Annotated in this window: 46 protein-coding genes (1 of these 46 running past the window's edge); 30 read left to right on the top strand and 16 right to left on the bottom strand. The window is 63.5% G+C overall.

What is annotated here, in order from left to right; all coding sequences use genetic code 11:
• The 4 genes from metE to minE all read left to right on the top strand — a co-directional run.
• On the top strand, nt 1–2195 hold the 3' portion of the coding sequence (gene metE / locus MRBLMU1_RS07075) for a 5-methyltetrahydropteroyltriglutamate--homocysteine S-methyltransferase (protein ID WP_363499082.1). 202 nt of this gene lie to the left of the window's left edge; only the last 2195 of its 2397 coding nucleotides appear in the window; the start codon falls outside the window, past its left edge; its stop codon occupies nt 2193–2195.
• Nucleotides 2196–2579: 384 nt separating this feature from the next.
• Nucleotides 2580–3389: a septum site-determining protein MinC gene (minC, locus tag MRBLMU1_RS07070; RefSeq protein WP_363499079.1), complete on the top strand. Its 810-nt coding sequence runs from the start codon at nt 2580–2582 to the stop codon at nt 3387–3389.
• A 36-nt stretch (nt 3390–3425) separates the two neighbouring features.
• Nucleotides 3426–4241 carry a septum site-determining protein MinD gene (gene minD, locus MRBLMU1_RS07065; RefSeq protein WP_090323976.1) on the top strand — a complete coding sequence of 272 codons (816 nt, stop codon included), beginning with the start codon at nt 3426–3428 and terminating at the stop codon, nt 4239–4241.
• Between the two features lies 1 nt (nt 4242).
• Nucleotides 4243–4494, top strand: a complete 252-nt coding sequence (gene minE, locus MRBLMU1_RS07060) for a cell division topological specificity factor MinE (RefSeq protein WP_090323978.1) — start codon at nt 4243–4245, stop codon at nt 4492–4494.
• A 59-nt stretch (nt 4495–4553) separates the two neighbouring features.
• On the opposite strand, the gene MRBLMU1_RS07055 is transcribed toward minE, so the two are convergent.
• The gene (locus tag MRBLMU1_RS07055; RefSeq protein WP_363499075.1) at nt 4554–5084 is read right to left on the bottom strand and encodes a hypothetical protein; all 531 of its coding nucleotides are present in this window, start codon (nt 5082–5084) and stop codon (nt 4554–4556) included.
• A gap of 237 nt (nt 5085–5321) precedes the next feature.
• Here MRBLMU1_RS07055 and MRBLMU1_RS07050 point away from each other — a divergent pair, with 237 nt between their 5' ends.
• From MRBLMU1_RS07050 to MRBLMU1_RS06985, 14 genes are all read left to right on the top strand, one after another.
• Nucleotides 5322–6014, top strand: coding sequence for a response regulator transcription factor (locus MRBLMU1_RS07050; protein ID WP_090323982.1), 693 nt, complete (start codon nt 5322–5324; stop codon nt 6012–6014).
• 114 nt (nt 6015–6128) lie between these two features.
• Nucleotides 6129–7403 (top strand): glutamyl-tRNA reductase, encoded by a 1275-nt coding sequence (gene hemA / locus MRBLMU1_RS07045; RefSeq protein ID WP_363499070.1) that lies wholly within the window; start codon nt 6129–6131, stop codon nt 7401–7403.
• A gap of 104 nt (nt 7404–7507) precedes the next feature.
• A complete protein-coding gene (gene prfA / locus MRBLMU1_RS07040) occupies nt 7508–8584 on the top strand; it encodes a peptide chain release factor 1 (protein ID WP_315220510.1) in 1077 nt (358 codons plus the stop codon).
• A 66-nt stretch (nt 8585–8650) separates the two neighbouring features.
• The gene (locus tag MRBLMU1_RS07035) at nt 8651–9124 is read left to right on the top strand and encodes a disulfide bond formation protein B (protein ID WP_363499066.1); all 474 of its coding nucleotides are present in this window, start codon (nt 8651–8653) and stop codon (nt 9122–9124) included.
• Nucleotides 9121–9960: a peptide chain release factor N(5)-glutamine methyltransferase gene (gene prmC / locus MRBLMU1_RS07030; protein WP_363499422.1), complete on the top strand. Its 840-nt coding sequence runs from the start codon at nt 9121–9123 to the stop codon at nt 9958–9960. Before MRBLMU1_RS07035 ends, prmC begins: the two co-directional genes overlap by 4 nt.
• A 240-nt stretch (nt 9961–10200) precedes the next feature.
• Nucleotides 10201–11799, top strand: coding sequence for a glutamate--cysteine ligase (gshA, locus tag MRBLMU1_RS07025; RefSeq protein WP_363499063.1), 1599 nt, complete (start codon nt 10201–10203; stop codon nt 11797–11799).
• 21 nt (nt 11800–11820) lie between these two features.
• Complete coding sequence (locus MRBLMU1_RS07020) at nt 11821–12864, top strand: histone deacetylase family protein (protein WP_363499060.1); 1044 nt, start codon at nt 11821–11823, stop codon at nt 12862–12864.
• A 362-nt stretch (nt 12865–13226) separates the two neighbouring features.
• Complete coding sequence (locus MRBLMU1_RS07015) at nt 13227–15035, top strand: hypothetical protein (protein ID WP_363499057.1); 1809 nt, start codon at nt 13227–13229, stop codon at nt 15033–15035.
• Entirely contained in the window at nt 15013–15474 is a 462-nt protein-coding gene (locus tag MRBLMU1_RS07010) for a toxin-activating lysine-acyltransferase (RefSeq protein ID WP_363499054.1), read from the top strand. The genes MRBLMU1_RS07015 and MRBLMU1_RS07010 overlap by 23 nt, the downstream gene beginning before the upstream one ends.
• 63 nt (nt 15475–15537) lie before the next feature.
• Nucleotides 15538–17388 carry a glycosyltransferase family 2 protein gene (locus MRBLMU1_RS07005; protein ID WP_363499051.1) on the top strand — a complete coding sequence of 617 codons (1851 nt, stop codon included), beginning with the start codon at nt 15538–15540 and terminating at the stop codon, nt 17386–17388.
• 113 nt (nt 17389–17501) lie between these two features.
• The gene (locus MRBLMU1_RS07000) at nt 17502–19721 is read left to right on the top strand and encodes a peptidase domain-containing ABC transporter (RefSeq protein WP_363499047.1); all 2220 of its coding nucleotides are present in this window, start codon (nt 17502–17504) and stop codon (nt 19719–19721) included.
• Between the two features lie 32 nt (nt 19722–19753).
• On the top strand, nt 19754–21130 hold the full coding sequence (locus tag MRBLMU1_RS06995; protein ID WP_363499044.1) for an HlyD family type I secretion periplasmic adaptor subunit: 1377 nt from the start codon (nt 19754–19756) through the stop codon (nt 21128–21130).
• 68 nt (nt 21131–21198) lie between these two features.
• A complete protein-coding gene (locus MRBLMU1_RS06990; protein ID WP_363499041.1) occupies nt 21199–21789 on the top strand; it encodes a phage tail tip lysozyme in 591 nt (196 codons plus the stop codon).
• Between the two features lie 60 nt (nt 21790–21849).
• Nucleotides 21850–22356, top strand: a complete 507-nt coding sequence (locus MRBLMU1_RS06985) for a hypothetical protein (protein WP_363499038.1) — start codon at nt 21850–21852, stop codon at nt 22354–22356.
• A gap of 271 nt (nt 22357–22627) precedes the next feature.
• On the opposite strand, the gene MRBLMU1_RS06980 is transcribed toward MRBLMU1_RS06985, so the two are convergent.
• From MRBLMU1_RS06980 to MRBLMU1_RS06930, 11 genes are all read right to left on the bottom strand, one after another.
• Nucleotides 22628–23677, bottom strand: coding sequence for a serine hydrolase domain-containing protein (locus tag MRBLMU1_RS06980; protein WP_363499035.1), 1050 nt, complete (start codon nt 23675–23677; stop codon nt 22628–22630).
• Between the two features lie 90 nt (nt 23678–23767).
• Nucleotides 23768–26200, bottom strand: coding sequence for a sulfite reductase flavoprotein subunit alpha (locus tag MRBLMU1_RS06975; protein WP_363499032.1), 2433 nt, complete (start codon nt 26198–26200; stop codon nt 23768–23770).
• A complete protein-coding gene (locus tag MRBLMU1_RS06970) occupies nt 26197–28302 on the bottom strand; it encodes a TonB-dependent siderophore receptor (protein WP_363499029.1) in 2106 nt (701 codons plus the stop codon). The genes MRBLMU1_RS06975 and MRBLMU1_RS06970 overlap by 4 nt, the downstream gene beginning before the upstream one ends.
• An 86-nt stretch (nt 28303–28388) precedes the next feature.
• Entirely contained in the window at nt 28389–29249 is an 861-nt protein-coding gene (gene bla / locus MRBLMU1_RS06965; RefSeq protein WP_363499026.1) for a subclass B3 metallo-beta-lactamase, read from the bottom strand.
• A 26-nt stretch (nt 29250–29275) separates the two neighbouring features.
• Nucleotides 29276–31051: a class D beta-lactamase gene (gene blaOXA / locus MRBLMU1_RS06960; protein WP_363499023.1), complete on the bottom strand. Its 1776-nt coding sequence runs from the start codon at nt 31049–31051 to the stop codon at nt 29276–29278.
• Nucleotides 31048–31431 (bottom strand): BlaI/MecI/CopY family transcriptional regulator, encoded by a 384-nt coding sequence (locus tag MRBLMU1_RS06955; RefSeq protein WP_363499020.1) that lies wholly within the window; start codon nt 31429–31431, stop codon nt 31048–31050. Before MRBLMU1_RS06955 ends, blaOXA begins: the two co-directional genes overlap by 4 nt.
• An 85-nt stretch (nt 31432–31516) precedes the next feature.
• Nucleotides 31517–32812, bottom strand: coding sequence for a ComEC/Rec2 family competence protein (locus MRBLMU1_RS06950; protein WP_363499017.1), 1296 nt, complete (start codon nt 32810–32812; stop codon nt 31517–31519).
• Between the two features lie 70 nt (nt 32813–32882).
• Complete coding sequence (locus tag MRBLMU1_RS06945; RefSeq protein ID WP_363499014.1) at nt 32883–35426, bottom strand: TonB-dependent receptor; 2544 nt, start codon at nt 35424–35426, stop codon at nt 32883–32885.
• A 387-nt stretch (nt 35427–35813) separates the two neighbouring features.
• Nucleotides 35814–36977 carry an MFS transporter gene (locus MRBLMU1_RS06940; protein ID WP_363499011.1) on the bottom strand — a complete coding sequence of 388 codons (1164 nt, stop codon included), beginning with the start codon at nt 36975–36977 and terminating at the stop codon, nt 35814–35816.
• Nucleotides 36974–38371, bottom strand: coding sequence for a tetratricopeptide repeat-containing sulfotransferase family protein (locus MRBLMU1_RS06935; RefSeq protein ID WP_363499008.1), 1398 nt, complete (start codon nt 38369–38371; stop codon nt 36974–36976). Before MRBLMU1_RS06935 ends, MRBLMU1_RS06940 begins: the two co-directional genes overlap by 4 nt.
• A 50-nt stretch (nt 38372–38421) precedes the next feature.
• Complete coding sequence (locus MRBLMU1_RS06930; RefSeq protein WP_363499005.1) at nt 38422–40785, bottom strand: TonB-dependent receptor; 2364 nt, start codon at nt 40783–40785, stop codon at nt 38422–38424.
• A gap of 207 nt (nt 40786–40992) precedes the next feature.
• Between MRBLMU1_RS06930 and MRBLMU1_RS06925 the strand changes: the two genes are divergently transcribed.
• Together MRBLMU1_RS06925 and MRBLMU1_RS06920 are read left to right on the top strand one after the other, a co-directional pair.
• On the top strand, nt 40993–42714 hold the full coding sequence (locus MRBLMU1_RS06925; protein WP_363499002.1) for a hypothetical protein: 1722 nt from the start codon (nt 40993–40995) through the stop codon (nt 42712–42714).
• A 40-nt stretch (nt 42715–42754) separates the two neighbouring features.
• Nucleotides 42755–43609 (top strand): carbon-nitrogen hydrolase family protein, encoded by an 855-nt coding sequence (locus MRBLMU1_RS06920; protein ID WP_363498999.1) that lies wholly within the window; start codon nt 42755–42757, stop codon nt 43607–43609.
• 23 nt (nt 43610–43632) lie between these two features.
• Here the strand turns inward: MRBLMU1_RS06920 and MRBLMU1_RS06915 are convergent, their stop codons facing one another.
• Genes MRBLMU1_RS06915 through MRBLMU1_RS06905 form a run of 3 tightly spaced genes read right to left on the bottom strand, consistent with a single transcriptional unit; the run spans nt 43633 to nt 46494 of the window.
• The gene (locus tag MRBLMU1_RS06915; protein WP_363498996.1) at nt 43633–44448 is read right to left on the bottom strand and encodes a helix-turn-helix transcriptional regulator; all 816 of its coding nucleotides are present in this window, start codon (nt 44446–44448) and stop codon (nt 43633–43635) included.
• 53 nt (nt 44449–44501) lie between these two features.
• Nucleotides 44502–45008 carry an adenylyl-sulfate kinase gene (gene cysC / locus MRBLMU1_RS06910; protein WP_363498993.1) on the bottom strand — a complete coding sequence of 169 codons (507 nt, stop codon included), beginning with the start codon at nt 45006–45008 and terminating at the stop codon, nt 44502–44504.
• A 1-nt stretch (nt 45009) separates the two neighbouring features.
• Nucleotides 45010–46494, bottom strand: coding sequence for a PLP-dependent aminotransferase family protein (locus MRBLMU1_RS06905; protein WP_363498990.1), 1485 nt, complete (start codon nt 46492–46494; stop codon nt 45010–45012).
• A gap of 115 nt (nt 46495–46609) precedes the next feature.
• Here MRBLMU1_RS06905 and gabT point away from each other — a divergent pair, with 115 nt between their 5' ends.
• Complete coding sequence (gabT, locus tag MRBLMU1_RS06900) at nt 46610–47878, top strand: 4-aminobutyrate--2-oxoglutarate transaminase (protein WP_363498987.1); 1269 nt, start codon at nt 46610–46612, stop codon at nt 47876–47878.
• Between the two features lie 12 nt (nt 47879–47890).
• Nucleotides 47891–49351 carry an NAD-dependent succinate-semialdehyde dehydrogenase gene (locus MRBLMU1_RS06895; protein ID WP_363498984.1) on the top strand — a complete coding sequence of 487 codons (1461 nt, stop codon included), beginning with the start codon at nt 47891–47893 and terminating at the stop codon, nt 49349–49351.
• A gap of 34 nt (nt 49352–49385) precedes the next feature.
• Here the strand turns inward: MRBLMU1_RS06895 and MRBLMU1_RS06890 are convergent, their stop codons facing one another.
• On the bottom strand, nt 49386–50297 hold the full coding sequence (locus MRBLMU1_RS06890; protein ID WP_363498981.1) for a LysR family transcriptional regulator: 912 nt from the start codon (nt 50295–50297) through the stop codon (nt 49386–49388).
• A 125-nt stretch (nt 50298–50422) separates the two neighbouring features.
• On the opposite strand from MRBLMU1_RS06890, the gene MRBLMU1_RS06885 reads away from it, so the two are divergent.
• From MRBLMU1_RS06885 to MRBLMU1_RS06850, 8 genes are all read left to right on the top strand, one after another.
• A complete protein-coding gene (locus MRBLMU1_RS06885) occupies nt 50423–51886 on the top strand; it encodes a form I ribulose bisphosphate carboxylase large subunit (protein WP_363498978.1) in 1464 nt (487 codons plus the stop codon).
• 37 nt (nt 51887–51923) lie between these two features.
• Complete coding sequence (locus tag MRBLMU1_RS06880; RefSeq protein WP_363498975.1) at nt 51924–52343, top strand: ribulose bisphosphate carboxylase small subunit; 420 nt, start codon at nt 51924–51926, stop codon at nt 52341–52343.
• 26 nt (nt 52344–52369) lie between these two features.
• Nucleotides 52370–53287, top strand: coding sequence for a CbbX protein (cbbX, locus tag MRBLMU1_RS06875; protein ID WP_363498972.1), 918 nt, complete (start codon nt 52370–52372; stop codon nt 53285–53287).
• 5 nt (nt 53288–53292) lie between these two features.
• The gene (locus MRBLMU1_RS06870; protein WP_363498969.1) at nt 53293–54048 is read left to right on the top strand and encodes an HAD-IA family hydrolase; all 756 of its coding nucleotides are present in this window, start codon (nt 53293–53295) and stop codon (nt 54046–54048) included.
• Nucleotides 54045–54749 carry a ribulose-phosphate 3-epimerase gene (gene rpe / locus MRBLMU1_RS06865; RefSeq protein WP_363498966.1) on the top strand — a complete coding sequence of 235 codons (705 nt, stop codon included), beginning with the start codon at nt 54045–54047 and terminating at the stop codon, nt 54747–54749. The genes MRBLMU1_RS06870 and rpe overlap by 4 nt, the downstream gene beginning before the upstream one ends.
• 28 nt (nt 54750–54777) lie before the next feature.
• Nucleotides 54778–55854 carry a class 1 fructose-bisphosphatase gene (locus tag MRBLMU1_RS06860; RefSeq protein WP_363498963.1) on the top strand — a complete coding sequence of 359 codons (1077 nt, stop codon included), beginning with the start codon at nt 54778–54780 and terminating at the stop codon, nt 55852–55854.
• A gap of 24 nt (nt 55855–55878) precedes the next feature.
• Entirely contained in the window at nt 55879–56763 is an 885-nt protein-coding gene (locus MRBLMU1_RS06855; protein ID WP_363498960.1) for a phosphoribulokinase, read from the top strand.
• Between the two features lie 13 nt (nt 56764–56776).
• Nucleotides 56777–57671, top strand: an 895-nt coding sequence (locus MRBLMU1_RS06850; protein WP_363498957.1) for a 1-deoxy-D-xylulose-5-phosphate synthase N-terminal domain-containing protein, incomplete at its 3' end; no start/stop codon positions are given.

Here is a 57671-nt window from a genome sequence, read left to right as displayed (position 1 = left end):
TCACCGTCGGCGATTTCGCCTTCTACGACCAGGTCGCCAATCATGTTCAGCTATTGGGCTGCGAACCGGCCCGTTACGGCTTCGATCCCCGCCAATCGCAGCTGGGCCGCTATTTCGCGATGGCGCGCGGCGATGGCGGCAACGATGGTCATGACAGCGGCAAGGAATGCGGCCCCGACTGCGGCCACGACCATTCCCACGGCGACGTGCACGCCTCGGCCGCGCTGGAGATGACCAAGTGGTTCGACACCAACTACCACTACCTCGTGCCTGAATTCACGCCGGAAACCGCGTTCTCGCTGGCCTGCGAACGGCTGTTCGACGAGGTCGCGGAAGCGCAGGCGCTCGGCCACGCGGTCAAGGCAGTGCTGCTCGGGCCGCTGAGCTTCCTGTGGCTGGGCAAGGAGAAAGGCGCCGCCGTGGAGGCCGGATTCAACCGCCTCGACCTGCTCGACAAGCTGCTGCCGGTCTACGGCGCCGCGCTGGACCGCCTGAAGGCGCAAGGCGTGCAGTGGGTGCAGGTGGACGAACCCATCCTCGGACTGGACCTGCCGGCGCCATGGCGCAACGCGTTTGAAAACACCTACTGGCAACTGAACCAGGTCGGCGTGCCGCTGCTGCTGGCGACCTATTTCTCGCCGCTGGAAGAAAACCTGAGCCTGGCTTGCCGGCTGCCCGTTGCGGGGTTGCATGTGGACGGCGTGCGCGCCGCGCATGAGCTGACCAGCATCGCCGACTGGCTGCCGGTGCACAAGGTGCTGTCGGTCGGCATCGTCGACGGCCGCAACATCTGGCGCACCGACCTGGACGCGGCGCTGGCGGCCTTGGCGCCCATCGTCGAGAAGCGCGGCGGCAAGCTGTGGCTGTCGTCGTCGTGCTCGTTGCTGCACGTGCCATTCACGCTTGCCGCCGAACACGCGCTCGACGCCGACATCAAATCGTGGCTGGCCTTCGCCACCGAAAAGCTGGACGAGCTGTACGTGCTGAAGCAAGCGCTGCAAGGCATCCACGAAGCCTCGGTCAGCGACGCGCTGGAGGCCTCGCGTGCCGCGCTGGCCGGCCGCCGCGCCAGCGCACGCGTGCACCAGGTCGCCGTGCGGGAGCGGCTGGCGGCGCTGGGCGGCGACGCCGACCGCAGGCAATCGAACTTCGCGCAGCGCCAGACCGTGCAGCGCGCGCGCCTGCGGCTGCCGGACTTTCCGACCACGACCATCGGCTCGTTCCCGCAAACGGCAGCCATCCGCGCCGCCCGGGCCGGCTTCAAGCGCGGCGAACTGAACGCCGCCGACTACGAAGGCAAGATGCGCGACGAGATCGCCTACGCGGTGCGCCGGCAGGAGGAGCTCGGCCTCGACGTGCTGGTGCACGGCGAGGCCGAGCGCAACGACATGGTCGAGTATTTCGGCGAGCAGCTGGACGGCTTCATCTTCACGCAGCTGGGCTGGGTGCAGTCGTACGGATCGCGCTGCGTCAAGCCACCCATCATTTACGGCGACGTCAGCCGCCCGAAAGCGATGACGGTGGACTGGACCGTGCACGCGCAAAGCCTGACCGGCAAGCCGATGAAGGGCATGCTGACGGGACCGATCACGATTTTGCAATGGTCGTTCGTGCGCGACGACCAGCCACGCTCGTCCACCGCGCTGCATATCGCGCTGGCGATCCGCGACGAGGTGGACGATTTGCAGCGGGCCGGCATAGTCATCATCCAGATCGACGAGCCCGCCGTGCGCGAAGGCTTGCCGCTGCGGCGGGGCCGCTGGGACGGGTACCTCGAGTGGGCCACGCGCGCGTTCCGCGTCTCGGCCGGCGTGGCGGCGGACGGCACGCAGATCCACACGCACATGTGTTATGCCGAGTTCAACGACATCCTGCCGCAGATCGCCGCGATGGACGCGGACGTGATCACGATCGAGACCAGCCGCTCGGACATGGAGCTGCTCAATGGCTTCGGGCGATTCCGTTACCCGAACGAGATCGGACCGGGCGTGTACGACATCCACTCGCCGCGCGTGCCGGGCCAGGCGGAGATGGTGAGGCTGCTGCGCAAGGCCAGCGCGGTGATTCCTGCCGGCAATCTATGGGTGAATCCGGATTGCGGCCTGAAGACGCGGGGGTGGGCGGAGACGGAGACGGCGCTGCGCAATATGGTGGCGGCGGCGCACCAGCTGCGGGCCGAGCACGCGATCTATTGAGTTGAGCGGCCTCGGCGCTTCAAATTTATTGAATTTGCTGGGGCCACGAACCTTCGATCAAATCTAAACCACGTAGGGCGGATTAGGCGGGAGGCGGGACGCCGTAATCCGCCATGGATGAGCCGCCGACGACGCACGCATTGGCGGATTACGCTACGCTAATCCGCCCTACGTGTTTCAGAATTTGGTGAGGTCCCGGCCCGATTCATAGGAAAACGTACGCCGCGGCATTCGTCAACGGCCCGGGCCATGGCTGCCCCGCAGCCCCAAATCCCGCATTTTTACTGGCTCAGTAAGCCGTGCGGCCTCCCCATCCACCGGTTTCCACAGTAGAATGCTCGTGCCTGCGCATGCGCGCGAGGTTAACCTCTAATACTGTCGCCCATGTCCAAGAGCCTGTTTCAAAAGCCCATCGAAATCAAGATTTCCACCGTTGTCGCCGTCTCCGCCATCCTGGCGACCGCCGACAGCATCGCTCTCGACGCCGCGTTGGCCGAAATGACCGGTGGCACCACCGACTTTTTCGAAGACGACCTGGCCGTGATCGATGTCGCCGCGCTGCCGGCCGGCTGCGATCCCGTCGACTGGGCCGGCATCATCGCCCTGCTGAAAAAATACCGCTTGAATCCGGTCGCCGTGCGCAACGCGCCGCCGTCCATGGCCGCCGAGATCGCCGCCCACGGACTGAGCCTGGAAACCGCGACCAAGCCGCGCGCCGACGAGGCCGACGCCGAGTCGGCCAAAACAGCGGCCAAGGCGGCGGCCAAAGCGGCAACCCCGGCCGCCAGCAAGGCGCCGGTCGCTGCGGCCACGGCGGCGGCGGCCACCGACAGTCTGCCCGGCAACGCCGGCGTCATGATCATCGACACGCCGGTGCGCGCCGGCCAGCGCATCTACGCGCGCGGCTGCGACCTGATCATCACGGCGGTCGTCAACAACGGCGCCGAAGTCATCGCCGACGGCAGCATCCATGTCTACAACACGCTGCACGGCCGCGCGCTGGCGGGCGCCTCCGGCAATCCCGAGGCGCGCATCTTCGCGATGAGCATGTCGCCGGAATTGGTGTCAATTGCCGGCGTTTACCGTACTTTTGAAGACGGGTTCCCCGCCGAGTTCGCGCGTTCCCCTGCGCAAATCCGCTTGGTGGGCGACCGAATCGATATACTATCTGTCAATTCCGCGAACCGCGCCTGAGTGGCCTGCTGTTCATCTCTCTGAAAAGGATTATTTGTGGCGAGAATCATTGTAGTGACGTCCGGCAAGGGCGGTGTCGGTAAGACGACTTCCAGCGCGAGCTTCTCCACCGGCCTGGCCATGCGCGGCCATAAGACCGCCGTCATCGACTTCGACGTCGGCCTGCGCAACCTCGACCTGATCATGGGCTGCGAACGCCGCGTGGTGTACGACCTGATCAACGTGATCAACAAGGAAGCGTCGCTGACCCAGGCGCTGATCAAGGACAAGCACTGCGACAACCTGTTCATCCTGCCGGCCTCGCAGACGCGCGACAAGGATGCGCTGTCGGAAGACGGCGTGGAAGTCGTGCTGCACGAACTGATCAACATGGGCTTCGAGTTCATCATTTGCGATTCGCCGGCCGGTATCGAGCATGGCGCGCTGATGGCGCTGACCTTCGCCGACGAAGCGATCATCGTCACCAATCCGGAAGTGTCGTCGGTGCGCGATTCGGACCGCATCCTCGGCATCATCCAGGCCAAGTCGCGCCGCGCCCAGACCGGCGGCGAGCCGGTCAAGGAACATCTGCTGATCACCCGCTACTCGCCGAAACGCGTGGAAGCGGACGAAATGCTGTCGTACCAAGACGTGCAGGAAATCCTGCGCATTCCTTTGATCGGCATCATCCCGGAATCGGAATCGGTGCTGCACGCTTCAAACCAGGGTAACCCGGCCATTCACTTCAAGGGCACCGATGTCGCGGAAGCCTACGAAGACGTGGTGTCGCGCTTCCTCGGCCAGGAATTGCCGTTGCGCTTCGTCAATTATGAAAAGCCAGGCCTTCTGCAGCGTATTTTTGGGAGCAAGTGACATGGCCCTGCTTTCTTTCCTGTTCCCGCAAAAACAGAAAACCGCGACGGCGGCCAAGGAGCGGTTGCAGATCATCATCGCGCGCGAGCGCAATGGCCGCAGCGGTCCGGATTTTCTGCCGGCGCTGCACAAGGAATTGATTGAGGTGATTTCGAAGTACACCAAGGTCAACGCCGACGACATCAAGATTTCGCTCGACCGCCAGGGCAACTTGGAGGTGCTGGACGTGAACGTGGTGCTGCCGGACGCTTGACGCACGGCTAATCAATCGGCGGGCCGGGCGGCCCGTCAACGTGTCGTCCGCGACACACTTTATGCCGGACGGACCACTCCGCCGTCCTGCGCGACACCCGCCGTCACCAGCTTGGCCGCCACCTTGACGCAGGCCTCCACGTGCTGGTAACCGATCTGCCGGAACGCGAAAAATCCGATCCCGGCCGCCGCCAGCTGGCCGGCCAGCGGCACCATCTTGCCGGCCTGGCGCGCGGCCACCTTCATGCCGGTCTTGCGCAACATCGTCGTCACCACCTCGCGCGTGACCACCTTGCCGACCAGCATGCCGCCGACGCCGATCGCCGCCTCGTAGGCGATCAGCTTGAACTTGGGCTGCAGCCGTTCGATCTGTTCCTCCGACAGCCCGAATTCGTGGTTGATGTCGTCGATCAGCAGCGCGAACAGGCGCAGATCCGACACCACATCGAGGCCAGGGATCGGCACCGCCGCCACCCCGGCCGACACCATCGCGCGGCGCCGCACCAGCTTCCGGCAGCGTTCCCGCACTGCATCAATATCGCGCGCGGTGCCCGGCACCAAGGTCCAGTTCGTGTTTGTTTTGAGTCCCATAGCGCCTCCCGGATGAACTGAAGATTCTTTCCAAATTTCAACTTCTTCATTGAATTCGGGCTTTTTCCAGTGTACCGTGTAATAACCGGACGGGCGCGCACGATGAAAAAATGCATTGTCAAACGACAAACGTTAATGTCCCAAAAAAAATATTTAATCATTCTGCCAATTAATTTGTGAATCTCTGTTATATTTGACGTGACATCTCTTTAACATATATTTCCTACAGGCAGCAGTATGAGAATCGCCGTACTCGACAACGACCGCAGCCAGGCAGACTTGATCTGCCAGGTGTTGACCTCCGCCGGCCACATTTGCCACAGTTTTCAGACCGCAAAAGACGTGCTGGCACAGCTGCGAAAAGACAGTTACGACATGCTCATACTCGACTGGCAGGTGGTCGATCTGACCGGTGCCGAAGTGATGCGCCGCGCTCGTGAAAAGCTGCCCGACAGCGCCCCCGTGCTGTTCCTCACGACCAGCTCCGGCGAGGACGATATCGTCGCCGGCCTGGCCGCCGGCGCCGACGATTACATGATCAAGCCGCTCCGCCGCAGCGAGATGGTCGCGCGCGTGCAAGCGCTGCTGCGGCGCGCCTATCCGGCCCAGAACGGCGCCGAACAATTGCAATTCGGTCAATACGTTTTCGAGACCCGGCCCGGCCGTTTGCTGATGGATGGGGTGGTGTTGGACGTCACCCACAAAGAGTTCTACCTCGCACTGTTATTTTTCCGCAACATCGGCCGGCCGCTGTCGCGCGCCTATATTCACGAGGCCGTGTGGATCCGCGAAACCGCCGTGCCGTCCCGCACCATGGACACCCACGTTTCGCGCGTGCGCAACAAATTGCAGCTCAAGCCCGAAAACGGCTTCCGCCTGGTTCCGGTGTACAGTTACGGTTACCGACTGGAAAAACTCGGCGCGGCGTGATCCCCGCACGCCCCGTCCCGAAAGGCCGGTCCGCTGCTATTGCTTTAGGCAGCTCCGGGGCAACATACAGGTCATCACGGTATAATGTCCGCTAATTCATCGTCCGGACCCGAAATGCAGCTGCTTGCCGTCGGCCTCAACCACAACACCGCACCGGTCTCGCTACGCGAGCAGCTGGCGTTCGCCCCTGACCAGCTCGGCCAGGCGGTGGTGGCGGCGCGTTCGTGGTTCGAGCGCATCGACCATCGCGGCAGCGACGAGGCGGCGATCCTGTCGACCTGCAACCGCACCGAGCTCTACGCGGCCAGCCAGGTGCCCGATCCACTCGACGCCGGCGCCCATTTCCTCGCCGATTTCCACAAGCTGAACTACGCCGAGCTGCGTCCCCACCTGTATTTGTTGCCGCAGCACGACGCCGTGCGCCACACCTTCCGCGTCGCCTCCGGGCTCGATTCGATGGTGCTGGGCGAGACGCAGATCCTCGGCCAGATCAAGGACGCGATCCGCACCGCCGACGAGGCGGGCGGCCTGGGCACCTATCTGCACCAGCTGTTCCAGCGCAGCTTCTCGGTCGCCAAGGAAGTGCGCAGCACCACCGAGATCGGCGCCCACAGCGTGTCGATGGCCGCCGCCGCCGTGCGCCTGTCGCAGCGCATCTTCGATAAGATCTCCGAGCAGAACGTGCTGTTCATCGGCGCCGGCGAGATGATCGAATTGTGCGCCACCCACTTCGCGGCGCAGAATCCGAAAACCATCACCATCGCCAACCGCACCTTGGAACGCGGCGAGCTGCTGGCGCACCGCTACGGCGGCCGCGCGATCCGCCTGGCCGACCTGCAGGACAAGCTGCACCAGTACGACATCGTCATCTCCTGCACCGCCTCGTCGCTGCCGCTGATCGGCCTTGGCATGGTGGAGCGCGCGATCAAGGCGCGCCGCCACAAGCCGATGTTCATGGTCGATCTGGCCGTGCCGCGCGATATCGAACCGGAAGTGTCGCGCCTGAACGACGCCTTCCTGTACACCGTCGACGACCTGGGCAAGGTCGTGCAGACCGGGATGGAGAACCGCCAGGCCGCCGTCGCGCAGGCCGAGGCGATCATCGAAACCCGGGTGCAGTCGTTCATGCACTGGATCGACGACCGCGCCGTGGTGCCGGTCATCCAAAGCTTGCAGGAGAACGGCGAGGCGCTGCGCCAGATCGAACTGGAACGCGCCCGCAAGATGCTGGCCAAGGGCGAAGACATCGACGCCGTCCTCGAAGCCCTGTCCAAGGGCCTCACCGCGAAATTCATGCACGGTCCGCAGCAGGCGCTGCACCGTGCCCAGGGCGACGAGCGCGCCCACCTGGCCGAACTGCTGCCGCAGCTGTTCCGCGGCCGCCGTTAGCGCCCCCGCCACGCACCGCACCGCCGACCGCGCCCGCGGCCGGTCGCACCCGCGCCGCGTCCACGCGGCATCCGCTTCACCCTTCACAGAATACCGAATACGCTATGAAACCATCCATGCTGTCCAAACTCGATCAACTGGCCAACCGCCTGGTCGAACTCGATGAACTGCTGATGTCCGAGGGCGCGACCAGCAACATGGACGCCTACCGCAAGATGACGCGCGAGCACGCCGAACTCGGTCCGCTGGTCGCGCTGTACAACGCCTACCAGGAAGCGATCGGCGACGGCGTCGCCGCGCAGGAGATGCTGTCCGATCCCGAGATGAAGGACTTCGCACAGGACGAGATCGAAGCATCCAAGGCCCGCATGGCCGAACTGGAAATCGAGCTGCAGAAAATGCTGCTGCCGAAAGACGCCAACGACGAGCGCAACATCTTCCTCGAAATCCGCGCCGGCACCGGCGGCGACGAATCGGCCTTGTTCGCCGGCGACCTGCTGCGCATGTACACCCGCTTCGCCGAGCGCAATCGCTGGCAGGTGGAAGTAGTGTCGGAATCGGCGTCGGACCTGGGCGGCTACCGCGAGGTGATCGTGCGCCTGGTCGGCAACGGCGTCTACGCGAAGCTGAAGTTCGAATCCGGCGGCCACCGCGTGCAGCGCGTGCCGGCCACCGAAACGCAGGGCCGCATCCACACCTCCGCCTGCACCGTGGCGGTGATGCCGGAGGCCGACGAAGTCGAAGACGTCAACATCAATCCGGCCGACCTGCGCATCGACACCTTCCGCGCCTCCGGCGCCGGCGGTCAGCACATCAACAAGACCGATTCGGCCGTGCGCCTGACCCACCTGCCGACCGGGATCGTGGTCGAGTGCCAGGACGACCGCTCGCAGCACAAGAACAAGGCGCAGGCGATGAAGGTGCTGGCCGCGCGCATCAAGGACGTGCAGCTGCGCGAGCAGCAATCGAAGGAAGCGGCCACCCGCAAGAGCCTGATCGGCTCCGGCGACCGCAGCGAGCGGATTCGGACGTACAACTTCCCGCAGGGCCGCATGACGGACCACCGCATCAACCTGACCTTGTACAAGCTGGACTTCATCATGGACGGCGACCTGACGGAGCTGACCAACGCGCTGGCGGCCGAACACCAGGCCGAGTTGCTGGCGGCGCTGGGCGATTAAGAACTGTCTAAGACCCGACCGCCGGTGATGTGCGAAAATCACGCGACTCACCACAACGGATACAACATGAACCAGTCCCGCTCCCTGCTGCTGTTTATCGCCTTCGCCAGCTTTGGCTTGATCGCCGTCGCGCTGTATCTGCAGCATGGCCTCGACATGCTGCCTTGTCCGCTGTGCGTGATCCAGCGCTACCTGTTCCTGGCGATCGGCTTCGCATCGCTGATCGGCGCTTACATCAGCAAGCCTAAAATCGGCGCCGGCGTCGGCCTGCTGGCCGCGCTGGGCGGGTTGTACTACGCCGGCGACCACCTGTACGTGCTGGCCAACCCCGGCCTGTCGTGCGGCATCGACCCGATGGAGACCTTCCTCAACAAGATCCCCACCGCCACCTACCTGCCCTTCCTGTTCAGGGCCGACGGCCTGTGCGAGGACGCGCTGGCGCCGTGGTTCGGCCTGTCGATTCCGCAGTGGTCCTTCATCTGGTTCGCCTTCTTCGCGCTGGCGCTGGCGTGGGCGCTGCTGCGCCGCCCGCGCGCATGATCGACCGTATCGGCGCCATCGGGGCCGGCCTCACCGTCGGCGGGCTGCAAACGCAGTCGCTGCTCGACGCGCTGGATAACCGCATCCTGCTGTGCCACGCGCTGGGACTGACCCGCGTGGGCCTGATCACCCAATCCGAGCGGGCGCTGGACGCCGACGAGGCGCGGCGCTTCGCCGCGCTGGTCCAGCGCCGCCTGGACGGTGAGCCGATCGCCTACATCGTCGGCCAGCGCGAATTTTTCGGCCTGCCGTTTGAGGTCAGCGGCGCCGTACTGATACCCCGTCCCGACACCGAACTGCTGGTGGAGCTGACGCTGGAGCGCCTGCCGCCATCGGGCCGGGTGCTCGACATGGGCACCGGCAGCGGCGCCATCGCCGTCGCCCTGGCCCATACGCGGCGCGACGCCGACGTCACCGCCCTCGATGTCAGCGGCGAGGCGCTGGCCGTGGCGCGCCGCAACGCCGCCGCCAACGGCGCCCGCGTCGCCTTCCTGCAAAGCGACTGGTACGCGGCGCTGGACGGCCTGCCGCCGTTCGACGTCATCGCCTCCAACCCGCCGTACATCGCCAGCGGCGACCGCCATCTGTCCGAGGGGGATTTGCGCTTCGAACCGGTGGGCGCGCTGACCGACCATGCGGATGGCTTGTCGGCGCTGCGCATCATCGTCGCGGGGGCCGTCGCGCGCCTCAAGCCCGGGGGCTGGCTGCTGATGGAACACGGCTACGACCAGTCGGCCGCCGTGCGACAGTTATTATCCGAACAAGGTTACACCGATGTGCAAAGCTGGACCGACTTGGCCGGCATCGAGCGCGTGACCGGTGCGCGGACGCACTGACAAGCGTCCCTCCCCTGAGGTATCGTGGCTTTGCGCCGCTCCCCGAACTATTTGTTAAACTAGCAAGCGACATATTGATGGCGGCGCATGCATGGCCGATTACGGCGTTCCGCCTAATCCGCCCTACGTGTAACCGTATCACCGGCCCGGCCAACTTTTGGCTTCGCCGACGCGTTTGCCCGTTTTCGGTTAATCTCGCACCTCACAGTTTGTTTGATGCAACACGAAAGGAAGATCCAATTGTCCAATCTACTGACTCGCCGCCTGGCACTGCTGGCCAAGCCAGAGCACCGCGCGGTGCTCGGCGGCTTGCGTGGCATCGAGCGCGAAACGCTGCGGGTTGACCGGCACGGCCACCTGGCCGCCACTCCGCATCCAGTGGCCATGGGCTCGGCCCTGACGCATCCGCAAATCACCACCGACTACGCCGAGGCGCTGCTGGAGTTCATCACGCCGGCCGAAAAGGACATCGCCACCACCATCGAAAAGCTCGATGGCATCCACCGCTACGCCTACAGCAAATCGGGCGACGAACTGCTGTGGAGCCAGTCGATGCCATGCCAGCTGCCCGGCGAGGAAGACATCGAGATCGCCTGGTACGGCAGCTCCAATCTGGGCACGCTCAAACATGTATACCGCCGCGGCCTGGCGCTGCGCTACGGTAAAGCGATGCAGTGCATCGCCGGCATCCACTACAACTACTCGCTGGACGAACGCCTGTGGCGCGTGCTGGCGGAGAACGAACCCGCGGAAAAGCGCCTGTCGAAAAAGGGCTACCAGTCGGAAGCCTACCTCGCGACCATCCGCAACTTCCGCCGCTATAGCTGGCTGCTGATGTACCTGTTCGGCGCCTCGCCGGTGCTGTCGACCGGTTTCCTGCGCGGGCGTCCGCACAAGCTCGAAACGCTGTCCGAGGACACGCTGTACCTGCCCTACGCCACCAGCCTGCGCATGAGCGACCTCGGTTACCAGAACGACGCGCAATCGGGCCTGAGCCCGCACGAGAACTGTTTGGACAGTTACGTCGCCGCGCTGACCAAGGCCGTCAACCAGCCCTACGCGCCTTATGCGGAGCTGGGCACCAAGCGCGATGGCGAATGGATACAGCTCAGCACCAACGTGCTGCAGATCGAAAACGAGTACTACTCCACCATCCGCCCCAAGCGCGTGATCCAGACCGGCGAACGGCCGATCCAGGCGCTGTGCGCGCGCGGCGTCCAGTACATCGAGGTGCGCTGCATGGACGTCGACCCGTTCGAACCGGTCGGCATCAGCGTCGAAGCGGGCCGCTTCCTGGACGCCTTCCTGCTGTTCTGCGCGCTGGAGGAAAGCCCGCGGATCTCGCCCGAGGAAAGCCTGCGCCACACCCGCAACTTCTCCCGCACCGTCAAGGAAGGCCGCCGTCCGGGCCTGACCTTGACCAACGACGACGGCGACATCGGCCTGCAAAGCTGGGGTGCCGAACTGCTCGAACGTATCCGCCCGGCCGCCGAGTTGCTCGACTCGCTGCGCGGCGACAGCGCGCATGCCGACGCGATGGCGTCGCAAGCGGCCAAGCTGGCCGACGCCAGCCTCACGCCGTCGGCCAAGGTGCTGGCGGCCCTGCAAGCCAACGGCAAGTCGTTCGCCGCCTTCGGCCTGGCGCAAAGCGAAAAGCACGCCGCCTACTTCCGCAGCCATCCGCCGGGCGCCGACGAAGCGGCGTATTTCGACGGCCTGGCCGCCGTCTCGCTGGCCGAGCAGGCAGAGATGGAAGCCGCCCCGCAAACCAGCTTCGACGACTACGTCGCCGCCTACCGCGCCAGCAACCTGTGCCACTCCAGTATCGACTGCGACTAACCACAACCCATCGGGACGCCCGTGCTCACCTTCTACAACGAGCTGCATGCCCAGCACCGGGGACGCTACGAGATTTTTCGTGGCGAGATGGTGCCGTGCTTCGAAAAACCGGAGCGGGCCGACTCGGTGCTGGCGGAGCTGGGCCGGCGCGGCCTTGGCCGCATCGTCACGCCGCACGGCGTGCCATTGATGTCGCTGGAGCGCATCCACACGCCGCGCTACCTGCACTTCCTGCGCACCGCGTGGAGCGAATGGCTGGCGCTCGACCCGGCCAACGCGCAGAAGGACGCCTTCCCCGCCGTCTGGCCGGTGCGCACGCTGCGCGACGACATCGAGCCGGATAACTTCTGCGCCAAACTCGGTTTGTACTCGATGGACAGCGGCACCCCGCTGACGGCCGGCACCTGGACCGCCGCCAAGACCGGCGCCGACTGCGCGGTCAACGCCGCGCACGCGCTGCGGCTGGGGGAGCGCGGCGCCTTTGTGCTCAGCCGCCCGCCGGGCCACCACGCCGGCGCCGATTTCTTCGGCGGCTACTGCTTCCTGAACAACGCCGCGCTGGCAGCGCAGCACATGCTCGACGACGGCGCGAAAAAGGTCGCCATCATCGACATCGACTACCACCACGGCAACGGCACGCAGAGCATCTTTTACGGGCGCGACGACGTGTTGTTCGTGTCCATCCACGCCGATCCGCGCAGCGAGTATCCGTTTTACCTGGGGCATGCGGATGAACGTGGCGAAGGCGCCGGACAGGGTTTCAATATGAATTTGCCGCTGGCGGCCGGCAGCTCGGTCAAGGCGTGGTTCACGGCCCTGGAAACGGCCTGCATCCGCATCGGCGGCTTCGCGCCGGACGCGCTGGTGGTGTCGCTGGGCGTGGACACGTTCGCGGGCGATCCGCTGTCGCGCTTCGCGCTGCAAAGCGCGGATTATCTGAAGGTGGGCGAGCGCCTCGCCTATCTGAATTTGCCGACCGCCTTCATCTTCGAAGGCGGCTACGCGGTTAAGGAGCTGGGCACCAACGTCGTCAACGTCCTCGAGGGCTACGAGACCGCGCTTTGACGGCGCCCCGGCTCGATAATAGCCAATCCAACTTTTAGTCCTGATCAATATCAATCCAATCGGACGAAGTCGTCTGATGACGGATGCCGTCTATCCCGATTGCGCAAGCAAACAACCGACAAAAGAAATCGGACTACTGGCCGGCGCCCCCACCCTCCCTTCCTTTCAGCAAGTCCAAAATTGTATCTGCGTCGATACATTACGGATAAGTAATAGTGACAATTGGTGACAATTAAAAGAGGTCGGCTCGATAACATACGTCGGTGGAGAGACTTTCACATAGCAATCACCGTAAAAAATATGTAAATAATTAATGCATGATTTTATTCACTGTTGCGCGTACCGCGATCCATTAAATAATCATGACCATCGAACGTGGCAATTTTTTAAAATCGCTGTCAATAAGAATCTCAAAAAAAACAATGCGCGCGGATAATAGAACGAGTGTACAACCGAACCTTTTAGCATTAACGCTACCTGCTTCATCGTTTGTGGAATTCACAGCCAAGAAGCTAGCCAATCCAAAATTAAAATGGGCAGGCCCTTGCCTTTCAGTCGCTGAAAAATCCTCTTGGCGCGAATTTGCATATTGCATTCCCATGCCTAGCGAATGTAAAAATGTTTATCGCGCAAAGCAGCGGGAGCTCCTAGCCGAGCGATATGGTGGATGGGGCGTTGGTGTGAATGGTGGAGGGGTAAGATGTGGGCTGTATGGCTCTATGCAAATAAAGGGAGTTGGAAAAAATCCTCTGGCAGGCCATCCCCAGGACTTTTGGCACACGTACGGAGGCGCCGCCCTCGAAGAAGGAATCCAAGAGGCTATATGGGGGGAGGTCTGTGATATTGCCTTGCCATTTGGCGCAACCAGGGTGAAAGCAATCATTACGACAGGTTCAACGGTTCCTTATAGAAATTTCACAGGCGAGAAGGTAGCACAGCGTGTTCTTATCCTAAGAGATTTTACTTTGCGTCCCGCGCACTACATGAGGTCAATTTTCTACGGTACCTCGCTTAGCGAAGAGGGCATTTATCCTTGCGACGCCGCACGCACCAGTCAGGCGATAAACAGCATGTATCCGATTCCACATACCAGCCCGACTACAGTGGAAGACGAGAGACATCGGGCGAATAGAATAAACGATCTATTATCTGAGATGTGCCGCAGGTTTTCCTTCCAATTTGCGGCGGCACGTGCAAAAAGGATAATGCATGGAACTATCACTCCTTCCAATATCGGAATCGACGGCCGCTGGATAGACTTTGGCACAATTTCAACCGTATCCGATTACGGAAAAATAAAGTTCGGGACGAACTTATCACCGGACATGTCAGCTGAATATAAATCAATAAATCAATGGCTAGACGAGCTTATTTTTTATATATGTAAATACTCTACAAAATCAACAGCCGAGCGTCTTATAACAAGCAACGAATTAGTTAAAAATTATGAAGTTCAATATGGCAACCGCCTGAATATTGAAATGTTAAAGCTGACCGGCGTGCCCGAGGAATCTTTGGAGCGCATTGATCGACATCTAGTAGAGAGATTTGGCAGAACCATAAATAGCGTCCTGAAGGCCGCCAGATTCAAACAGTTTAAATTGGACTACCCTAGCGCTTGGAAAATGCCAGCCAGCATGGGCGATATCCATCTGAATTTTATTCTGATATTGGCCGCACTCTGCTCGACCTTGGAGCAAATGCTTGCAGTTACCAAGTCCTGCATCTCAGATGACAAATTGCGCATAGAATTTTGCACATCTTATTGTGGACTGAAAGAGGCATATCTTTTCGGAGTGGGAGATAAAGAAAAAAATCATGGTGAGACCTATCTGATGTTGAACGCGCTTCGCCGTAACGTACCTTTTACTGACCTGTACCGCACCAATTTTGAAAATAGCATTAGCGATACGATAGCAAAGGGTCGTCCAATAGCAAAATACGTACAAAATATCGTTGGCCTCGCTGTCACTCAACTCGCAGAGCCTGTTTCAGGAGTAATTGACCTGGACGCTTGGTTCAAAAACGTTAAGGTAGATTCGGTACACGGTCTTACCAAAAATAACAGGCCGATCAAGCTGCGCAATTTGGCTTTTAATCCCGGCGTATCATTGCTTACGCAAAATCAAATGGAACTATTTAAAAGCCATGCTCAGTACCTTGACCGTTAATAACCCGGCTTCAGAGACGTGCCAGATGAAAGCCGCAGCCTGCGGAAATATTTGCCAAGTCATGCTGGCTGCGGCATCGCATCGACACGTCCGTTTGAACTATCTAAGTGACGTCGTGATGCCCGCTATCGCGCATGGAAACGTGAAAATTTATTTCAGCGATATGGGATTACCAATTGGGTACGCTATCTGGGCATTCTTATCGGTCGAAGTTCATGAGCGATTGAAAATCGGCGCGGATAGAAAATTACATCTGAGCGAATGGAACGAAGGTTCGTCACTCTGGGTCATCGATTTATTGGCACCCTTTGGTCACTTCGAAAACATTTATCAGGATCTAAAAAATAATGTCTTTGAAAAATATGATTTAGTTAATTTTTCGAAATACAAATCGCATGGTCTTATTAACAAACAAATTACCCTAAAAAGATTTTTCTAGCATAGGTAGATAAACAGCTGAATAAATTTTTTGATTTTTCTAAAATAATTTGGGACAACTTTTTTGCTGAATTTAGTCAATCCAAACCTGCCAGTGTCAATATCAAAAAGGGATATCATCCTAATTGGCGTTGGGCGAAATGAGATAATACGTCTGCCGTCTTTTTTGGCGCATTACCGGTCTCTTGGGGTTACTCGCTTTTGCCTCGTCGACAACAACTCCACCGACGAATCTCGACAGTTACTTAAGGCCCAGCCAGACGTCTACCTTTGGACCACCAGTCAGTCCTATGGCATGGCCAATTGTGGACATGACTGGATTCGAGAACTGCTCAAAATTTGCGTAGGTAACTGGTGCGTGGTCGCGGATCTGGATGAATATTTCGTATATCCAAAGTGCCAAAACATGAAGCTGGGCGAGTTCGCGGCTCAATTGACAGCGGAGGGATCGACAGCGGTTTCGTCAATTTTAGTGGATATGTACTCAAAGAACGCATTGAGCGCGAATTCAATAGATCCGAATCAGCATCCACTCAATATTTGTCAATATTTTGACCCTATCCGCGACACCGATAACTTGCATCACCCCCTGCGGGGACTCCATCCAATACATAGCAAAGGGGGAATGCGAAAAAGAATATTTCAGATTGAACCATGTCTCAATAAAATCACGTTCTTCCATAACTTACCCGGCACCCACCTGTTGCAAGGTGCTCACTACATCGATGGTGTCACCTTTTCCTCCACATCATGTGCCACCCTGCACTTTAAATATCTGCAAGAATTCTCCAACTACGTCAGCGCCGAAGCGCTGCGAGAAGAACATTTTGGCAAAGGTGTCGAGTACAAAGTGTATTCAGAAATCCTAAATAAGAACCCGGGCATAAATGCTTTTTACGAATATTCAACAAAATTAACCAATATCGATCTATTTTTAGAGTCAGAATTTTTCGTCGCAGACAAGTCCGGCATGAGGATCAGTAATCATGACGTTTCATTAGGCGAAGAAAATTGCGGTTCAATGGTTCATAAATCAATTTCATTCTCGCAGATTTTCTGTCAGTTTCACCAAGCAGGGACAAACCATCTCACTTCAGTTTTGGAAATTTCTGGGGCCTTGAAACGACCGATATTAATTTTTGCTTTAAAGGAAAGATTAAATGACTGGCATGCTGAAGCCTGTCAATTTTCCGACGTGGTCGTATCGATTGAGGTCACGAAAAATTCAACTTGGGATACGTTATTAGAGGACGTCAGACACCGTTATTTTGAAGATCCATTAATCATCTTCGAAGCTGTCAACCGCGCTGCGGGAAAATTGTGGGCAATAAAAGATGTGACGGGGGCGTTCATTAACCGATATGGGAAGAACACAAAATTCTTTGTGGACATTACAAATGCGGCGCTGTTCCACGAGTTCAGCCACGACCGAGATCATGTCGATTACTTTTTCGGAAAAACGCCTTCATTTGGAAAAAAAAGATGCCAAACATATTTCGTTAGCGTAGCTAAAAAATCCAGCAAACCGCCAATATTGAATTTTCCAAAAAATTCTATTTATCCAAGAAAATCACAGGAAGATCTGTATCGGAATGTACAGGCAAATCTCATTTTGCTAGCTAGCGCAATGCGAGCTGTATTAACGGAGTGGGGCTTTGAGTTGGCCGAACACTTTTGCGTCACAAACGCGCTCACGGTTTTCCATATTGATAAAAACCGGGGATTCCATGTACAAAATCGAATTTACATAAGTCTGGTCGAAAAGGATGAAGACATTTATTGCGTCGATCACAGCTATTTCAACGGCGATAATTTAATTCACGATTTAAGTGACCTCGCCTCAGCCCTAGGAGTTGTGGATCCAAGCTACTCAAGTGTCACACGAGTATTGAAAAACAATCGATTTTTTGACTGAAATTAAATAAAAATGATTTTGAAATAGGACCAAAGTTCCGATATCACCCGGGTTTATTATATTTTATATATAAAAATATCCGGATTAATTATTTTCATAAAGTGAAAACAAGCATGCATTCACGCTCACGTAGCGATCCACAGGTTGTTCAATCCGCGCCCGATATTGGCTCGCCTGGACAACAAATTCCGTTTGGTGCCATGGAGTGTCTGTGTTTCGCCGCAAGCCTTCACAACGTCTGCGCAGACCCATATAGTCTGGTTCGCTCGGCTGGACTCGACTATAGCTCATTGGGGAGCGAAGAAATACTTGTCGCTGCGCAGCTGTTAAACATCCGTGGTAAGGAATCGAAATTCTCATGGCCCCGGCTTCGTAAAGCCCCATTACCTGCAATAGGACAATTTTTAGACGGAACATACTTTGTGATCATACAACAATTTATGTCCCAAATCGCGATTCACGATCCGCGTTCTCCTGAGGTCCCGAGGATACTCGATCAAGCTGCGTTAGAAGAAAGCTGGACTGGAAAAGTCATATTACTTAAATTCGAAAATTCCGACGTAAATACGAATCAAAAATTCGGCCTTGGCTGGTTTCGTGAGCCTATTTTGCAACACCGGCGTATATTTATAGAAATTCTTATTGCGGCGTTTTTTGTCCAGGTGTTTGCTTTTGCCACGCCGATATTAACTCAAGTCATCTTCGACAAGGTCGTGGTGCATCAAAATATGGCCACGCTGCATGTTTTAGGTCTAGGCATGGCGGCAATCATTATTTTTGAGTCGATATTAGCTGGCTTGCAAGGATATTTTACCGCGCATACCGGGACGCGTATTGACGTGCTTTTGGGAGCGAAAGTCTTTGATCATCTACTCGGGCTTCCATTGAAATACTTCGAGCGGCGCCGCGTCGGTGATACCGTTTCCCACATAAGAGAGATGGATAGTATTCGGCAGTTTCTAACTGGTGCCTCTTCTGGAATAATGATCGATACCATTTTCATTGGATTTTTTTTACTGGCATTAATTTCGTACAGTGTTCAGCTGACCTTGGTCGTGGTATCTACACTTCCATTTTTCGTAGGTATCACGATTTTTGCCAGACCGAGAATGGAAAAGTTTTTAAAACAACTTCATGATTGCTCGTCCCACAGCCAGTCATTTCTCGTCGAAGTCGTCACCGGCATACAGACGGTAAAATCCTTGGCCGTTGAACCGAATATCAGGTCTAAATGGTCAGGTATGTTGGCTAAGCATGCTTCAGCATCGTTTAGTTCGTCAAACATGAACTCCATGTTTGTTTCAATGGGCCAGCTGATACAGAGGTTTACCACTCTAGCGATACTTTGGAACGGAGCAAGCTTAGTGATTCAAGGTGATCTGACCGTCGGTGAGCTGATCGCCTTTCAAATGCTCGCCGCCAGAGTAATTCAACCGGTGGTTCGGCTGGTACAGGTATGGCAAGAGTTAAATAATGTGAAAATATCAATCGATAGGCTGGGGGATATTATGAACGCCAAGGTAGAGACCTCGGCAAGCGTCGTGAACGCCTCAGAAAAGTCCCTGTTGGGAAATATTGAGTTTTCTGGCGTCGTTTACCGGTATGGTCCAAAGCTTCCAGCCGTCTTGAATAGCTTGTCGTTCAAGGTGAATTCAGGCCAGAAAATTGGAATTGTGGGCCGAAGCGGATCCGGTAAGAGTACGCTATCAAAGTTAATGCAGCAGCTTTATCGTCCAGAATCCGGATCAATTTTGATAGATGGGATCGATCTATATTCACGCGATCCAACTTGGTTGCGGTCACAAATCGGTGTGGTCTTGCAAGATAATCACTTATTTTCTGGCTCTATTGCTGAGAATATTGCAATCCAAAAACCATCGGCGACCCAAGCGGAAATTGTTCGCGCCGCAGAGCTAGCCGGCGCGCATGGATTCATTTGCGCTATGCCGCATGCCTATAACACCGAAACGGGCGAACGGGGGACTGCTCTATCTGGCGGACAACGCCAACGAATTGCAATAGCCCGAGCTCTCATTACGGACCCACGCGTATTGATTTTCGATGAGGCTACCAGCGCTTTGGATAGCGAGTCGGAAAGCATTATTCAGAGAAATTTAACGGAAATTTGCCAGGGTCGGACAGTGTTTATTATCGCACATCGGCTTTCGACTATCCGAAGTGCTGATGTTATCTACGTTCTGGACAGCGGCGCTATTGTGGAGAGTGGGAGCCACACGGATCTAATCGCATTAAAAGGCCACTACCACAGTCTATTTTTCCATCAGGAAACTTCAAATGACGCGGGAAATAAAAATATCTCGTTGGTTAATTAAAAATAAAGGTTTTATTATGAACTTGCTAAAAAATGAAAAATAGAGAAAATAGCTTGTCTCGTGCAGAATTGAGCTTTCTTCCTGCCACGATCCGTATTCAAGAGACCCCGCCTTCCCCGGCAGCCAGACGGTTGGCGTTGATAATTGCAGGCAGCGCGATTTTTTTAATAGCTTGGTCTTTTATAGGAACCATCGATGTCTATGCTCAAGCCCAGGGACGTTTGGTGCCATCGGGGCGAGTAAAGTTTGTGCAATCCGTTGATGCAGGTGTAGTTTCCGCTATATCAATGTCTGAGGGCCAGCATGTTTTGAAAGGCCAAATATTGATGAAGCTAGATCCTCTTATTAATCAAACCAATTTAAACAACGTTACCGATAGAATAAATTTAAATAAAATCGAGGTAAAACGATTGGAAGCGGAGATGTCCGGCGGGCCGGCTGATTATCGCGGGCTGGATATTTCTGCATCTCAACGTTTGCTGCAGGAGGCGCTACGTTCTACGCGGGACAATATGCATTCCTCCCGGATTACAGAAGCCAAGAACTTGGTTCACTCAAAAAAAATTGCTTTCAATGCAGCTGAGGATGCGTTGCGAAAGTCACACAAGTTATTGGAGACAATTCGCGAACGCGAGGAAAAGGTAAGACCATACATAGGCGAAGTGATGCCTAAGTTCGATTATTTACGACTAAAGGACTCGCTTGTAGAAGCTGAAAATGACGTCCAATCTGGAACTAATAGGGTCGTTGAGGCACAGGAGGAAGTTAGAACTGCGGAACAGCGCATAGTGCAACTTTCTGAGGAATGGCGTGGTGGAATTCTAGCTGAGGTGTCGCAAAAACGTAACGAATTGGTCCAGCTAGACGCAGAGTTCATCAAGTTGGGGCAGCTTGTCTTACAGCGGGAGCTACGTTCCCCAGTCGATGGAATATTGCAAAACGTTAATATTTCTGCCATAGGCGCAGTGCTGGGACCTGGACAGCCTGTTGCGTCAATTGTTCCATCAATGGCGGATCTAATTGTGGAGGCCTCGCTTCCTAATGAGGATATTGGCTTTGTGGAAGTAAATCAGGAGGTTGAAATTAAAGTAGATGGATATCCATCGCATAGATACGGATCGATAAAGGGAACGGTGATTCAGATCAGTCCTGATTCTGAAGATATGAATTATAGCCCGACAGATGGCGCTGACCAGAAGAAGAGCAAAAACGTGCCGACAAAATCCGGCGTTTTGTACCGGATTAAGATTCGGCCTTTGGCTCTATTTATAAAGAGGGATGGGAGTCAACTGCCGCTCTTATCCGGCATGACTGTGGTCGCGGATATTAAGACCGACAAACGAAAAATTATTGACTTCCTTATTTCACCTATTGTTAAAACTTTTGCTCACGGGCTAAAAGATAGATAATTTTACTGTTTTGTCCAGAGAAAGCAAAACAGGTTTTTTTATTTTCTCATTTTTTTTAAAGGATTTCCATGCCCACCGATCTTAATGCAAGCCAAAAAGCTGTCGAGCAGCAAATTGTTAGTTTTGGCACGACTCATGGTTTTAGTAACTCCGATATCGCCTACGCGGTAAAGGTGGCATATATCGAATCCAGGTTCGATCCAAATGCAGCAAATCCCACATCGACGGCGACCGGTTTATTCCAATATACCGATCCGAACTGGAAGACTTATTATTCTGACCTGGGCGCCAAAAACGATCCATCAAATCAAATTCAAGCGATGTTTCGGGAAATCACGAAATATAGCCAATGGTTTTCTGATCCGGCACAGAATCAAAATATTCCGGCTTCGATAACCAAAAACGAGTACATGTATCTTAAGCATCATGACGGAGTTGGAGCTACCCCTAGTGCTTCATCGCCCGGCGTAGCTATCTGGCGAACCACCAGTTTTAACCCGGTGGTTTCTTCCGGAAATATGTCGTTTAACGCTGGTGGTCAGCATTACTCGGGTTTTTATGATCTGCTGTGGAATGACAATACGTACGGCTTTGCCTCGCCGGAGAGAACCCCTAGCGTGACGATGATCATGACTAATTCTAACGACTTTTATAGCTGAAATCTGTCAGCCAAAAAAATGCCGTACTTTCTCATATCTTTATAGTATCGGAATTTTATAATGAAAAAACGCTTGTTGTTTGGTGTCGCGTTGATATGTGTTTCAAACATTTGCTTTTCCGCTTGTCTGCCGGAGTCCGCAAAATATGAAATGCGTGGCAATGAGACATATACTGCCGGTTTTCGACGCGTCACGGGTGCTCTGAGCGATCTTGCATTTTTTATACACTCCCCAAAAACGGGATTGAATTATTGGTTTCAATTCGACATGGGCAATGGCTATACTGACGCATATTTATTGCCGATCGTGGAGCCAAAAAGTGGAAGTCAGCCGCATCCGACTGATGAAGCGTCAAAAGCTCCCTCGACTTCATTTTTCTCTTTTGATAGCAAATTAAACGTCAAATCAGAGATCGTTACTACCGCGATTGAGGCTCCGGCACACATTTTCTTGCCTCAACTGGGTTCTAACTTGTATTACTTTCAATCTGCATTTACAAATTCCAGTCCTATAAAGGAACGTGAAATCTTGCCGCGAGGCCTTTTTGAATTGAAGTCTTGCGATTGAATCGGGGCGGATCATGTTGGCAGGCGATCAGCTTTTAGCCGAAGATTTATGACTTCAATTTTGAGGCTATATCCCTGATATTTATATATGGATCCGCCAGAAGATTGCGCATCTCGGGGGCCAAACCGTGGGCTTTCGAGGTGCTTTTTATCTGCAAGCGAAACAGGAATTCCGTGTCTTTTAGTCTAGCTTGCCCTGAAATCCTTCTGATGCCGCTTTGATGGCGACTAGCGGGCCGGCATGGCGGACTCCCTGACAAATTAACAGCTCCTCAACGTAACGCCTTGAAGACGTAATCGGTCAGCAGCTTGTCGGTGATCGCATGCGGCGAGCGGACCTGGAAATTGGTCGTCGTGATGACCGCCACCAGCCGCTGCTCCGGCATGATCACCACTTTGTTCCCACCGCTTCCCTGCATCATGACCGTGCGGTAGGTCTTGCCCTCCAGCGGGTAGCTCTTGATCCACCACCAGTAACCATAATCGGTAGTGTCATCGACCCGCACGTGCGGCGCCGTCGATTGCCTCACCCACTGTTCCGAGATCACGCGTTTGCCCTGCCACACGCCGCCATCGAGATAGAGCTGGCCTAGCTTGAGCAGATCACGGCTACGCAAGGCCAGGCCGCCGCCGGTCATCGCCGTCCCCGCAGGCGTGTACTGCCACTGAAGTTTGCTGATGCCCAGTGGATTGAACAGGGTGCGTTGCGCAAAATGGTCGACTTTTTCGCCGGTGGCCTTTTCCAGCAAAGGCCCCATCAACGTCGGCCCGGCGGTGCAGTAGGAAAAACTGCGGCCGTAAGGGGAATCCTTCGGTTTCGGCGTCCAGGCGGGGAAGCCCTTGATCGGCAGGTCCAGCGCGAACTGGGTCCAGTCCTCGATCAGGTACATGCTTTCCTCGTTCCCGCGCGAATACTGGTTTTGATCGTCGCATTCGAGCAGGGAACTCATGCTCAGCAAGTCTTCGATGGTGATCTTGGCTTTGCGCGGATCGGGATGGCGAACCGGCTGCCGCTCGGGGAAGAAGTCGAACACCGGCGCCTCCACGCCTGACAGGCTGCCCTTGTCGATCGCGATCCCCACCAGCATGTCGGTCACGCTCTTGGTCACCGAGCGCGTGTTGCGCAGGGCGGCTTCGCCCTCGGCGTCGTAGTAGGCTTCGTACACCAGCTTACCGTCGCTGGCAATCAGGATGCTAGTGACCTGCTTGAAATCGCCCTTGCGCACCGCCGCATCCATCGCTTCCAGCGACCGCGGATTCAGGCCGGCGTCGGAGGGCTTGGCGTAGCCCCATTCCTCGGCCGCCATAGGGCTTATCGTCACACCTGCCAACATCAAGGAAACAAGAGTTCTGCGCATAGGCCACCTGTCGTTGAAGTCGATGTAAGGCGGCGAACACCGGGCCGCGTTCACTCAGTATACATCGCGGCGATAGCGGCCCGTCTCAATCAGATCGTCGAGCGCGGCGCGGCCGATGATTTCCTCCAGCGCGGCCTCGACGCCGCCCGCCATGCCTTGCAGGCTGCCGCAGATATACAACACGGCGCCTTCGGCGATCCAGGCGCGCAAGGTGTCGGCTTTGGTGCGCATGCGGTCCTGCACATACTCGCCGCCGGAAACGTCGCGCGAGAACACCAGGTCCAGCTCCGGCAGGAAACCGCGCTCGCGGTAATCGCGGATCTCGTCGGCGCAGATGCTGTCGAACTCGCGCTGGCGCTCGCCGAAAATCAGCCAGTTGCGGCGCATGCCGCCGCGCACCCGCGCGCGCAGATGCGAACGCAAACCGGCCATGCCGGAACCGTTGCCGATGTAAATGCCCGGCAGCGGCTGCGGATGCGCATCGAACGAAGGATTGGCCACCAGTCGCACGCGCACCTCGTCGCCAGGCGCCGCTTGCGCCGTCAGCCAGCCGGAGGCCAGGCCAAGACCCCGTTCATGTCTCACCTGGCGCACCAGCAGTTGCATGCCGCCATCCGCCGGCAGCGAGGCAAGCGAGTAGCGGCGCGGCGCGATGGCCCGGCGCTGCTCGTCGCTGGCGCCGGCAGGCGTGTAGTGGCCAGGCCAGATGTCGACCAGCGCGCCCGGCTGCCAGTTGGCTGCGGCTTCGGCATCGCCGGCGCACAGCGTGATTTCGTAGAGCCCATCGCCGACGCTGCCGGGGTTGAGCAGTTCGCGTTTCGTCAGCCGCCAGTTGGTATAGTCCGACTCCGTCGCGGCGGCCGACAGCGACACCTCGGCCGCATCGCCGCCGATCAGCTCACGCAAGGTGTGCGACCAGCGGGCCAAGGCGCCGGCGTCGCCGTTATCGACCTCGATCATCGGATGCAGCGGCCGGGCGCCCATCACGCGCAGGCGCCGGTCCAGCGTCTGGCCGAAGCCGCAGAACTGCACGTAGTTGCGGTCGCCCAGCGCCAGCACCGCGTACTGCATGTGCGCCAGCTCCTCCGCCGCCGTCTGCAGCAGGCGGCTGAAGCGGCGCGCGCCGTCCGGCGGTTCGCCCTCGCCGAAGCTGCTGGCGACGAACAGCGCGCGCCGGTATTTGACCAGCTGCGGCGGCGTCAGTTTTTCCAGCGAATGCACATGAACCGGCACGCCGGCCTTCTGCAGGGCCGCCGCGCTTTGCAGCGCCAGGCGTTCGGCCTGGCCGGTCTGGCTGGCGTAGGCCATCAGCACCGGCTCGAGCGCGCTATCGGCGACACCGGCGCCGGCGGCGAACTGCGCGCGCTCGGCCTGCGCGATGCGCTTCTGGCGGCGGCGTTTCAGGTAAAGCATCCACCCGGTGATCGCGAAGCCCGGCAGCGCCAGACTGGTAAGGAACATGAACAGACGACCGGGCAAGCCGAAATACGTCCCCATATGCAGCGGATAAATGGTCGACTGCGCCCGCGTGCCGACCGCCATGTCGCGATACGGCTCGTTCTTGATCATGGCGCCGGTCTGCTGGTTGACCGACATGCGGCCGCGCGCGCGCACGTGCGGTGCGTCGTTGGCCACCCACAGGATCTGGATCGGCTGCGTGGCGCGCTCCGGCGGCCGCAGGAAGGCCATCTTCCAGTCGGGCGCGGCCTGCTGGAAGGTGGCCCAGCTCGCGCTCAGGTCGGCCTGTTCGGCGGGCTTGGGCGGCTTGACGCCTTTCGTCTTCGGCGCGGTCGCCACGCGCGGCGGCCGGGTGGTGCCCAGCCAGCCGTCGACGGTGTCGCGCACCACGTCGAAACTCCAGTACAAACCGGTCAGCGTGAACACCACGTACGCGGCCAGCGCCCAGGTGCCTGCCACCGAGTGCAGCCCCCACAGGAAGGAGCGGCCTTTCAATCGCGTGTCGAAGGTCAGCCAGGTGCGCCAGTCGAGCGCGCGGCGCGGCCAGCGCAGATACAGGCCGCTGAGCGACAACCCCAAAAGGCAGATCGCCAGGATGCCCAGCACGATGCGGCCTACGTCGCGCGGCAACAGCAGGTGGCGGTGCAGCGACTCCACCCATTCGAAGGCGTCGTCGTAGCGCAGCGGCGGCAGCAGCGCGCCGGTGTACGGGTTGAGATAAATCGTCTCGCCATGCTCGGCGCCGGGCGCCGGCGCCATCGTGACGCGCGCGGTGGTTCCCGGCTCGGTGTAGACGATGATGCCGGTGATGCGCGCTTCGGGATGCAGCAGCTTGGCCGACTGCGCGATTTGCGGTGGCGCCAGCACGGGCGCCGCCGGCTCCACCGGCACGTGGATCACGCCCGGATTCAACAGGTCCAGTATCTCGTCGCGGAACGCGAGGATGGCGCCGGTGAGCCCGATCAGTATCAGGATCGTGCCGGCGGTGATGCCGACAAACCAGTGCAGCTGGAACCAGAGCTTTTTCACAGATCGACCTTCACGCCGAGTTTAATCAGACGCGGCGCGCCCGAGCTCAGGCGCGTGCCCGCGCCTGCCCAGTACTCCTTGCCGCCCGCGTTTTCCACATTGAGCTGCACGCTGGTGCGCTTGCCCATGACCGTCGTCACATAGCGGCCGCCGACGCTGAACAGGGTGGCGCCGCCGAGGAAGGCCTGATTCAAATCGTTGACCGGACGGCTGCCGGTGTAATACGCGCCGCCGTTGAACGACAGGCCCGGCACCGCGTCGAGTTCATACGACAGGAAGGCGCTGGCGGTGCGCTTGGCGGCGTTTTCCGGCAGCTTGCCGTTGTACGCGGCGCCGATGTCGCGGAATTCCGGATCGATGAACTGGGCCGAGGTTTGCCACGACAATTGCGGCGTCAACCTGCCCTGGGTGGACAGCTCCAGGCCACGGAAGTGCTGCTCGCCATCGGCGCTATAGATGTTGGCGGTGTTGGTGTAATAGCCCGGACGGTTGATCTCGAACAGCGAAGCCTGCACCAGGGTGCCGCCGGCGCCCGGCATGCGCCAGCGCGCGCCCAGTTCCTTCTGGCGGCTCACGCCGGGCGCCAGGCGCTGATTGGCGTTGGCGGTGCCGGTCGGCGCGGTCTCGCCCTCCTCCAGGCCCTGGGAGCCGGAGACATAGAACGACAGATCGTCGGTATATTTGTAGATCAACGCCGCCATCGGCGTGGTTTTGCTCACGTCATAATGATTGGTGCCCTGGTCGCTCTTGTACTTCACGCTGCGCACGCCGGCGACGGCCTGCCAGTTCGGCGAAAAGGTCATGCGGTCGATCGCGTAGGCGCCCGAGTCGCGCGTCTCCAGGCCGGCGGTGGTCGGCGTGGTCGAATAGGCGCCGACAGTGTAGTTGGTGACCGGCGTCGGATTGTACAAATTCTGCGACGGGATCGTGAAGGTGGCCTGGTAGATCGGGTCCTGTCCCTTGTCGGTTCGGTTCACGCCGAAGGTGACGTCATGCTTGACCGGGCCGGTGGCCACGGTGCCCGCCAGCTCGGCGCGCAGCATGGTCGAATCGAGCACGCTGTGTTGCAGGTTGCCGGTGATGCGGCCGGCGCCGGTGGCGATGGCGGCGTTGTTTGTGAAGCGGAAGATCGGCAGCGCGCGGTCGCGCGCCGTTTCCGAGTGGCCGCCTTCGACGGTCAGCGCCCAGTTGTCGCTCAGCGCATAGTCGGCGCGCAACAGCGCGTTCTTGGTCTCGGTCTCGAATTTGGCCCAGTCCGGACCGACCAGGCGTTTCGGATCGACGGTCGCCGGCAGGGTGATCACGCCGTTGACGGCGGTCGGCAGGGTGATGCCCACTTGTTCGGTGACGCGGCGCTTGTCGTATTCCAGGTCGGCCGCCAGGCGCAGGCGCGCATTGACGCGCCAGTCCAGCGCCGCCGAGATGAAGCGGCGGTTGCCGTTGCCAACATCGTCCAGATAGCTGCCCAGGGTGCCGCCTGCGGCGTTGATACGCACGCCGACCTGCTGCTGCTCGCCGAAACGGCGCGCGACGTCGGCGGTGGCCACCGCCGTGCCGTTCTGGTCGACCGTCATGCCCACCGTGGTCACCGGCGTGGCGCCGGCGCGCTTGGTGACGAAGTTGACCACGCCGGCCGGCGACGTGAAGCCGTAATACAAGGCGGTTGCGCCCTTCAAAACTTCGACACGCTCCTTGTCCTCCATCGGCACCTGGCCGAAATTCATGATCGGCAGCGAACCGTTGAGGCGATAGTTGGTGCGGTTTTCCACCGCGATGCCGCGTATGACCAGCTGGTCCCAGGTCTCGCCGCCGTTTTGCTGGCGCGTGACGCCGGCCGTGTTGCGCAGCGCGTCGTACAAACCGCCGGCCGCCTGCAGCTCCAGCACTTCGCGCGTGACGACGTTGACGGTCGACGGCACTTCCATGATGTCTGCGCCACGGAAGCTGCCCGCTTCGACCGTCGTCGGCACGAAACCGTCGGCCCGCGCGGCCGTCACTTTGACGGTCTGCAGGATTTTTTCATCGGTCTCCTGCGCCAGCGCGGCGGATGGAAAAGCGGCGCACAGCGCGAGGTAGACCGGGATCAGGCGAAACTGGGACATGAGTGGACAAGAAGGCATCAAATTGAAAGGATGCCGTCATTTTACTAGATAATGAGAATGATTATCAATTCCCATTATCCCCTGCCCTATTTGCCCGCCGCCTCCGCCGCCAGCGTTTTATTCAATCGCTCGGTGCCCGCCTCCGCATACGCGCGGCATGCCTGGCGGTCGATAAAGGCCGCGTTGCCCAGTTTGGGCTGTTTGGCCAGGCGCTCGAACAGGTCGGAGGCGCCGGGATGCGCCGAAATCAGGATATCGCAATCGAACCCCGCCACCGTGGCGATCGATTTCTTTATATCGGCCAGCGCGGTCGGATACGACTTGGAATCGCTGTAGCGGAACGGCTTGGCGGCGAACGCGTTCAGGCTGTCCGCATACACCATAGCCGCGCCCTTGCCGTTCTCGGTCGAGCGCCAGGTCCAGCTCACACCACCCTGCGTGTGGCCCGGCGTGTAGCGCGCCGTCACCGCCAGCGGCCCGAGCTTGACCACTTCGCCATCGGCCACGGCGCGCGTATTGGCGACGGGCTTCATCGCCGGCAGGTCGCCGTATTGCGGATCGCCCTTGCTCGGCTGTCCGCTGCGCAGCACCTTTTCGCCCTGCACGCTGGCCAGCACGGTCGCCCCGGACAGTTTCTGCAACTCGCTGATGCCGCCGGCGTGGTCGAAGTGGTCGTGCGAGTTGAGGATGAATTTGACGTCCTCCAGTTTGAATCCCAGCTGGCGGATGTGCTGCGCGATCATCGGCGCCGATTCGGGACTACCGCCGTCGATCAGGATGTGGCCCTGCGGCGACGTGATCAACACGGCGCTCAGGCCGCGCGTGCCGACGTAATAGGTGTCGCCGAACACCGCGAACGGATCCTGCGGATCGTTCCAGTTCTCGGCCATGGCAGGCGCTGCGAACAAACCTGCGGCAAACACCGCCGACAGCATCAAACGTTTCATACCTTGCATCGTCATTCCTTTGGTTGTTAAAGCTTGTCCAGGCGCGCAGGCAGCTCGCGCAGCATGGCGGCGCGGGCGCGGGGTCCGCCGGCGCCCTCCTGCGTGCGGTCCAGCACCAGATGCGCGAACACCACGGTGCGCCCGCCCTTGCTGGCCCAGCCGACATACCAGCCGTACTGCATCGCGCCGACGCCGTCGCCCTCCACCCGCACCGGCGACGCAGTCCCGGTCTTCCCCTGGACGGTCCAGCCGTTGGACAGCGTCACCGGCGCCATGATCCGCGACGTCATCTCATAAGCCTGCGGCGACAGCGGCAGCTCGCGCCGCACCATCTTGCGCAGGAAGGCCACCTGCTCGACCGGCGAAATCTTCAGGCTCGAGCCGACCCACGACAGCGACAGGCCGTTGTCCTTGCCGGCGTCGCCGGAGAGGTCGCGGTTGCCGTAATCGAAGCCGTCGATGTAGCGCTTGAAGCGCTCCATGCCCAAGGCGGCCGTCACCTGCTGCGCGAACCACAGCACCGAGTTCTTGAACCACAGCGTCGGATCGGTGTCCTGCCGCCACGACTCGTTGTAGTCGGTATAGCCGGCCTTGAACGGCATCATCGGCGTGTGCGCGTCGGTCAGGATGCCGGTGTCATAGCCCATCAGGCTCACCACGATGTTGAACGTCGACGCCGGCGTCACGCGCTCGTCGCAGCGGCCTTCGTTCGCCAGGGTCGCACCGCTGGCCGCGTCGGCCATCGTCAGGCAGCTGAACGGCTGGCGCGATGCCGCCGCGGCGGCCGACAATGGATCGATGCGCCATGCCAGCGCCGGCTGAAACGCCAGCGTGACGAGGAAGATGCCGGCCAATCCGGCCAACGCCCCTAGCCGCAGCCACAGCGAGCGCCCGGCGCCGGACGGCGCGCGTATCAAGCCGATGCGGGCGGCCAGCTGCCGCGCGCCGACGCTGCCAAAGGCGAGCGCCGTCTCGACGCCGGCCCCTTGCATCTTCAACTGCGCCAGCAGCGCCGCAGCGTAGGCCTTGCGCTGGGCCGGCGGCCGGCCGCGCAGCACATCGCGGTCGCAGCCCAGCTCCTGCGCCCACGACAGCCGCCCGCGCAGCATCCGCATGAAGGGATTGAACCAGAACAGCGTTTGCAGCAGCAGGCCCGCGCCCATCCATTGCAGGTCGCGCCGGCGCAAATGCGTCACCTCGTGCTCGATCATCATTTGCCGCTGCAGGGGATCGAAGCTGCACAGATGCCTGGGCAGCAGCAGGCGGGCGCGGAAAAAACCGTACAACATCGGCGAAATCGGCGCGTCCACCTCGATCACTTCGGCGGCGCCGGCCAACGTGCCGGGAACGCTGCTGCCCGAGGCCGACAAACCGCGCAGGAATCGCCCGGCTTTCCACAGCCGGAACGTGGCGTAGCCCAGGCCGGACAGATACACCACCAGCCAGGCGCTGGCGCCGACGGCCAGCCAGGAGCGCCCCGCCGGCCGCATATCCGTGCTCCACTCGGCGCCCGTCGCGGCGGTCGAGGGCGTGGATTTTCCCGGGACGGACGCGGCAGCGATGGCCGGATTCGGCAATTCGATTTGCGGCACCACACGCAGCCGTTCGCTGTGCGGCAGCAGCACCACCAGGAAGGCGGCAGCGACGGTGACCTGGCCCAGCAGCCAGACCGACCGTTGCGACGCCAGCGCGGGCAGGCGCCGGCCCAGCACCGCCAGCAGGGCCCACACGCCCAGGCCGGCGGCCACGCAGCCGGCGCATGCCAGCAGGAACCGGTAAATCAGCAGGTCGTCGAAGCTCATGGCGCGGCGTCCGGTTCGTCCGGCCAGTCCTTCAGCAGTTGTTCGAGTTGCGCCAGCTCGTCATCGTCGACCAACTTGCTGCCGGTGAACATATTCACGGGCAGCGGCCCGTCCATCTCCATCACCCGCTGGCCGAAATCGCGCGCGAACGCGGCCAGGGTGCCGACCTTTTCCAGCACCGCCGTATAGACTTGCACGCCGTGCACGGTGTGCTGGCGCAGCGAGCCCTTGTCCAGCATGCGCTCGAGCGTCTTGCGAGTGGACGAGAAGGACCAGCCGAGCTCGTCTTCTATGTGCTGGTGGATTTCGCGCGCGCTCAGCGGCTGCTGCTTCCACAGCGCCTTGAGCACGGTCAGTTCGGTGATGGATGGGATGGTCATGGCGGCCTCTTCGTGACAGATGCCACCATTATGCGACACTTGTCACACAACCGTCAACAATCGACACCCCGGCCGCGCAGCGCCGTCATCCACACTGGAACGGCCCGTGTTCGGCCAATACCCGGTCCGTTTCGCTAGAGCTGTCCAGCACGACAATGCTATATTGCTCGCCGCCCGGCGCCACCCGCACCACCACGTGCCCGTTGCGGCTGGCCAATTTCGCGATATCCTTGGTGGCAACCTCGTTCTCCGGCTTGACCGCCGTCGCGTACACGCCGCGCTCGCCGGGATACAGGCGCTTGCTCAGCATGTTGAACAGGGCCGGAATCGAAGGGTGGGCCGAATCCCAGGTCATGATGATGAAGTTCCCGGGACTGAGCGCCCTCACCGCCTCCGGCCCCATGCTGTCGACATAGCCATGGTGGTTGGCCGCCACCACGTCCACATGGCCGGCCGCGAGGGCAATCGGGGTCTCGACATCCCGCCAAGGGTCGGCGCCAAAATTGGTGTTGTTCGACACATCGCCACCGGTGTAATAGCTGAACTTGCCGTAGCGCAGGCGCAAGGCCACCGAACATTCGTTTTCGGTGGGCGGCGCTGCCGCCGGCTTGCCGTCCGCCGGCAGCGCTTCGGGCGGAAACAGATCGCGTGTCGAATCGCCCTGTCCGGTCCACAACTTGCCGTTCGCATACAGGTTGCGGATCTCGAAGGAGGGGTAGTCGGCAGCCTTGCGCAGCAGGCCGATCTGGCTGCCGGAGCCGGGGGCGAAGCGCTGCACGATGGCGCCGAGGCGCTGCTGGGCACGCACAAAGGCGATGTAATTTTCGTTGCTGGCGCCCGTCAGCGGAGCGGGAAACGCGTAGTCGGGGAAGGCGCGGTCGATGATGCGGCGCACCGGCACGATCTCGGCCACGTCGGTGATGCCGGTCAGGCGATAATCGCCATGGCGCGAGCGCGGCAGGCCAGCGACGTATTCGCCCATGTGGTCGCGGTGCAGATGGCTCAGGACGAAATAGTCGATCTCGTCGCGGCCTGCGGCGCGCAAATGCCGTTTTGCATAGCGGCCTATCCACTCGCCCGGGCGGCGCTTGCCTGAAGGCAGGGGCGCGATCGCAAAACGGTCGCGGTCGTAGATGGCGCCGGCGTCGATCAGCATGCTGGTGCCATCGGGCAGGATAAACAGGGCGGCATTGCCGCTGCCTGTCGCAATGTGGTGAATGTCGAGCATGCCCGGCCGCCAGGGGGCGAAGCGGCCGCCGGCGGGGGCGGTTCGGGCCCCGGCTATTTGCACCGCCAGCGCCGCGCCCGGCAGCGCGGCGCTGGCGAGCAGGGCGCCGGAGGTGGCGAGGAACGCTCGCCGATCATGAAAAGTGGAAGACATGGCACTCCAGCAGCAAGGAATTGAAGGACAAGCCGTGCCGCGCCGGCTCGGGCGCGCCACGGGCGCAAGCTTACCAGCGGAACGTTGCCGAAGCGGTCACCGTCCGGGCGAAGATCGGCCTGCCCACCGTGGCGTCCCCCACCGTCAGCGCGTTCGAGACCGGCACGCGGGCGTTGCCCTCTGTGAGTCCCGTCGAATTGGTCACGTTGGCCACCATCACCTGACAGCTGATGGCATCGGTCAAATCCATCTGCAGGCCGATATCGAGCGTCCGGTAGGGCTTGAGCACGCTCGAGTTGACCAAGTCCTGATAGCGCTTGCCGATCGCGTTGAACGCGGCGTACAGCCGTCCCGAGCGCTCTCCCAGGGTGAACTTATAGGCCGGCTCCAGCGTGACCATGTAGCGCGGCACGCGCGGCACGTCCTTGCCGACGATGCTGGAGGCGGACACCGCGTTGAACGGATTGGCGGCATCGACCCGGGGCTGCTGCAGGGTAACGGAGCCGGCCAGATCGAACGCGCGCACCGGTTTCCAGACCCCTTCGAACTCAATGCCCTTGGTCGTGGTGTCGATCAACATCGCCTGGTTGGTGAGGTTACCCAGGGCATCGGTGACGAAGGTGGATGAATTGAGGCTGTCGAAATGACTCCAGAAGCCGATCAGCGCCATTTGCACGGTCGGCAACGCCAGCTTGATGCCAACCTCGCCCTGCTGGATCTTGGCGGTCGGCACCGGCTGGCCGTTCGGCAGCGTTCCCGCCACGCCGTTGTTAATGTTGGTCCACTGGTCGCTCAGACGCGGCAGGCTGAACGTGCTCGAATAGCGCGCGAAGGTGTTCAGCTGCGCGCTCAGTTGATAGGACGAGCCGACGGTCCACGAAGTGCCGCTCAAGTGATTGTCGTATGGGACATATCCAGTCAAGCCCGTCACGCTGCGCGCCGCCAGCGGGCCGCTGGTCGAGATGGTCTGCGAGCCGATCAGGCCACGGTTGCCATGCTCGTCGCGCCGCACCCGGCGAACGCCCGCGTCGACCTGCCACTCCTTGTTCACGTGCCAGTCGTCCGAGAGATAAATGCCGGTCGCCGTGCCCCGCATGTTGCCGATGAGGCTGCCACCGCCATAGGCCAGGAAGCCATTTTCAGTCAGCAGGCCCAACGGATTCCCGCCCGCGTCGAGCGCCTGGATATCCAGCGCGTCCGGGTTGCTCTTCACATTGGTCAGGATGGAGTTGCTCAGGTTTTCCTGCGCCAGCCTGAATTTGCTCAGGCTCGCCCCCATGGTCAGCTCGTGCCGTCCCCAGGGCCCGTCGCCGAATGTCCTGGTCAGGCGAAGATCGTTGAACGCGTTGCGGAAGTCGGTGCGCGTGGTCGACCAGGTGTTGGTCATGGTCAGGTTGGCCGTTTGCGCGGGATCGAACACCGTGGAGGTGCCCGCGATCAGATAGCGCAGCGACGCCGTGCCCGGGAACGCGGTCCTGGCCGCGCCCAGCCTGCTGTTCAGGTTGGCGCTGGCGGCATTGGCGGCGCCGTTGAACAGCGCATCGAAGCCGACGCTGCCGGTCGTGTAGCGCGCCTTGTCGCTGAGCTTCCAGCCATTGCCGAGGTCGATATCGGCGCCGAACGAGACAGTCTTGACGTCGGCATGAATGCCGTCGGCCAGATCGCGTTGTATCGTGGTATTGCCACCATTGCCGTCAAGCTTGCGCAGCTTAACGTTGCGGAAACTGTTGGAGACCAGCGTGCCCGTGCCCGGATCGATCAGATTGGCCAACGACACCGAAGGATTGTTCGGATCGGCCAGCGGGATCGCGGAATAAAATATCGTCTTGTCGTTTAGCAGCTTGACGTCGGCCCATAGCTTGCCCCGGTTGTGGTCCAGCAGGTACGTGCCGCCGACCTTCAACTGGCCGCCCTTGTCGGCGCCGCTAAAGCCCGGATCGCGCAAGCCATTGTCGCGCCGGTAGAAGCCGCTCACGCTGTAGAGCAGCTGCTCGTTGACCGGCCCCGACATGGCGAGATCGACCCGCGTCTTGTTGTTATTGTCGGTCGTGAACTTGACGGCATGTTCGGGCGACTCGGTGCCGTGGTTGGTCAGAAAATTCACCACCCCGCCGGAGGCGTTGTTGCTATAGATCGGTGCCGTGCCGCCCCGGACGATTTCCGCCCGCGTGGTGCCAAGATCGACCCGATACAGTTCGTCGATTTGAAGCTGGCGCTCGAAGTTCGATTCAAACAAGGGAATGCCGTCTTCGAGCATATCGAGCAGGCGGAAGCCCGACCACGGCAAGCCGCGGATCACGACGTTCTCGCCGCCGCCCTCGCCGCCGGAATTCTCGACCTGGATGCCGGGAACCGACTTCAGCAGATCAACCGCGCTCTTGGGCGACTTGCTTTCAATGGCCGCCTCGCCGATGGTGGAGATCGCATACGGCGTCTTGAATTTCTGCTTGCGTTCGGATGTGCCGGTGACCACCACTTCCTGCATCGGGTCGGCCGGGGCGCGTTCGCGCGCCGCCGCTGGCGGGGTTGGCGGTGTTTCCGGAGCCGCTGCCGGCACCGTCTGCGCGCCCGCGCAAGCGATGAAGCCGAGTGTACCCAATACCGCCAGAGCCATTGCATTCCGGCGTACAGCCCGAGGTGCTAGTTGGTCATTCATGATTTGTCCGATCTCCGTTATCACCCGCTGGGCGGGCTGTTATGTGTAGTGTCAGGATGCCTGAGCCAGCCCCTTGTCGGGTGAAACGCGTTGGTCGGCCTGGTCCATTATGCACACTTTGAAAATTCAACGCAATCGTTTGCATTCTTTTTGTTGCAATATGAAAGTCTCTCAATATCCGTCAATTTCACGCTAATTTGATTACTTTTAACGCTAACTCTACAGAAAGTAGAGAACGCCAAGAAACCGCAAATCGGGAAACGAAAGCAATCGTTTGCAAAGCGTTTTGCCGTGTCGCAGCGGTCCCCGGCGGGGAGGGCCGGGGGGAAGAAGGGGCAGGCAGCGCTAAGCGGCCTGGTCGAGACTTCGGGCGGGGAACATGGCGGCGGCGCCCGCCAGCACCAGCAGCGCCAGCATCAGCCAGACCAGCAGTGCGTACTGCCGCTCGCCAAGCACCAATGCCCCCAGCATCGGCCCCGAAGCCAGTCCCACCTTGGAGGCGAAGCCGCCCCAGACCGCGCCGCTGCCGCGCTGGTCGAAGCGCGCGCACATGCCCAGCAGATAGGCGATGACGAAATTCCACGCCACGCCGGCGGCCACGTTGGCCACCACCCAGATCCACACCACGTGGCTGTACAGCAGCGCCCAGCTGCCCACCACCGCCAGCAACATGCCGCCGCCGATCGGTCCGGAGATGCCGAACCGCGTCGACAGCACCACCACCATCACCGCGCCCAGCATGGCGACCCAGTTGGCCACCCCCAGCGTGCCGCTGACGAAGTCCAGCGACAGGCCGGCGCTGCGGCCCAGACCGATCAGGTAGGCGTACAAGCCCATGTTGGCGGCCTGGAACAGCGTCACCGCGCACAGCGACAACAGCAGCGGGCGCGAGCGCGCTGTGGCCGGCTTCGCCACCTCCGCCACCTCCACCCGCACCGGATAATCGGGCAGCCACTGCAGCAACAACAAGGTGACCACGGAAAACAGGATCAACGCGGCAAACAGCACGTAGGTGCCTATCAGCGGCACCAGCAGCGGCAGCACCATCACCCCCAGTCCGCCAGCGGCGGCCTGGACCAGCAGCAGCACGCCGAACGTGCGGTCCGGCGCCGGCGTGCGCGCGAACACCGAGAAGCTCAACCCGACCAGCGCGCCGCCGATCACGCCGTGCACGAAGCGCACGCCCATCAGCACCAGCGGCGTGTGCGCCGGCATCGACAACAGGTCCAGCACCACCAGCGCCAGCAACAAGCGGCACGACCAGCGCCGCCAGTCGAGCCGGCGCACGACCAGCGCCAGCAGCAGCGCCCCGCAGGCGCCGCCGTACATATTGAGCGAGCCCACGATGCCCGCCTCGCGGTTGCTGAAATGCAGGCCCTGCTGCAGGCCGTCGACCAGCGCCGGCATGATGTTGACGTAGTACAGCCCGGCCGTGGCCAGGAAGGACAGCAGGATGCGCGCCGCCATGCCGTCCGGCGCGGCGCGGGGAATGCCGAGATATGTGTTCAAGTTGCTTCCTGTGGATGGGTAAAGTCGCGATCGCCGCAATCGACGCCATGCGTCGTGAGGAAATCGGCCAGCGGCGCCAGTTGCTCGGCGTAGTTGCGCCAGCGTTGTACCGAGCGGCCGTGCAGCGGCTGGCGCACCTGGGCCGCGCTGGCGGTGGCCGACGGCGCCGGATTGCGGTGGAATTCAAGGCAGGCCGGTTCCCACGCCAGGCCGCAATAGGCCAGCAGCGCGCGGCTGTTCGCTTCCTGGGCGCCGACCAGCGCTTCGTAATCGACCTCGTGGATGGCGTCCGGCAGGCACGCGCGCCAGTGGCGCATGAGCCGGTGATAGGCCAGGTAATAATGGCCCAGGTCCTCCAGGCTGTAGGAATACGGGTAGCCCATGCGGAACAGGGTCTTGTACATGGCCAGGCAGCTGTCGAGCGGATGGCGGCGCAGGTGGACCACGCGCGCGCCGGGCAGCGCCAGCCGGATCAGCCCCAGGTACAGGAAATTGTCGGGCGTCTTGTTGATCAGCGCCGGGCTGTCGCAGCCATAACCGGCGATGCCTTCGCGGTAGAGCCGGCCCAGCGCGGCGAAATCGATGCTTGCGGCGCGCGCGATCAGATCGCGCTTGCCGCCTTCGCCCGCCGCCAGCCGCATCAGGCCATAGACGAAATTATTGATTTCCCCCAGGCTGCCGACGCGGCTGTGCGAACCGAGGATGCGCTCGACCAGCGTGGTGCCGCTGCGCGGCAGGCCCAGCACGAAGTAGGCGCGCTCGCCGGCGCGCGGCGGCGGCGCCGTGGCCAGCAGGCCGGCGTCGAAGGTGGCGGCGATCTGCGCCATCGCCGCCACGTCGCCCTCGACCCGGTAGGCCAGCGCCGCGCGCCGCTGGTCGGCGCCGCGCCGCAGATAGGCGAACGAGGCGGCCGCCTCGCCCAGGTCCTCGTGCTCCTTGGCCAGCGCATAGCACAGCGGCACCGCCGCCGCGTGGCCGGACGGCAGCCGCGCCAGCGCCGCGCGCAAGCCGTCGATATGGTTGCGCCCGGCCGTCGACACCCGCAGCTGCGAGCGGTTGAGCCAGGCGGCGGCATCGTCCGGGTCGCGCTCGATCACGCGGGTGAACAGGTCGTAGGCGCGCTCCAGATCGCCCAGCGCCGTGCAGGACGTGGCCAGGTTGTACAACACCCGGGGATCCGCCGGCAGCAGGCGCGCCGCCCGCTCGTGGCAGCGCGCCGCCGCCGCGAAGCCGGCGCAGTGCAGATACAGTTGCGCGATCCGCTGCAGCGCGGCCGGGTCGTCGGCGCCCGCGGCCTCCATCCCCGCCAGCGCGGCCAGCGCCTCGCCGGTGCGCCCGCGCGTGATCAGCGCCTCGATGGCCAGCAGTTGCTGGGACAATTGGTGTGGGCCCATGGCCGTCCGCTCCATCAGCATAGAGGCCTCAGTGTACCCGCAAGCCCGGCTCAGAACGCATAGCCGGCGGTCAGGCCGAGGGTGCGCGGCTGCGAAATCAGTACCTTGGAACCGTTGCCGTAATAGTTCTGCGACGGGCTGGTGCCCATCGCCGTCTCCAGGAAGCCGCCGGTGACGCCGTCGCTGTTGCCCAGGTTCTTGACGTAGGCGGTGACGTTCCAGTGCCCGGCGGCCAGGCTGGTCGACAGGCCCCAGTCGCCGAAGCCGGCCCAGCGGCGCTTGACGGTGGGGTCCGTCGAGATCGCGTTCTCGGTGGCGCTTTGCGCATAGCCGTGGATGCGCTGGGTCCAGTACCAGCCGTTGTCGAGCACCGTCAGGTGCTCCAGCGAACCGCTGAGCGTGTTGCGCGCGGTGCCCGGCAGCACGGTGCCGGCCTTGGCCGTGACCACCGACCGGTTGTCGGCGCGCAGCACGTCCTCGTCGAGCCGGGCGTTCACGTAGGCGTAGTTGAGGCCGTAGCGCCAGTTGCCGGCCAGCTTGCCGCTCAGCTCGAGCTCCAGTCCGCGGGTGCTGGCCCTGCCCCCGTTCTGGGCCACGTAGAAGCCCCAGACCGGCGTCGTGGTGTCGACCTGGATATGCTTCCAGTCGACGTGGAACAGCGACAGGTTGTAGCGGGTGCCGCCCAGCGTGCCCTTGATGCCGGCCTCCAGGTTCACGTTCTTGTCCGGCGCGAAGGTCTGCCAGGCCGGGCTCTCGGCGAAATTGCCGCTCAGCGGCACCGCGTTGGCGCCCGCCCGGCGGTAGCCCTGCGAGGCGGTGGCGTACAGCATATGGCGCGGCATGAAATCCCACGACACGTTGGCCTTGAACAGGTTGCCCGAATCGTCCTGGGTGATCAGCGTATGGGTGGTGGCGTTGTACGGCGCGACGACGCCCGAGCCGACCACGCTGTCGTTGTTGAAATCGGTCTGGAACGTGCGCATGCCGCCGGTCATGCGCACGGTCGGCGCCAGGTGCCACGTCAACTCCCCGTACAGCGCCTTTTCCTTGAAGTTCTGCTGGCGCTGGAACACGAAGTCGTTGTCGCCGCTGACGCCGGCCGACGGCTGCGCGACGTCGGCCCAGGCCTTCAATCCACGCAGATAGCTCAGCTGCGTGGCCGCCAGGTCCTGGTTCTGGTAATAGGCGCCAACGATGTAGTCGAGCGCGCCGCCGGGCTTGGACACCAGCCGCAGCTCCTGCACCCAGGCCTTGTCGCCGTAGCTGCGGTAGGCCTGCGCCATCGGCCGCGGATAATTGTAGTAATAGTCGGCCAGCCATCGGTTCTTCGCGTAGAAGCCGGTGTTTTCCGACAGGCTGTCGCCGTGCTGGTCGTAGTGCGAGGTGCCGCTCGAGAGCGTGGCGAAGCCCAGGTCCCAGTCCATCTCCAGCGAGGCCATGTCGACCTTGCGGGCGGACGGCTCCAGCTGCACCGAACCGTTTTCATACTGGCCATAAGGCACGCCGTAGCCGTCCGCGCCACGGGTGGGCTGGCGCCGGCCGCCGACACGGTCGCGCTGGGTCTGGTATGTCAGCAGCGCCTCGAAACCGGCGCCCGGCTTGAACAGCGCCGAGACGCGGGCGTAGTCGATGCGCACCGTGTCGGCGTCCTTGACGTTGCGGTAGCTGGCCGCCGGATCGGTGATGCCCTTGGGCGCGGCCGGCGCGCCGGCCGCGTCGAGCACGTAGACGTTGCGGTAGTCGACGATGCCGGCGTTGTCGACCTTGCCGGCGGCCACGCGCAGCGCCGCCGTCTCGCCGATCGGGATGTTGAACACGCCGTCGGCGCTGTAGTTGTTGCCGCCGGAGCCACGGGTATGGCTGATGCCGCCGTCCAGCTTGGCCGACCAGGTGCCCAGTTCGGGACGCCGGGTCAGGTAGCGCACCGTGCCGCCCAGCGAACCGGAGCCGTACAGCGTGCCCTGCGGGCCGCGCAGCACCTCCACCCGGTCCAGGTCCTTGATCAGGAAGTTGGCGAAGATCGGCGTGTTGTTCAAATACGTCGACACGGTCGGCACGGCCGAGGTCTGGTAGTCGCCCAGCCCCGAGCCGTTGACGTTCAGGCCGCGGATGGTGATGCCGCTGATGACGCCCGCATTGCGCGCGCCGCGGTCGACCACCGACGCCCCGGCCACGCCGCGCAGCAGCTCGGACTGGTCGACGATGACGTTGTCCTCCAGCTGCTGGCCGTTGATCGATGAAATATTGTAGGGAATCTTCTGGATGCTCTCCTTGCGTCCCTGCGCCGTCACGGTGACCGTCGCGATCTCCCCCGCGCCGGCCTCCTGCGCCGCGCTGGCGCCCGCCTGGCTGGCGAACCCCAATGCGATGGCCGATGCCATGGCCCGTTGCTTGAACTGCTTGTGCGAATTCATTCCCTTTGTCTCCCGGCGATTTTATAGTTGACTGGCCCGGCTGGCTGCCGGAGTCCCCACTATCAACCAGGCGCCGCCGCATCGTCAATTACCCCGCATGAGTACCCCGACGGGGGCATTGCCGGCCGCGCGCGGCTTGGCCTATATTGGCTCCCGGCGGGCAGCCGTGTCCGCCGCACCTCCGTTCAACGCCGACAAGGAACCGCCATGCCCCCTCTTCCCGCCCTGCTGCTGTCGTGCCTCGCGCTGGCCCACGCGCCGGACGCCGCCGCCGACGCCCGGGCAGCGTTGACGGCCGCCGCGCTGCATGGCCGCGCCATCGGCCTGGCCGACTACGGCGCCTACGCGCCGCCCAAGGGCGCGTCCGCCGCCACCGGAGTGTTCCGGGGCACCCTGACGCTGACGCAACTGGCCGGTAGCGGCGGCTTCAGCGAAGCGGGCACGCAGGCGGCGGCGGCCTACCGCGATCCGCAACGCCTGCCGCCGTTCGCCTTCCAGTTCATCCAGCACGGCGAGCACCTGGTGCCGCTGCGGCGCGGCCTGGTCGACACCGCCCATCCGGACTGGCAATACATCATCGAGCCTGGCCGGGTCTGGCGGGAGGACGGCGACCAGGGCTACAACCGCGCGGCGATTCCGTTCGCGCTGCAGCAAAAGGGCGCCAACTGCACCCACAACGGCGTGCTGACCTTCCTGTTCAAGGCCGACGGCAGCACTGCGCGCGCGGCGTTCCAGATCGCCGGCGAAACCTGCGCCTACTTCAAGTTCGACCTGTGGGGCCTGGCCGACGCCCGCTACACGCCGCACGCCATCCCCGCCGCGACCGCCGTGGCCGCCGCCTACGAGGGCGAAGTGGCGGCGCGCATGCCCACCCGGCCGATCGCCGCGCTGGCCGACGACTATCCGGCCGCCGGCGTGGTGGCCGCCAACCTCGGCGCCGACCAGAGCGCGGCCGACATGACCGTCTACGGCGTGGCGCTCGACGGCGTCCACTACGTCGGCGGCTGCCAGACCCGGCGCGGCCGCTACCCGTACTGCGAGGTGCTCGGCCTGCCGTCCTACTCGCTGGCCAAGTCGATCGCCGGCGCCATCGGCTTGATGCGCATGGAAAAAAAATACCCGGGCAGCCAATCGGCGCCGCTCAGCGACGCGGCCGGCCCCTGCAACGCCGCCAAGTGGGACGGCGTCACGCTGCTGCACGCGCTGGACATGGCCACCGGCCACTACGCCTCGGCCGCGTTCGAAGCCGACGAGGGCGCGGCCGACACCGAGCGCGACTTCTTCGGGCCCGCGACCTATCGCGCCAAGGCCCGCCACGCCTGCGCGTACGAGCGCAAGGCGGCGCCGGGCGCGTTGTGGGTGTACCACACTTCCGACACCTTCCTGCTGGGCGCCGCCCTCAACCGCCTCCAGCGCCGGCGCGCCAGCGCCGACGGCGACTACTACGACATGCTGGCGACCGAGCTGTGGCGGCCGCTGCGCCTGAGCCCGGCCACCCGGACCACCGCCCGCACCCTCGACCGCGCCGCCGTCCCGCTGACCGGCTACGGGCTGACCCTGCACCACGACGACCTGGTCAAGCTGGGCGAATTCCTCAACAAGGACGACGCCCGCATCGCCGGCGTGCCCATGCTCGACACCACGCTGTACAACGAAGCCATGCAGCGCACCGGCCGCCACGGCCTGGACACGGGCCGGCCCGGCCTGCGCTACCTGCACGGCTTCTGGGCCTGGGACGCCGGCCACCGCCACGCCGGCGCGCCCACCCTGTGCCCGGCCGAGCGGTGGATACCGTACATGTCCGGCTACGGCGGCATCGGCCTGATGATGCTGCCGAACGACATGATTTACTACTTCGTCAGCGACCGCTACGAATACGGCTTCCAGCGCACCCTGGCCGAACTGAACAAAATCCGCAGTCTTTGCTAAGCTGGCAAGGCTGGCTTGTTTCCCCCACCATAGGACCATCATGAGTTTTTTCACCATCGCCGCACTGCAACTGCCAATTTCCGGCCAGCAACCCAACCTCAGCGCGCTGCTGCGGGAGACCGACAACCTGATGCGGCGCTTCCCGGCCGTGCGCATGGTGCTGTTCAGCGAACTGTGCGCCTACGGCGCCGGCAAGGCGCACGCGCAGGCGGCCGGCGGCGTGGCCGAGCAGGCCTTTTGCGAGCTGGCGCGCCGGCATAACATCTGGCTGGTGCCCGGCTCGCTGTACGAACGGGACGGCGCGCACCTGTACAACACCGCCCCGGTCATCAACCCGCAGGGCCAGGTGGTGGCGCGCTACCGCAAGATGTTCCCGTTCCAGCCGTACGAGACGGACATCGAGCCGGGCAGCGAGTTCTGCGTGTTCGACGTGCCCGAGATCGGCCGCTTCGGCGTCTCGATCTGCTACGACAAGTGGTTCCCCGAAACCACGCGCACGCTGGCGCTGATGGGCGCCGAGGTGATCCTGCACCCGACCATGACCGACACCATGGACCGCGACGTCGAACTGGCGATCGCCCGCACCAACGCCGCCATCAACCAGTGCTACTTCTTCGACATCAATGGCATCGGCGACGGCGGCAACGGCCATTCCATCATCGTCGGCCCGGCCGGCGACGTCATCCACCAGGCCGGCATCGGCCGCGAGGTGATGCCGGTCGAGGTCGACCTGGGCCGGGTGCGCCGCGAGCGCGAGCGGGGCCTGATGCAACTGGGCCAGCCGCTCAAGAGCTTCCGCGACCGCCGCGTCGATTTCGCCAAGGCCCAGGCCGGCGCACAGGCGCTCGACTACCTCGGCAGCCTCGGCCCGCTGCACAAGCCCGGCCGCGACTAGCCGGCCGCGGCCGGCGCGCGGCCCTAGTCCGGCGCCGCCGGCTGGCCCTGGTAAAAGATCGCGAACAGCTCGGACTGCGAATTGATCTCCAGCTTGGCGTAGATGTGTTTTTTATGCGCGCGCACCGTCTCGATCGAGATGCACAGCTTTTGCGCGATGTCCTTGGCGGAAAAGCCGGCCAGCATCAACTGGCCGATTTCCACCTCGCGCGGCGTCAGGCGCGAGCCCTGCAAGCGTCCGAAGGCCGAGTCGGCCGCCTTGTCGCGCGGCGCCGGCGCCTCGGCAATGGCCGCCACCGGGACCTCGCCGCGCAGGCCCTCGAGCCGGTGGCGCTGGCGCATCAGCGGCACCACCCAGGCGGCCATCACGGACAGCGCGGCCACCTCCTCCGGCCGGTAGCGGCTGCCGCGCCCCATCGAAAAACACAGCGTGCGCGCCGCGTCGAGGCGGCAGTTGAACTGGATCTCGTCGGCCACGATGTTGAGGTGGAAGTACAGCCGGTAGTAGTCGGTCGCGGCGAAGTCTTCCGGGGCCACCTCGTCCAGCAGCACCAGGCCGGAGCGCGGGTGGTCGCGGCTGGCGACAAAGAACGGATCGAGCCGGTACAAGCCGTTCAGGTAGTCCATGAACAGCATGTCGACGCCGCCGTCGGCGCCGGGGTTTTCGCTGTAGACCTGCGGCGCGCCCGCGTCCGAAAAGCACAGCACGACCCAGTTGTCGAAGTCGATGAAGGCGCGCACGCCGCGCACCAGCTGGCTCCAGAAATCCGGCTGGTCGAGGACCTCGATCAAGTGGCCGATCTTGCGCTGATAAGCCAGGTCGTGCAGGTGCAAATCCATGTGGGTCCCATCGTCTCAGGTCCGGCAGTCATCCATCCGGGCCAATACTATCATCAGCCCAGCTCCGCGATCCGCGCCAGCGCCGCCGCCACGCCGCAGGTGGCGGTATCGATCACCAGTTCCGCCGCCGGCGGCGCCTGGTAGGGATCGTCCCAGCCGCTCAGGCCATGCAGTTTGCCGGCGCGCGCCAGCGCGTACAGGCCCTTGGGATCGCGCGCCACGCAAGTGTCGATCGCGGTGCTGACGAAGATCTCGACAAACCCGCCCTCGGCGAACAGCGCGCGCGCCGCCAGCCGGTCCGCGCGGTAGGGCGCGATGCTGGCGACGACCGCATCGATGTCGTTGGCGACCAGCAGCCTGGCCACCTCGGCGATGCGCCGCACGTTTTCCCGCCGGTCCGCGCGGCTGAAGCCGAGGTCGCGGTTCAGGCCGGCGCGCAAGGCGTCCGCGTCCAGCAGCAGCGAGGCCCGCCCGGCGGCCGCGAAGCGCGCCTGCAACGCCGTCGCCAAGGTGGTCTTGCCCGCTCCCGGCAGGCCGGTGAACCAATAACAGCGCGCCATGCTAGCCTCGGCGGTGGTGGCGGATGGCCCGCGCCAGCAATGCGAACGCGGGGGCGATCTGTTCGTCGGCGACGCAGGCGTAGCCGAGCACCAGGCCGGGCGCGGCGCGGCCGGCGTGGTAATAGTAGCGCGACAGCGGCCGCACCGCCACGCCCAGCGCCAGCGCGTCGCGCGCCACCGCCAGGTCGTCGCTGCCGGCCGGCAGCCGCAGCGCCAGGTGCAGCCCCGTGTCGCCGCCGCTGACGGCCACGTCGCCGCTGTCGAAATGGCTGGCGATGGCGTGCTGCAGCAGCGCCAGCCGGCCGCCGTACAGCAGCCGCATGCGCCGCACGTGGGCGTTGAAATGGCCTTGGGCGATGAACTCGGCCAGGGTCGCCTGCACCGGCGCCTGGCCGGATCGGTACAACTCCTCCATGCCGGTGACGAAGGCCGGCGCCAGCGCCTCCGGCAGCACCATGTAGCCCAGCCGCAGGCCGGGGAACATGGTCTTGCTGAAGGTGCCCAGATAGATCACCCGTTCGCCGCTGTCCATGCCCTGCAGCGACGCCAGCGGCCGGCCGTTGTAGCGGAATTCGCTGTCGTAGTCGTCCTCGATGATCCAGCAGCCGTGGCGCTGCGCGTACTCGAGCAGCATGCGCCGGCGCGACAGGCTCATCACCATTCCCAGCGGATACTGGTGCGACGGCGTGACCACGATGAAGCGCGGCGGCCGCGCCAGCTGGGCGGCGGTCGGACACAGGCCCTCGGCGTCCAGCGCGATCGGCCGGATCTCCACGCCGGACGCGGCCAGCAGGGTGCGCGCGCCCCAGTAGCAGGGGTCCTCGACCCAGACCACGTCGCCCGGATCGCTGAGCAAGCGCAGGCACAGGTCCAGCGACTGGTGGATGCCGCTGGTGACGACGATCTGGCCGGCGCCGCAATCGACCGAGCGCGCCGCCTTCAGGTAGCCGGCCAGCGCCTCGCGCAACGGCTGGTAGCCGCCGCCGCTGCCATAGGTCAGGGCCGACACCGGCGGCTGGCGCCAGACGCGCCGCTGCAGGTCGCTCCAGATCCGGTGCGGAAAGCGGGTCACGTCCGGCACGCCGGGCACGAAGGCGCCCCACTGCTGCGGCGCCGCGCCGGCCTGCGCCAGCAGGCGCTGGCCGCGCCGCGACAGGCGCGCCTGGCCGCCGCCGGATTTGCGCGGGGCGGGCGCGCCCGCCAGGCCGTCCAGGTCGGGCACGGTGTCGGCGACAAAGGTGCCGCTGCTGGCGCGCGCCTCCAGATACCCCTCGGCCAGCAACTGCTCGTAGGCATACAGCACCGTGTTGCGCGAGACCCCCAGTTCGCGCGCCAGGTCGCGGCTCGAGGGCAGGCGGGTATCGGCCTGCAGTTGCCGGTCGAGGATGGCCTGCCGCAGCAGCCGGTAGAGCTGACGGTTGCGCGGCACCTCGGACTGCGGGTCCAGGTGCAGCAGCAGATAGTCGGAAACGTTGAAGGCGCGCATGCGGCCAGTATAGCGGGGACCTCGATGGCACCATCGGAAAATCTTATCTGGCACTATCCAATGGGACCAAAGGAGACGACCATTCGAGCCTCGACTATCCAACAGGAGTACCGGTATGACCAGCAATCTCGAATGGCAGCAGCGTAAAAACCTCAACACGCCGCGTGGCGTCGGCGTCATGTGCCAGTTCTACGCGGAGCGCGCGCTCAACGCCGAACTGTGGGACGTCGAGGGACGCCGCGTGATCGATTTCGGCGCCGGCATCGCCGTGCTCAACACCGGCCACAGCCATCCGAAAATCATCGCCGCCGTCACCGAACAGCTGCAACGCTTCAGCCACACGGCCTACCAGATCGTGCCGTACGGCGGCGTCGTCGCGCTGGCCGAGAAGCTCAACCGCCTCACCCCCGGCGCCCATGCCAAGAAGACCGCCTTCTTCACCACCGGCGCCGAGGCGGTGGAAAACGCCGTCAAGATCGCCCGCGCCGCGACCGGCCGCAGCGGCGTCATCGCCTTCGCCGGCGGTTTCCACGGCCGCACCATGATGGGCCTGGCGTTGACGGGCAAGGTGGAGCCCTACAAGGCGGGATTCGGCCCCTTCCCCGGCGAGGTCTATCACGCGCCCTTCCCCAATCCGCTGCACGGCGTGAGCGAGGCGCAATCGCTGCAGGCGCTCAACAACTTGTTCAAGAGCGATATCGATCCGGCCCGCGTGGCCGCCATCATCCTCGAGCCGGTGCAGGGCGAAGGCGGCTTCTACGTGGCGCCGCCGTCGTTCATGCGGGCCTTGCGCGCGCTGTGCGACCAGCACGGCATCCTGCTGATCGCCGACGAGATCCAGTCCGGCTTCGCCCGCACCGGCAAGCTGTTCGCCATGGACCACTACGACGTGCTGCCCGACCTGATGACCCTGGCCAAGAGCCTGGGGGGCGGCCTGCCGCTGTCGGCCGTGTGCGGACGCGCCGAGGTCATGGACGCGCCGGCGCCGGGCGGCCTGGGCGGCACCTACGCCGGCAACCCGCTGGCGATCGCCGCCGCCCACGCGGTGCTCGACATCATCGACGACGAGCAGCTGTCGCACCGCGCCAACCTGCTGGGGGAGCGCCTGGCCGCGCGCGTCAGGGCCGCCCAAGCCGAGGTGCCGCACATCGCCGAGGTGCGCGGCCTGGGGGCGATGATCGCGGTCGAGTTCCGCGACCCGGCCAGCGGCGCGCCGGATGCGGCGTTCGCCAAGAAAGTCCAGGCCGAGGCGCTGCGCCAGGGCCTGCTGCTGCTGACGTGCGGCGGCTATGGCCAGGTGATCCGTTTCCTGTTCCCGCTGACCATCGGCGACGCCGTGTTCGACGAAGCGCTCGCCATCCTCGACAACGCGCTGCGCGCCTGAAAGGAGTACCACATGAACCAACCGACCCTTCGCAATCCCGACCTGTGGCGCGAACAGGCCTACATCGCCGGCGCGTGGCAGCACGCCGACGGCGGCGGCACCCTGGCCGTGCACAATCCGGCCAACGGCAAGCAGCTCGGCACCGTACCGCTGATGGGCGCGGCGGAAACCCGGCGCGCCATCGACGCCGCCGACGCCGCCCTACCCGGCTGGCGCGCCAAGACCGGCAAGGAACGCGCGGCGATCCTGCGCAAATGGTACGAGCTGATCACCAGGAACGCGGACGACCTGGCGTTGCTGATGACCCTGGAGCAGGGCAAGCCCATCAGCGAATCGCTGGGCGAGGTGGCCTACGGCGCCTCCTTCATCGAGTGGTTCGCCGAAGAGGCCAAGCGCGTGGCCGGCGAGACGCTCGCTTCGCCGTGGCGCGACCGCCGCATGCTGGTGACCAAGGAGCCGATCGGCGTGTGCGCCGCCATCACGCCATGGAACTTCCCGATCGCCATGATCACGCGCAAGGCCGGCCCGGCGCTGGCGGCCGGCTGCACGATGGTGCTCAAGCCGGCCGAGGCCACGCCCTACTGCGCGCTGGCGCTGGCGGCGCTGGCCGAACGGGCCGGCGTGCCGCCGGGCGTGTTCAACGTCGTCACCGGCGCGCCGCGCGAGATCGGCGCCGAGATGACCGCGAACCCGGTGGTGCGCAAGCTCAGTTTCACCGGCTCCACCGACGTCGGGCGCTTGCTGATGGCGCAAAGCGCGGCGACGGTCAAGAAGCTGTCGCTGGAACTGGGCGGCAACGCGCCCTTCATCGTGTTCGACGACGCCGACCTCGATGCCGCCGTGGAGGGCGCCATGGCGTCCAAATTCCGCAACGCCGGCCAAACCTGCGTGTGCGCCAACCGGCTGTACGTGCAGGACGGCGTCTATGAACAGTTCGCCGAAAAACTGGTGGCCGCCGTCGGCAAGCTACGGGTGGGCAACGGCGTGGACATGGGTGTGACGCAAGGCCCGCTGATCAACGAACAGGCGGTGCGCAAGGTCGAGCGGCACGTGGCCGACGCGCTGGACAAGGGTGGCCGCCTGCTGGCCGGCGGCAAGCGCCACGCGCTGGGGCACGGCTATTTCCAGCCGACGGTGATCGCCGATATCAGCCCGGACATGCTGGTGGCCACCGAGGAAACCTTCGGGCCGCTGGCGCCGCTGTTCCGCTTCAAGACCGACGACGAGGCGCTGGCCCTGGCCAACGACACCGAGTTCGGCCTGGCCAGCTACTTCTATTCGCGCGACATCGGCCGCATCTGGCGCGTGGCCGAGGGGCTCGAGAGCGGCATGGTGGGCGTCAACACCGGCTTGATTTCCTCCGAGGTCGGGCCGTTCGGCGGCGTCAAGCAATCGGGCCTGGGGCGCGAGGGCTCGCGCTACGGCATGGACGAATACCTGGTCGTCAAATACATCTGCCTGGGCGGACTGTAAGCCACGGGTCCGGCCGCACCGGCCGTACCTTCCGCTACGCCCAGGTGCGCACCAGCGCCCCCGCCTCCTCCAGCAGGAACTGCTTGAACACCTGGGCCGCCGGCGACAGCCGCTTGGCGCGCAAATGCGTCACGTGCCAGTGGCGCACCACCGGCATGCCGACCAGGTCCAGCTGCACCAGGTGGCCGGCCGCCAGTTCGTGGCGGATGGTGCGCAGCGACAGGAAGCTTAGGCCCAGCCCCGCCATGACGGCCTGCTTGATGGTTTCGTTGCTCGGCATTTCCATCACCACCGGCGGCGCGATGCCCTGCTCGGTGAAGAGCCGTTCCATCAGCTGGCGCGTGCCCGAGCCCCGCTCGCGCACCACGAATTCCTGATCGGCCAGCACCGCCAGCGGCGCGCCGCAACGGCGCGACAGCGGGTGGTTCGGCGCGCTGACGAAGGCCATCGGATTGGTGGCGAAGGCGCTGGCCTCGCAATCGAGCGAGGCCGGCGCGTGGCCCATGATGACCAGGTCGATCTCGTTGTTGGCCAGCAAGGTCATGATGCTGTCGCGGTTGTGGATCTGCAAGGTCACCTCCACATCCGGAAACTTCTTGCGGAACATCGCCAGCAGCATCGGCACGAAATACTTGGCCGTGCTGACGATGGCCAGCTCCACCCGTCCCCGCCGCAGGCCGCGCCGCTGCGCCATCGCGTCGTCGAGCTGGCGCAGCTGGGCCAGCGCCGCCAGCGCGTACTGGCGCAAATCCTCGCCGGCGCCGGTCAAGCGGATGCCGCGCCCGAGCGACTCGTAGAGCGGCATGCCGACCGCCTCCTCCAGCTGGCGCATCTGCATCGACACGGCCGGCTGCGTCACGTGCAGCTGCTCGGCCGCGCGCGAGATCGACAGCTCCCGTGCCACGGCGATGAAAGTGTCGAGCTGGCGCAGCGTGTAGTGGCGCATGGGAGACCTATAAGGAAAAACTGATGTGGCGTGGATTTTTATTGATTAGACGTTATGTTATCCCGTTTATATAGTCGTGTCTATCGGGGGCCGGACTGGCCGCCGTCTCAACCGAGGAGAGCACGATGGGCAGCAGCGACGCAGTTCAAATCACCGACGTCACCAAACGGTACTCGGCCGGAGTACTGAAATACGCCCAGATGGGCTACTGGGACGCCGACTACGTCCCCAAGGAAACCGACATCCTGGCCGTCTTCCGCATCACGCCGCAGGACGGCGTCGATCCGATCGAGGCCGCCGCCGCCGTGGCGGGCGAGTCGTCGACCGCCACCTGGACCGTGGTATGGACCGACCGCCTGACCAATTGCGACATGTACCGCGCCAAGGCCTACCGGGTCGACCCGGTGCCGAACAACCCGGGCCAGTACTTCTGCTGGGTCGCCTACGACCTGTCGCTGTTCGAGGAAGGCTCGATCGCCAACGTCACCGCCTCCATCATCGGCAACGTGTTCAGCTTCAAGCCGCTCAAGGCGGCGCGGCTGGAGGACATGAAGTTCCCGGTGGCCTACGTCAAGACCTTCCCCGGCCCGCCGACCGGCATCATCGTCGAGCGCGAACGGCTCGACAAGTTCGGCCGCCCGCTGCTGGGCGCGACCACCAAGCCCAAGCTGGGCCTGTCCGGCCGCAACTACGGCCGCGTCGTCTACGAGGGCCTCAAGGGCGGCCTGGACTTCATGAAGGACGACGAGAACATCAACTCGCAACCGTTCATGCACTGGCGCGACCGCTTCCTGTTCGTCATGGAGGCCGTCAACCGCGCCTCGGCCGCCACCGGCGAAGTCAAGGGCCACTACCTGAACGTCACCGCCGGCACCATGGAGGAGATGTACCGCCGCGCCGAACTGGCCCGCGACCTCGGCTCGGTGGTGGTCATGGTCGACCTGGTGGTCGGCTGGACCGCGATCCAGTCGATGTCCCACTGGTGCCGCCAGAACGACATGATCCTGCACATGCACCGCGCCGGCCACGGCACCTACACCCGCCAGAAGAACCACGGCGTGTCGTTCCGCGTGATCGCCAAGTGGCTGCGCCTGTGCGGCGTCGACCACCTGCACACCGGCACCGCCGTCGGCAAGCTCGAAGGCGATCCGATGACCGTGCAGGGCTATTACAACGTCTGCCGCGACAGCCACACCAAGGTCGACCTGCAGCGCGGCATCTTCTTCGACCAGGACTGGGGCGCGCTGCGCAAGGTCATGCCGGTGGCCTCGGGCGGCATCCACGCCGGCCAGATGCACCAGCTGCTGGACCTGTTCGGCGACGACGTCGTGCTGCAGTTCGGCGGCGGCACCATCGGCCACCCGCAGGGCATCCAGGCCGGCGCCGTGGCCAACCGGGTCGCGCTCGAAACCATGGTGATGGCCCGCAACGAGGGGCGCGACATCCGCAACGAGGGCGCCCAGATCCTGCGCGACGCCGCCGCCTGGTGCGGGCCGCTGCGCGCCGCGCTCGACACCTGGGGCGAGATCTCGTTCAACTACGCGTCCACCGACACCGCCGACTTCACCCCGACCGCGACCGCTTCCTGACCGCTGCCCGCCCCATCACCGCCACCGAGGAACCATCATGCGCATCACACAAGGCACTTTTTCCTTCCTGCCCGACCTGACCGACGAACAGATCGCCAAACAGATCGGCTATTGCCTGGCCAAGGGCTGGGCGCTGGCCGTCGAGCACACCGACGACCCGCACCCGCGCAACACCTACTGGGAGATGTACGGCCCGCCGCTGTTCGACCTGCACGCCAGCGCCCCCATCATGGCCGAGCTGGCCGCGTGCCGCGCGGCCTGGCCCGGGCGCTACATCCGCGTGACGGCCTTCGACGCCAGCGAGGGCGTCGAGTCGCTGGTGATGGCCTTCATCGTCGACCGGCCGGCGGTCGAACCGGGCTTCCGCCTGGTGCGCCACGAGCGGGGCGGGCGCGCCATCGGCTACACCATCGAGAGCTACGCCGTCCAGGCGCGTCCCGAAGGCGCGCGCTACTGAACCGCCCCACCGCAAAGGCACTAACCATGAACCCGAGCATAGTGACAAGCGCGGCGCCGGCCTCGCCGTTCGCCCAGGCGCTGACCGACTCCGGCATCGCCGCCCTGCTCGCCCAGCTCGACCGCGAGCTGGTCGGGCTGGCCCCGGTCAAGCAGCGCATCGCCGACATCGCCGCGCTGCTGCTGGTCGACACCATGCGCGCCGCGCACGGCCTGGCGGGCGCCGCGCCCAGCCTGCACATGTGCTTTTCCGGCAACCCCGGCACCGGCAAGACGACGGTGGCGCTGCGCATGGCATCGATCTTGCACCGGCTCGGCTATGTGCGCAAGGACCAGGTGGTGAGCGTGACGCGCGACGACCTGGTCGGCCAGTACATCGGCCACACCGCGCCCAAGACGCGCGAGGTGCTCAAGCGCGCCGCCGGCGGCGTGCTGTTCATCGACGAGGCCTACTACCTGTACCGGCCCGAGAACGAGCGCGACTACGGCCAGGAGGCGATCGAGATCCTGCTGCAGGCGATGGAAAACCAGCGCGCCGACCTGGTGGTGATCCTGGCCGGCTACAAGGAGCACATGGACCGCTTCTTCGCCTCCAACCCCGGGCTGTCGTCGCGCGTGGCGCACCACATCGACTTTCCCGACTTCGGGGCCGCCGAGCTGGCGCGCATCGCCGGCCAGATGCTGGCGACGATGGACTACCGCTTCGACCACGAGGCGGCGGCGGTGTTCGAGCGCTATCTGGCGCGGCGCATGGCGCAGCCCCATTTCGCCAACGCCCGCAGCGTGCGCAACGCGCTCGACCGGGCCCGCCTGCGCCACGCCTCGCGCCTGATGCACGACCCGGACGGCGTCGCCGACGCCGCCACGCTGAGCACCATCACCGCGGCCGACCTGCTGGCCAGCCGCGTGTTCGACCCCGCCCCGCCCCCACCACCGCAGGAGTGACACCGATGTTAAAAGCACTGATCTTCGATGTCGACGGCACCCTCGCCGACACCGAAAGCGCGCACCGCGCCGCCTTCAACGCCACCTTCGCCGAGGTCGGCATCGGCTGGCACTGGGATGAATCGCTGTACGCCGCGCTGCTCGACGTGGCCGGCGGCAAGGAGCGCATCGGCCACTACTGGCGCATCGTCGACCCGGCCGAGGCGCGCGGGCGCCAGGTCGACGCCACGATCGAACGCATCCACGCGATCAAAACGCGCCGCTACACCGAGGCGCTCGAGCGCGGCGCGCTGGCGCTGCGCCCGGGCGTGGCGCGCCTGCTGCACGAGGCGCGCCACGCCGGCCTGGCGCTGGCGATCGCCACCACCACCACGCCGGCCAACGTGGCCGCGCTGCTGGCGCCGGCGCTGGGCGCCGACTGGCGCGCGCTGTTCGCCAGCGTCTGCGACGGCGCCACGGTGCCGCTCAAGAAGCCGGCGCCGGACGTCTACCTGGCGGCGCTGCGCGAGCTGGGCCTGGCCGGCGCCGACTGCGTCGCCTTCGAGGATTCCGACAACGGCCTGCGCGCGGCCACGGCGGCCGGCATCGCCACGGTCGTCACGCCGACCGCCTTCACCCGGGGCCAGCGCTTCGACGGCGCGCTGCGCGTGCTGCCGCACCTGGGCGAGGCGGGCCTGGCGCCGGCCGCGCCGGACGCCGGGCTGGTCGACCTGGCCGCGCTGCGCCGCTGGCGCGGCGACGGCGCCAGGAGGGCGGCATGAGCGCCCCCCGCCAGGTCCGGCTGGCGCCGTCGATCCTGTCGGCCGACTTCGCGCGGCTGGGCGAACAGGTGCGCCAGGTGGCCGCCGCCGGCGCCGACCTGATCCACGTGGACGTGATGGACAACCACTACGTGCCCAACCTGACCATCGGGCCGCTGGTGTGCGCCGCCATCGCGCCCCACCTCGCCATTCCGATCGACGTCCACCTGATGGTCGAGCCGGTCGACGCGCTGATCCCGCTGTTCGCCCAGGCCGGCGCCGGCCTGATCACCTTCCATCCGGAAGCCAGCCGCCACGTCGACCGCACGCTCGAGCTGATCCGCGCGCACGGCTGCCGCGCCGGCCTGGCGCTGAACCCGGCCACGCCGCTGGCGGTGCTGGACCACGTCATGGACAAGCTCGACATGATCCTGCTGATGAGCGTCAACCCCGGCTTCGGCGGCCAGCGCTTCATCGACGCCACCCTGCCCAAGCTGGCCGCCGCGCGGCGCCGCATCGACGCCCACGTGGCCGCCGGCGGCGCGCCGGTGTGGCTGCAGGTCGACGGCGGCGTCAAGCTCGACAACATCGGCGCCATCGCCGCCGCCGGCGCCGACACCTTCGTGGCCGGCAGCGCGGTGTTCGGCGCGCCCGACCCGGACGGCGGCTACCGCGACATCCTGGCGCGGCTGCGCCAGGCCGCCGCGCCCGGCGCCAACTAGACATCAATCAACCACAACGGAGACCGCCATGCCCATCCCGCAGCGCACCACCCTGACCCAGTTCCTGATCGAAGAGCGGCGCCGCCACCCGCACGCCAGCGGCGATTTCAACAGCCTGCTGCTGAACGTGGCGCTGGCCTGCAAGAGCATCGCCCGCGCGGTCGCCTTCGGCGCGCTCGGCGGCGTGCTGGGTGACGCCGGCGCCGGCGGCGTCAACGTCCAGGGCGAGACGCAAAAGACGCTCGACGTGCTCAGCAACGACACCTTCCTCCAGTTCACCGAATGGGGCGGCCAGCTGGCGGCCATGGCGTCCGAGGAGATGGACGCGCCCTACCAGATCCCCGAGCAATTCCCGAAAGGCAAATACCTGCTGGTGTTCGACCCGCTCGACGGCTCGTCCAACATCGACGTCAACGTCTCGGTCGGCAGCATCTTCTCGGTGCTGCGCGCCCCCGACGGCGTCGACCGGCCCGACGCGGCCGCCTTCCTGCAAAGCGGCGCCCAGCAGGTCGCCGCCGGCTACGCGATCTACGGGCCGTCGACGATGCTGGTGCTCACCGTCGGCAACGGCGTCAACGGCTTCACGCTGGACCCCAACCTGGGCGAGTTCATGCTGACCCACCCGGCCATGCGGGTGCCGCCCGACACCGGCGAGTTCGCCATCAACGCCTCCAACAGCCGCTTCTGGGACGCTCCCATCAAGCGCTACGTCGACGAATGCCTGGCCGGGCGCGGCGGGCCGCGCGGCAAGGACTTCAACATGCGCTGGATCGCCTCGATGGTGGCCGAGGCGCACCGCATCCTGCTGCGCGGCGGCGTCTTCATGTACCCGCGCGACTCGCGCGAGCCGGGCCGCGCCGGGCGCCTGCGCCTGCTCTACGAGGCGTGCCCGATCGCCTTCCTGATGGAGCAGGCCGGCGGCGCCGCCAGCACCGGCACCATGGCCATCAGCGCGGTGGCGCCGCAGGCGCTGCACCAGCGCATCGGCCTGGTGTTCGGCTCGCGCCACGAGGTCGAGCGCATCGAACGCTACCACAGCGCGCCGCGCGCCGAGCCGCTCGACCCGCTGTTCCAGGAGCGCGGCCTGTTCCGCGCCGCCACCTGACCCGACCCTCCAAGGAGAACCCGCATGTCCGAACGCCATCCCATCATCGCCATCACCGGCTCGTCCGGCGCCGGCACCACGTCCGTCACGCGCACCTTCGAAAACATCTTCCGGCGCGAGAAGGTGCGCTCGGTGGTCGTCGAGGGCGACAGCTTCCACCGCTACGACCGCGCCGAGATGAAGCTCAAGCTGGCCGCCGCCGAGGAGCGCGGCGACAACAATTTCAGCCACTTCGGCCCCGACACCAACCTGTTCGGCGAGCTCGAGCAGCTGTTCGCCACCTACGCCGAGACCGGGCGCGGCAAGCGCCGCAAATACCTGCACGACAGCGAGGAGGCGCGCCCCTACGGCCAGCAGCCGGGCACCTTCACGCCGTGGGAGGAGCTCGACGCCGACAACGACCTGCTGTTCTACGAGGGCTTGCACGGCGGCGTCGTCACCCCCGAGGTCAACATCGCGCGCCACCCCGACCTGCTGATCGGCGTGGTGCCGGTGATCAACCTCGAGTGGATCCAGAAGCTGTGGCGCGACAAGGCCAAGCGCGGCTACTCGACCGAGGCGGTGACCGACACCATCCTGCGCCGCATGCCCGACTACGTGAACTACATCTGCCCGCAGTTCGCCCACACCCACGTCAACTTCCAGCGCGTGCCCTGCGTCGACACCTCCAACCCCTTCATCGCGCGCGAGATCCCGGCGCCCGACGAGAGCATGGTGGTGATCCGCTTCGCCAACCCGCGCGGCATCGACTTCCCCTACCTGCTCAACATGGTGCCGGGCGCGTTCATGTCGCGCGCCAACACCATCGTGGTGCCGGGCGGGAAGATGGAACTGGCCATGCAACTGATCTTCACCCCCTTCATCCTGCGCATGATGGAGCGCCAGCGGCGCGCCGCCGGCGCCCAATAACCAAGGAACGACCATGAACGCCCCCCACCTGCCACCGCCGTCGGCCGCCGACGCGCTGCGCTTCCTGACCGCCGACGCGGTCGAACTGGCCGCCTCGGGCCATCCGGGCGCGCCGCTCGGCATGGCCGAGATGGCCACCGCGCTGTGGCGCGGCCACCTGCGCCACGACCCGGGCGAGCCGGGCTGGATCAACCGCGACCGCTTCGTGCTGTCGAACGGCCACGCCTCGATGCTGCTGTACGCGCTGCTGCACCTGACCGGCTACGACCTGCCGGTGGCGGAGCTGCGGCGCTTCCGCCAGCTCCATTCGCGCACCCCCGGCCACCCCGAGGTCGGCGTCACACCCGGCGTCGAGACCAGCACCGGGCCGCTCGGCCAGGGCCTGGCCAACGCGGTCGGCATGGCGCTGGCCGAACAGATGCAGGCGGCCCGGTTCAACCGCCCCGGCCACGCCGTGATCGACCACCACACCTATGTGTTCGTCGGCGACGGCTGCCTGATGGAGGGCATCAGCCACGAGGCGGCGTCGCTGGCCGGCGCGCTCGGCCTGGGCAAGCTGATCTGCCTGTACGACGACAACGGCATCTCGATCGACGGCCACGTCTCCGGCTGGTTCGGCGACAACACGGCGGCCCGCTTCGCCGCCTACGGCTGGTCGGTGGCCACCGTCGACGGCCACGACCTGCAGGCGCTGGACCGGGCGCTGGAGCGCGCCCGCAGGCAGTCGCTGCGTCCGACCCTGATCTGCTGCAAGACCGTGATCGGCTGCGGCGCGCCGACCAAGGCCGGCGGCCACGCGGTGCACGGCGCGCCGCTCGGCGCCACCGAGATCGCCGCCATGCGCGCGGCCAAGGGCTGGGGCGCGGCGCCGTTCGAGGTGCCGCCCGCCGTCGCGGCCGGCTGGGATG

This window comes from Burkholderia sp. LMU1-1-1.1 (genome assembly GCF_040675865.1).
Classification (GTDB): Bacteria; Pseudomonadota; Gammaproteobacteria; order Burkholderiales; family Burkholderiaceae_D; genus Rugamonas.
Note: the sequence above shows the minus strand (reverse complement) of the source record. Positions and strands in the feature narration are given on the sequence as shown.

Coding starts and splice junctions, on each gene's coding strand:
- MRBLMU1_RS06995 (WP_363499044.1), top strand. CDS start 19,754: ATGAAAAATAGAGAAAATAGCTTGTCTCGTGCAGAATTGAGCTTTCTT.
- MRBLMU1_RS06885 (WP_363498978.1), top strand. CDS start 50,423: ATGGGCAGCAGCGACGCAGTTCAAATCACCGACGTCACCAAACGGTAC.
- prfA (WP_315220510.1), top strand. CDS start 7,508: ATGAAACCATCCATGCTGTCCAAACTCGATCAACTGGCCAACCGCCTG.
- MRBLMU1_RS06935 (WP_363499008.1), bottom strand. CDS start 38,371: ATGGGCCCACACCAATTGTCCCAGCAACTGCTGGCCATCGAGGCGCTG.
- cbbX (WP_363498972.1), top strand. CDS start 52,370: ATGAACCCGAGCATAGTGACAAGCGCGGCGCCGGCCTCGCCGTTCGCC.
- MRBLMU1_RS06925 (WP_363499002.1), top strand. CDS start 40,993: ATGCCCCCTCTTCCCGCCCTGCTGCTGTCGTGCCTCGCGCTGGCCCAC.
- MRBLMU1_RS06950 (WP_363499017.1), bottom strand. CDS start 32,812: ATGTCTTCCACTTTTCATGATCGGCGAGCGTTCCTCGCCACCTCCGGC.
- MRBLMU1_RS07010 (WP_363499054.1), top strand. CDS start 15,013: ATGCTCAGTACCTTGACCGTTAATAACCCGGCTTCAGAGACGTGCCAG.
- MRBLMU1_RS06930 (WP_363499005.1), bottom strand. CDS start 40,785: ATGAATTCGCACAAGCAGTTCAAGCAACGGGCCATGGCATCGGCCATC.
- MRBLMU1_RS06920 (WP_363498999.1), top strand. CDS start 42,755: ATGAGTTTTTTCACCATCGCCGCACTGCAACTGCCAATTTCCGGCCAG.
- MRBLMU1_RS06855 (WP_363498960.1), top strand. CDS start 55,879: ATGTCCGAACGCCATCCCATCATCGCCATCACCGGCTCGTCCGGCGCC.
- minC (WP_363499079.1), top strand. CDS start 2,580: ATGTCCAAGAGCCTGTTTCAAAAGCCCATCGAAATCAAGATTTCCACC.
- MRBLMU1_RS06890 (WP_363498981.1), bottom strand. CDS start 50,297: ATGCGCCACTACACGCTGCGCCAGCTCGACACTTTCATCGCCGTGGCA.
- MRBLMU1_RS06985 (WP_363499038.1), top strand. CDS start 21,850: ATGAAAAAACGCTTGTTGTTTGGTGTCGCGTTGATATGTGTTTCAAAC.
- MRBLMU1_RS06970 (WP_363499029.1), bottom strand. CDS start 28,302: ATGTCCCAGTTTCGCCTGATCCCGGTCTACCTCGCGCTGTGCGCCGCT.
- MRBLMU1_RS06955 (WP_363499020.1), bottom strand. CDS start 31,431: ATGACCATCCCATCCATCACCGAACTGACCGTGCTCAAGGCGCTGTGG.
- gabT (WP_363498987.1), top strand. CDS start 46,610: ATGACCAGCAATCTCGAATGGCAGCAGCGTAAAAACCTCAACACGCCG.
- MRBLMU1_RS07035 (WP_363499066.1), top strand. CDS start 8,651: ATGAACCAGTCCCGCTCCCTGCTGCTGTTTATCGCCTTCGCCAGCTTT.
- minE (WP_090323978.1), top strand. CDS start 4,243: ATGGCCCTGCTTTCTTTCCTGTTCCCGCAAAAACAGAAAACCGCGACG.
- MRBLMU1_RS07055 (WP_363499075.1), bottom strand. CDS start 5,084: ATGGGACTCAAAACAAACACGAACTGGACCTTGGTGCCGGGCACCGCG.
- rpe (WP_363498966.1), top strand. CDS start 54,045: ATGAGCGCCCCCCGCCAGGTCCGGCTGGCGCCGTCGATCCTGTCGGCC.
- MRBLMU1_RS07050 (WP_090323982.1), top strand. CDS start 5,322: ATGAGAATCGCCGTACTCGACAACGACCGCAGCCAGGCAGACTTGATC.
- MRBLMU1_RS07000 (WP_363499047.1), top strand. CDS start 17,502: ATGCATTCACGCTCACGTAGCGATCCACAGGTTGTTCAATCCGCGCCC.
- MRBLMU1_RS06905 (WP_363498990.1), bottom strand. CDS start 46,494: ATGCGCGCCTTCAACGTTTCCGACTATCTGCTGCTGCACCTGGACCCG.
- MRBLMU1_RS06870 (WP_363498969.1), top strand. CDS start 53,293: ATGTTAAAAGCACTGATCTTCGATGTCGACGGCACCCTCGCCGACACC.
- cysC (WP_363498993.1), bottom strand. CDS start 45,008: ATGGCGCGCTGTTATTGGTTCACCGGCCTGCCGGGAGCGGGCAAGACC.
- blaOXA (WP_363499023.1), bottom strand. CDS start 31,051: ATGAGCTTCGACGACCTGCTGATTTACCGGTTCCTGCTGGCATGCGCC.
- MRBLMU1_RS06990 (WP_363499041.1), top strand. CDS start 21,199: ATGCCCACCGATCTTAATGCAAGCCAAAAAGCTGTCGAGCAGCAAATT.
- MRBLMU1_RS06880 (WP_363498975.1), top strand. CDS start 51,924: ATGCGCATCACACAAGGCACTTTTTCCTTCCTGCCCGACCTGACCGAC.
- prmC (WP_363499422.1), top strand. CDS start 9,121: ATGATCGACCGTATCGGCGCCATCGGGGCCGGCCTCACCGTCGGCGGG.
- MRBLMU1_RS06945 (WP_363499014.1), bottom strand. CDS start 35,426: ATGGCTCTGGCGGTATTGGGTACACTCGGCTTCATCGCTTGCGCGGGC.
- hemA (WP_363499070.1), top strand. CDS start 6,129: ATGCAGCTGCTTGCCGTCGGCCTCAACCACAACACCGCACCGGTCTCG.
- MRBLMU1_RS06915 (WP_363498996.1), bottom strand. CDS start 44,448: ATGGATTTGCACCTGCACGACCTGGCTTATCAGCGCAAGATCGGCCAC.
- bla (WP_363499026.1), bottom strand. CDS start 29,249: ATGAAACGTTTGATGCTGTCGGCGGTGTTTGCCGCAGGTTTGTTCGCA.
- MRBLMU1_RS06895 (WP_363498984.1), top strand. CDS start 47,891: ATGAACCAACCGACCCTTCGCAATCCCGACCTGTGGCGCGAACAGGCC.
- MRBLMU1_RS07015 (WP_363499057.1), top strand. CDS start 13,227: ATGACCATCGAACGTGGCAATTTTTTAAAATCGCTGTCAATAAGAATC.
- MRBLMU1_RS06860 (WP_363498963.1), top strand. CDS start 54,778: ATGCCCATCCCGCAGCGCACCACCCTGACCCAGTTCCTGATCGAAGAG.